Below are 57,380 nucleotides of genomic sequence, written 5' to 3' on the forward strand. Positions count from 1 at the left end.
TTGTGTATAATTTAAAACGTCGTGGTAAAGGGTTATTAAGTGATTTAGTAGGGCTATTAATATAGCCCCCAGGAATCTATATTGAGCCATATTTATTCAATAATGATTGGGTTTATCTGTAAACAAGTTGTTGTATACCCAATCCTCACTTCAGTAATGATGACTCTCACGGAATAACAAAGCCTGTTTGACCCTATGGGAATATTACTTCTAGACTTGAGCAGAATTCATCTTCTTAAGTAGGAAACAAATAATGGCACTGACATTCGGTGGGCGTCGTTTAGTAGCGCTTATTTTAACTTGTTGTATAGCTCTGCTCTCAATTCAAACCACGATGGTACGAGCGGGTATGGTGGGCACTGATCAGGTCATCGCAGAAGAGCAGCACCAGGTAGATAAAGAAGCCTTGCTAAGTATGCTTGAAGAGGACGAAGTAAAGGAAAAGCTTCAAGCGCTAGGAGTGCCAGAAGAACAAGTCAAATCTCGAATTGATGCAATGACACCTGAAGAGCTTGCGCAGTTTAATGAAAAATTAACTGAACTGCCTGCGGGTAGTGGCGTTGCTGGTGTGATTGTCTTATTTTTAGTGGTCTTTATTGTAACCGATATGCTGTGTGCAACGGATATATTTACTTTTGTACGCTGTATTAATTAAATAAGAAAATAGTGGCAAATTTTTTTAAATCCTTATTGCTCCTTACTTATGCCCGGCACTTGCTGGGCATTTTTATTTTATTGGCATTAACGGGATGTGCCAGTAATGGCTTTATAAAACAAATGGATGAGCTACCTGCTGATAGCTTTTATCAAGTAGAGCTGGAGCAGGTACCCTTTTTTCCTCAAACCGAATACCACTGCGGTCCTGCTGCTTTGGCAACTGTTTTGAGTTATTGGCAGGTGCCGGTGGTGCCAGATGATTTGGTCGATGAGGTTTACACGCCTGCCAAGCAGGGTAGTTTTCAAGTTGAACTGGTGGCAGCCACCCGTCAGCGTGGTTTGTTAGCCTATGAAATGAAAGGCTCTCTACAACAGTTGCTGGCGGAAATCACTGCCGGGCACCCTGTGCTAGTCATGCTGAATTTAGGCTATAGCTGGTACCCTCAGTGGCATTATGCGGTGGTGGTAGGCTTTGAGTGGTCAGAAAAACAGGTAGTGCTCAGGTCAGAACAACATAAGCGGTATAAAATGCCCCTGGCATTATTTGGAAAAACCTGGAGCAGAGCCAAATACTGGGGGCTTGTTGCATTACCCCCTGATCGGCTGCCGGCCTCGGCTAATCCACTCGCTTACCTAAAGGCAGCCCAATCGCTGGAGCAGGTCAACCAGCGTGAGGCAGCGATTATGGCCTATCAAACAGCGCTCAAAACCTGGGATCATCAGCCTATTGCTTTATTAGGGTTAGGTAATGCCCATTATGCTAATCAGCAGTGGCAACAATCGGTAGATGCATTGATGGCTCTGGTAAAGGAACACCCTCATCATACGGTGGGCTGGAATAATCTGAGCTATGTTTTGGCAACAAGCGGTTGCCAGAGTGCAGCACAGCAGGCATTGGCCTGTGGCTTAGCCGTTCAGCCTGAAAGCTCACAACTGCTTGCGACCCAACAAGAAATTCAAGCACTAACAGTCAAAAAGCGGCTTAAGCAATGCCCAAAGGTAGAGTGTGATCGAGGTCGTAAGCTTAACCAACAGTAATCAAAACTAATCCCCTAAAATATTATTTAACTTGTTTATAATGACCTGACGGGCCTCTTTGATTATGATGAGCAAACTTTTCTTAAACTAAGCTGTATAATTTATTATCGGTATGGATCCAAATCATTATTTTTACGGTTGGATGATTTATTTAGCGAGTGCCTTTGGCTGTTTTTTAGTCTGGGTGCGTATGACAAGATCATTAAGCCGCTTTCTAAAAGGTTTGTTACGTGGAGTTGTGGCAGTTGCCTTATTTACCCCATGGTATGTTGATAACAACCAAGATTACTTAGCACCTGCTGGCCTGGTGGCCTTATATGATGCTTTAACCAAAGGGGCTGAGTCAGCCTATCGAGCAGGACATGTGGTTGCTGTGGCAGAGCTACTGATGTTTGTTTTGCTGTTAGGGTTGTTCATCGTTTTGCCATCTCCTAAACCCAAGCGAACTAAGTCGAAAGCAGAGGCACAAGACAAGCGTAAGCCTGCTACTCGTCAACAACAAACTAAGCAGAAAAAGCGCACGAAAAAACCTCCCCAACAACCTAAAGAGCGGATTACCCCAACGATTTAAACTGTATAGTCGTCTGCTATTTGTCTTCTGCCTTTCCGAACTTCGCCTCCATTCTGGAGGCGTCAATACCTGCTTAACCGTGCCATTTACAATAAAACTGCTATAACTTAATGGTGGTACCAGATATTTTCCTGTGCTGATCGGTTATATGCAGTAGCGGCTTACAATTGGCCTGAATACAACAAATTGTAACAGGCATAAAAGCCGTGAAGGCTTTGGGTTCAGATGCAGAAGTGTGTAGCTTGATCACAAGCAAATTGGCACAGGCTGGTCATTAGTCACTATTGCAAGGAGCTGGCAATGACTCATAGGGCTGGGTCTATCATCCTGGCAAGCTTATTTAATCCACACCTGGCGGTGGTTAAATTTATCATTAGCACGCTGAGGCAAGGTGGCAGGGCATTTATTCCATTTTTATTATTGCTTCTCTTTCGCTTTATAGTTGTTAGTGCCGCTTTTGCTGAAGAATCTGATCAGTCTCCCTCCACCCAAGTTGCTGCTGCTGATGTCCGAATGCTCGTGGATATTTCAGGCAGTATGAAAATTAATGATCCCCAAAACTTACGAGTACCTGCAATAGAGTTAATGGTTGAATTATTACCAAAAGGAAGTAAGGCAGGAGTATGGAATTTTGGGCAGCATATCAAACCATTGGTGCCCTATGACGAGGTTAATGACAAATGGCGCCAACAAGCAAGGCAACAAGTAGGAAAAATCAACTCAACTGGGTTATTTACCAATATTCGTGAAGCCCTCAATGTAGCTGCATTTGATCGTAATACCCAGGCAAAACAGCCTCGCCATATCATCCTGCTAACCGACGGTATGGTGGATATTTCAAAAGATCCAGATAAGAATAAGACCGAACGTGAGCGAATTATTACCGAACAAATTCCAGTACTCAGTCAGGCTGGTTACACTATTCATACCATTGCGTTATCCAGTAATTCTGATCGGGAGTTGATGGATACCCTAGCCATAGAAACGGGTGGGTTTTCTTCCGAAGCCAATGATGCTGAAGCATTAACCAAACTATTTTTAAAAGCGCTGGAGCAAACGGCACCGGCTGAACAAGTCCCCTTAAAAGATAATAAATTCTTGGTAGATTCCAGCGTTGAAGAGTTTACGTTACTGGTTTTTAAGCCTCGCCTTGAAGCCGTAACCCAACTCTTATCGCCTGATCAAACGCTCTACTCCAAAGACAATATCACTGATGATATTAAATGGCATAGTACTGATCAGTATGACTTAGTTACAGTACAAAAGCCGTATGAAGGTGAGTGGCTGTTACAAGCAGAGCCTGACCCTGATAACCGAGTTACCATTGTTAGTGACTTAAAATTAAAAGTAAATGAAATCCCCAGTAACTTATTTTTAGGGCAGGAAGTCGAGCTGGATTTCTGGTTTGAGGAGCAAGGCAAAACGATTCTTAAAGAGGAGTTTTTACAGGTTATTCAAGGCAGTTGGCGGGTATATCAAACCGCAAAATTAATCAGTGAGCAACCAATAAAAGGGGAGGATTCACTAAAAGAAGGACATTTTACTGATCTACTTAAGCCATTTCCAGAGTTAGGTGATTATCGGATTGAGCTGGTTATTGATGCCAATACGTTTAATCGCCGTTACGCAAAACTCGTCTCAGTTCGTCAACCATTTAAAATTGAGAGTGAATTGTTCAATGAAGATGGTCAAGATAAGTATTTAGTGGTAGTGAAACCCCGCAGTCAGTCGATTGATAGAAAATCATCTAAAGTCATCGCTCAAGTGCGCTACCCTGATGGCACCAAGCAGCTTCGTCCAGTACCGTTATATAAAGATGGTCGGAGTTGGCGATTTTCCATTGAGCGTTTGCAGCAAGGTCAACACAAAGTTTTTTTTAATATCAATGCACAAGCGAAAGATGGACAATCGCTGAAAATTGAAACTGCTCCAATTATATTGAACTACCCAGAAACACAAACAGCCACTGTAGAAGCTGGAGTGGCGCCTGAGCCAGAGCCAGAAAAAGCTGAGCAGGAAGTGGAACCAGAAGAGGATACGAGCACTGAAGCGGAACAAGAGCCTGAAACAGAAGAACAGCTGGACGCTGAAGAAGAGCCAGAGGGAGAGGCTGAAGCTGCAGAAGATGAGTTAGGCTGGATTACTTATGCAGGTATTGCCTTGGGCAATATATTGGTGTTGGGCGGTTTATTTTTTGCCTATAAAAAATTGATAAAGAGTGGTGATGAAAAGCTTGATGATGAGGCAGCTGAGTCTGATAAAGAAGGGACAGGAAATGAAGAAAAAACAAGTGATGAAAAGCCTGAAGTACTAGAAGCGGAATTAGAAGAGCCTGATGAGCCAGAGCCGGAACCCGAAGAAGAGCCCATGGCAGAAGACGATGACATGGAAATTGAACTACCAGCTGATGATCTTGAAGACTTAACGGCCAGTGAACCAGTAGCCGAGGCAGATGAGCCGCCTCCTGCTCCATCAGAAGCGGTGGATGAGGAACAAGCTGAAACCAAGGATCAGTTAGATGAAGATGATATTCCTACCGAAGACCCTGAAGATTTACTGAATGAAGACTTTGACCTATCGGGGGGAGATGAGTCTGATGAAAAAAAGAATAAGTCTGAATAAATCAACCGTCGTTTATTAACAGCTCCTTTTCCTGCTTATTATACTCAAAGCGTAGAGTATATCGTGATATAGTAGGTAAAAGTATTTACTTATTCATCGCTGCTATAGGCGAATTACTGGCGTTATACGTGAATTTTTAGGGTTATGTGCGAATTATTAGGTATGAGTGCCAATGTCCCAACGGACATTTGTTTTAGTTTTACTGGGCTTATGCAGCGAGGAGGGCGCACTGGCCCGCATAAAGATGGCTGGGGCATTGTGTTGTATGAAGGAAAAGCCATTCGCGAGTTTCGTGATAGCCAGCCAAGTTATCAATCCGCAGTGGCAGAGCTGGTAAAACAATACCCTATTAAGAGCTGTATTGTCATTAGCCATATTCGACAAGCTAACTCCGGGCGAGTTTGTTTAGAAAATACACATCCTTTTATTCGAGAGTTGTGGGGAAGAAAATGGACTTTTGCCCATAATGGTCAGCTAAAAAAAGCCAAGCAAGAGCTTCCCTTATCATTTTATTTACCCGTGGGAACCACCGATAGTGAACATGCCTTTTGCTGGATGTTAGCTCAAATAAGACAGCAGTTTCCTGTGATGCCTGAGCAACCAGAGCCTATGTGGCAGGCTATTCATCAATTGTGTTGTCAGCTCAATGAATATGGAGTGTTTAATTTATTATTAAGCGAAGCTAATTACCTGTATGCATTTTGCTCGACGAAATTATCCTGGCTAACACGACGAGCACCTTTTGCAGAAGCCATTTTGAAGGATGCTGAACTCAAAATTGACTTCCAAAAAGAAACCACCCCTAATGATGTAGTGACCGTTATAGCAACAGAGCCACTAACCACTAATGAAACCTGGAATACCTTAGAGCCGGGAGAACTGGCAGTATTTCAGTTGGGAGAGTTGGTGTCTACTATCCGGTAGCTATTATTTTAGTATAGCCATTATAAAGCTCTGGTTGGCCAGAGCTTTATGAAACGATTGTATATTTAGTTTTCTATACAGATAGTTCTCAAGGTTTTGGCATATAACTAATTTGTTAATGTACTTTTTTTATATATTTTTTTCAGCACAGTAAGCTATCTTATAAGCAAAAGAAGATACTCAAGTTACTTAGGTGCCCTTAACAGTACCTGGATACCTTAAATAACGATCACTTAACACAAGGGATAGTGTGCCAAAGTATTTAAACATACTAAAAGTATAATACCAACCCTTGAAAAATAACGTGATTAATAAGAATTATTTGTTAGTGAAAATAGTTTTTTTTAGAAAAAGCTTGGTGCTGTTAAGTTTTTTTAGCATCCTACCAGGCTATGGAGGAGAGATAACCGGTTCAGTAGATACTAGCTTATCTTATGGCGCAATGTGGCGAGTGGAAGGACGAGATACTCGAAAATATGGGAATGATACAGAGCCTACCCATGATGAGGTTAATTCTAATGATGGTAATCGTAATTATGATACAGGACTAGTTTCTAATACTTATAAAATAACTGCTGAATTAGAAGCTAATTATTCTAACCTTGATAGTAATATTGAAAATATAGGAGTATTTATTAGAGGGCGGGCCTTTTATGATACTGTTGTGATAGGTCAGGCTACTGATTGGAATCATGCAAATAGTCGCTTTATTAATCGAAGGTTTCTTGATCAAACTAATACTTATCCTTATGGTGATGGTTTTGATAGTGAAGTGGAGGGATTGATTGGTAAGGATGCTTCTCTATTAGATGCTTATCTTTATAGTAACTTCAATCTATATGAGAAAACACTTGATGTACGCATTGGTCAGCAAGTATTAAATTGGGGAGAAGGACTTTTTTACAGGGAAGGAATTAACACTATTAACCCAATAGATGCAGTTCATATTTCTTTACCTGGCTCTGAAGTGAAGGATTTATTAATTCCACAAATGGCTTTATCTTTCACTATAGGGCTGACAGATAATGTTTCTATGGAAGCGTACTATATGTTGGAGTGGGATGAATCTATAGTACCTCCTAGAGGATCCTATTTTAGTAATAATGATATCGTTTCTGAGGGAGCAGACAAAGGCTATAATAAAGTGAGTGACGGTATAAAGCTTATTGCAAATGCTTATAATACAGTTTTGGCTCCAGGTGAAGACTTGTATACCGATTTAAATATAAATACAAATTCAGCGCAGGATTATCTGGTTGTAGCTGATGTTGGCCAGAAACAATCTGCGTCAGATGGAGGGCAATGGGGAGTTAACTTTAAATATTTTGCTGAAAGCCTTAATGGTACAGAGTTTGGAGTGTATTATGTTAATTATCACTCCCAAATACCGTTTGTCCAAGCCAAGATACCAAATGATGGTAGAATAGAGGATTTTAATTCTAATGAAAATCGTAAAATAAGAAATATATGCTTAGATCCTAGATTGGGGCTAGACATTGATGGAATTAGCACATGTATTGCTGGTTTGTCAGCAGGACATGTTCTTTCTAATGATGTATTTGTAAGGAGAGCTTTTCCAGAAGATATTCGTATGTATGGACTAAGCTTTAATACTACTATTGGAAACACAGCTATTGCTGGTGAATTGGCTTATCGACCTAATATGCCAATGTGGATTGATCATCTAGATGATTTAGGTGCGGGTATATCCTTGAATACAGTATCGCTTTCTAACCAAGTCGCGGCGGGGCTATCTAACGTTTGTTCTGGAAATACTTTTAATATATCTCAAGCAAGGGCTAGAAATAGAGCTTGTTTAGGAAGTTGGTATAATAACTTCGAACGTGTAGAATTATGGACTGGTTCATTAATATTTATCCATAATTTTGGTTCTTTAATAGGGTTTGATAGTCTGACAGGGTTATTTGAGCCTCACTTCGAAATGATATCTGGTATAGGTGGTGATTATGATAGGTTTCTGTCAAACGGCTCTGGCCCTTATAATCAGCATATTTTTGCTAGTGACTATACCCCTGCCCATGAACGTTTAGACCGTTTTAGCTGGGGTTATACGATAGTACTTTCTGGCGTGTGGAACGATGCGTTTGCAGGTATTAATTTAAACCCAATTTTGCGCTTCAAGCATGATGTAGATGGTAACTCAAGGGTAACAGGTAGTTTTATGGAAGACCGTAAAGCGGCAACTGTTGAATTAAATGCAAACTACTTAGAGACTATTTCAGCCAGTATTAGTTATTCAAATTTTTTTGGGGCAGAACGACGGAATAAATTAAATGACAGAGACCATATAGCAGTAACTATCAAATATGATTTTTGAGGAGCAAAGAAAGCTAGTCATTTGAACGATGAGATAATAGTACAAGGGGCTTTTATCTTCTACCTTTTTGTCTAAGAGCTGCTGGTCTAAAGTGGCTTTTTTTAGGTGAAGTTTTAGAAAACTCTATAAAGGTTTTCAATTCATTAGATATGCCACTTATAAAATACCGTCGAGATTGAAGGTCGTGATGAACATCTAATCCTGTCCATATTGTAGGTTGATCATAATAATTTAACAGGTAGGCCATATTAATACGCCATAACTTATCTCGATTATCATAAAGATCAACGATGGCTGCTCCCCAGCTATCTTCATCCAAATATAAGATCCGTTTAGAATAAATATGTCGCTTTCCTTTTTTGAGAGTTCCTTCTACAATCCAAACACGATGCAACTCATATCGGGTGTGATGAGGATTTATGTGTCCAATTTTTAAGATATCATTGTTTTTTAAGTTAGGACTAATAAGCTTATAGTTATTATAGGGTATGAAAATCTCTTTCTTGCCTTTAAGTTTCCATTCGAAACGATCTGGAGAGCCATTAAACATGTCCACATCATCAATAGTTACTAACCCATCTGCCATATCAACAGGAGTGTCATAAGATGCATTAGGGGCTCGACGAACGCGACGTTGGCCTACATTATATGCCCAGGATAATCGTGGTTGTTTCATTTGGTCTAGAGTTTCATATTTTAATAAATAGCTGCCTGCTAATCGAGGAGGAGTGAGTATGTGGGATAAATAATAAATAAGAATATTATCTAACGTTGATTCATTACCTAGTGGATTATAATAATGAAAATAGGCTTCTTGCAGAACAGAAACAGGTATATAGTTGCCATTACGATGGATAGCAGCTACAGTTACTGTGCGTTTAGCATATATTCCACGGTAACGAACTATATGATTCCAGAGGGCTTCTATACCATTTTTAGGAATTGGGAAAGGAAAACCTGCATAAGCACCAGTGAAGCCACTACCATTATTAATTAATTTTGCCGTAGTTGCATTTTTATAAGTATTTTTATAAATAAAGGAGGGGAGCGCCCCAGTTCGACGAGACTTGTAAATAGGCATTTTGAAAGTGTTTGGGTAAGAATAGAATAATGCTACTTGTCCTTTTGAAAGGTTGCTCGAATACTGTTTGAAATTATTTGAGGTGATAGTAAATAGTGGTTTATCCCTAGGATAAGGATTAGGGTAATGCTGTCCTGGTTTATATGCTGCTGGTATATCACTTTTCTGTATACCTCCATTCCAGTCAGGGATTTCTCCAGTGTTGTTTCCTTTTCTCTCTGCCCCTATTGGAGTTAGGTCACTTTTTAACAATTCAGCTTCTTTAGGAGACACTGCGGCCAATGTTGCTTTAATGATTAAGATAGAAGCAGAAGAGATAATAAAGGTAGTACTAGTAATAAAGTAGGAATGAAACATATAACTCTCACTATAAAACTGGTAGTTAAGTTAGTAGGAAGATGATTTGTGAGCCACGTTTTTATTTTTTGTAAATTAGATTAACAAGAGTTAACTATACCTATTTTAGCTTATAGAGCTTAAGCGAACAAACTACTATATAGTTTAAAGTATGAAAGTATTTAGTGTTCTTTTTCAATCTCTGCAGCTCTATCTACCCTTAGAGTTAGCTCATTGTAAGCAAAACTGGGTATAGAAATATGCTCTTGACTGGCAAGACAACAGTCCCATACGGCAAGTAGAAATCCATAAATATGCTTTCTTGCATTGATTTTATCATCAATGTCATGAAAAAAAGTATGCCAATGATTTTCTTGTTCTGCTAGTATCTCTACTAGTTTTATACCTGCCAGGTATTCAGCAAGAGGGTCAAGAGCTATGCGAATACGCTTTTGTGCTGGCTGAATAAAATGAATTATTCTTAGCTGTTCTGCAAGATATTTCAGCCGTTCTTGCTTGTTTTCGCCTTCCATTTCGGCTAATAAATCAATAATAAGAGGTGAAGAAGGTTGAAAATTATTTTTGAGCGATACCCAGGCAATTGTCTTCATGTCACAATGAATGGTTAAGTCATCTAGTTTTTTAATATGAATATTTCTGTTAATATTATTTAGGTAGCTTAACATTAAGTCAGGTATGCTTTCTGGTAATTGGCTTTCACCATTATGTTCAGCTTTTGAGATTATCAGCTCAGCATATAGTGTAATTAATAGTACAGTGATTTCTCTTTTACTAATTATTGCGGATAGTTTGCTGCAGTACTTAAAAAAACTGGTATCATCAAATAAACTTCGCTTTTGCCGCTTTGTCAGATAAGCTTCCATAAATGAGGACAAGTGATTACCTGAAACTCGTAATGGCTTTATAACTGATTTAATACAGCTACCTAGGTTTTCTTCATTTCGGGAAGTTATTATTAAAGCATTCATAGAGAAGTTATGTATCTCAGGATGGAATTGCTTGCATGATTCTGTAGTCATTTCAGAAAAATGGTCAACTATAATTAATAGTCGTTGATGTTGGAGTAAATATTGTAATAGTTTTTCAGAAATAGGTATTGGAGATTCAATTAAGTCTTGTAGTTGTCTCCCAATTACTGTTAGTAAAGTGTCGCTTTCTTCTGAAAGCTCTACATCCAGCTCATGCTCTAATAATATGGGTAGCATAATATGGTTAGATGGTCTTTTATCTTTATCTTCCTCCATTACTGACTTAGCAATTTGACAAGCAAGGCTTGTTTTTCCAGAGCCTCCTTCTCCTGAAATAAGTAAGCAGAATCTTTTTTTTCTGATTTTTGGAGACAGAATTTCATTGGTTAATGAGTCTGATAGGTTTCCATCCATTTCTATAGGAATGGGAATGTAAACCTTTCTATCATATACAGTATTTTTTCTTGAAAAACGCTCGCGAGCAGAAGAAACATATGATTTAACCCAAGCATCTAAGACTCTGGGACAGTAGTGAAAAAATCCGACAAGAAGTGCTAGATTGAAAGGGATTTTCATTCCCCCTAACCAAGATGGTAGTTGAAATTCTGTATAGGTTTTTATACTTTCATTGACCTTAAAAATCCAGAGTGGTTTTAATAAAAATATAATTGACCATATTGATAGTAGAGAACTTATGTAGACTAGTAACCAGAAAAGAAGTTGATTTTGGTAAATCCAGTCTTTTAATTTATGTTTGATGCTTTTCTTTTTTAATTTTATATGGTTGGCTAGTGCTACCTGCGTAATCTCTATGTCTTTTAGTATTGGATTAATTTTAATATCTTTAAAGGAAGTTTCTATATATTTTATTATTTTTTCTATATAAGGGATAGGGAGTTTATCTGCTTTAATTAAGCTGTCTTTTAGAATGATGTTTGTATTTTTTATTATTAGGTGGCATAGGTTGTCGTTTTCTTTGTGCTTATAAAAAAGTTGAGCTAATTTTGGCAGGCTAGGACTTGCTGCCATACCAATTTTACCAAGAGTATTTATGGTGTTAACTAGAGTATTATTACTATCGTTGAAAAATGTGGAGCTTTCGTATATAGGTGTATCTAATAAATTAATTAACTCGGGTACAGCTAGCTTTGCTTCAGGTCCAATTTCTCCAAAAGCTAATATTATAGCATTTTTAATATCTATATTATTTGTAGACGTGAGCTTTGTTTTTAAGCTAGGTATAGTACTGCTCGCTGATTTACCAATCTTTCCAATTGCATAAATTATATGCTCTAATAGTTCATCGTTTTTGCTGTTTAGATTTTCTTCTAAAACCTTTATGGAAGGCTTTCCAAGCTTTCCAAGGGCTTCTACTGCAGTAAAACATATTTTGTTACAATTATTATTTATCAAACTAGAAAGTTGAGATCTAATTTCGCTAGATGATTTTCCTATTTCACCAATAGCAATGACTATATATTCAAGTAACTCTTTATTTTTGGTGTTTATATGCTTGAGCAAAGTGTTAACCGACTGGTTGCCTATTTTTTCAAGTGCATCTATAGCAGCAAAGCAACTACTATCACAGTCATCATTAATAAAAATGTCCAAAGAAGGAATTGCTGTATATGCATCAGGACCTATGGAGCCAAGGGCATTAATAATGTTATCAGTTAATTGTTTATGAGATAGCTTATTTATTAATAGGTTAACGGCGGGCTCTCCAATCTTGCTAAGTGTAGTAATTGCTTCATAGCAAATATCATCACAATCTTCTTTAACAAAGATACCCAAGTGAGGGACTGCAATACTGGCTGCTTCACCGATATCTCCAATAGTCTGAACAATGGCTTTGACCACTCTAGTATTATTGGTATTTAACTTGCCTATTAATGCCTTAACTGATGGTGTCCCTATTTTCCCTAAGGCATATATTGCTTCATAACACTTATGGTAGCCTGAGTTATAGTTTCTATCATATATATCAGGACATTCATCGTTTATAAATTCAGCTAAGTGAGGAATCGCTTTGCTTGCTTTTTCACCTAAAAAGCCAAGGCTTCTTATCGCAGTTACGGTATCTATATCCAGTTTACTAATATATAAATCAACATCTTCTGGCTGATTGCTTAATGAGCATATTGCGTAGTTGCTTGTTAATGCAAAGGCAAGCAATATTAAATTAGTGTACTTCACTATTGAACAGCTGCTCAGACTAGATATGTAGGTTACGGCTTAGTACTTTTAATCAACTTATATTATTTAGTATACAGTTAAGCAGATCTTTTTCTGTCCAGTGAAATTTTTAATAATAAATAGAGCATTTACAGGGTGGAAATAAAGGATACTGGAGTTAGATATCTAAAAATTGAAGGGGGAGAGCATCATAATGGACTTTTAATAACTATTAGTATAAGTATAAATAACGCCATCTAATATATAGTAGCTATTTCTAATATGCAGGTTGGTGAATATTCGCTTTATTGAGAGGGTGGTTTTGAAATAGATAGGCTTCCTTTGTTTCTTATCATTCGCTACAGTAGCCTGATAGAAAAGTGACAGGCTTAAAAGGCTTTAGATTAAAAAGATAGCTGGTATAAACACAATGAAATTTTCAAGTACCAAGGAATACGTAGCGGCGGATGAGCTAACGATGGCAGTCAATGCTGCCATTGCTTTACAGCGCCCGCTGTTGATTAAAGGAGAGCCCGGTACGGGTAAAACTATGCTGGCAGAACAGGTAGCTAAGTCCCTGGAACTGCCGTTGATTCAGTGGCATATCAAGTCCACCACCAAAGCGCAGCAAGGATTGTATGAGTATGATGCGGTCTCTCGTTTAAGGGACTCTCAGCTGGGCGATGAGCGGGTGCATGACATTGGCAATTACATTGTTAAAGGTAAGCTGTGGCAGGCCTTTGAGTCAGACCAGCCAACGGTGTTGTTGATCGATGAAATTGATAAGGCAGATATAGAGTTTCCTAATGACTTACTATTAGAGCTGGATAAAATGGAGTTTTATGTATACGAAACTCAACAGCGCATTACAGCAAAACACCGGCCTATCATTATTATTACCAGCAATAATGAAAAAGAATTACCTGATGCGTTTTTAAGGCGCTGTTTTTTCCACTACATTAACTTTCCTGATCAGTCCACCATGCGCCAGATTGTTGAGGTTCACTATCCTGGTATTGCGGCAAAACTGGTGACAGAAGCCATGGAAATTTTTTTCTCGTTGAGAGAAGTACCAGGCTTGAAAAAGAAACCGTCAACATCAGAGCTGATTGATTGGATTAAGCTACTAATGGCGGATGAAATATCCGTTGATATTTTACGTGATCGTGATGCGAGTAAGGCTATTCCACCCTTGTATGGGGCCTTGGTAAAAAATGAGCAGGATGTGCATCTGCTGGAGCGACTAGCCTTTATGGCACGTAGAAAGCGGTAAACGGCAATGTTAATCCAATTTTTTGAAGCGATCAGAGCAGCAAAAATTCCTGTGACTATTCGGGAATGGTTAGATTTGCTGGCTGCTCTGGAAAAGCAGGTAGTATTTGCTGATATTGATCAATTTTATTATTTGGCGCGTACTTGTTTGATTAAAGATGAGCGCTATTATGACCGTTTTGACCAAGCGTTTGCCCATTACTTCAATGGGCTTGATGACTTAACTAAAGCGTTAGAAACGCTTATCCCTGATGAATGGTTACGTAAAGCCTTTGAACGGCATTTGTCTGAGGAAGAAAAACGACAAATACAGTCTTTAGGTGGCTTGGAAAAATTACTGGAAACCTTTAAAAAGCGTCTAGAAGAGCAACAAGAGCGGCATCAAGGAGGAAACCGGTGGATTGGCACGGGTGGTACCTCACCATTTGGTGCGTTTGGCTATAACCCTGAAGGCATTAGAGTTGGCCAACCGGGCTCACGGCATCGGCGGGCGGTTAAAGTGTGGGATCAACGCCAGTTTAAAAACCTAGATGGTGAGGTTGAGTTAGGCACCCGCAATATAAAAATGGCTTTACGGCGGCTTCGCAAGTTTGCCAGGCAAGGTGCAGCTGAAGAGCTTGCATTAAACGATACTATCCGAGCAACTGCTGAAAAAGGTGGGTTATTGGATATTAAAATGGTGCCGGAGCGACATAATACAGTTAAAGTGCTGCTATTGATGGATATTGGTGGCACCATGGATGACCATGTCCAGCAGTGTGAGGAGCTTTTTGCCGCCGCAAAATCTGAATTTAAACACCTGGAATTTTTTTATTTTCATAATTTTATTTATGAGGCAGTCTGGCAAGATAATTTGCGCCGTCATGATGACCGCTTATCCAGTTGGGAGTTATTACGCACTTATGGAGCAGATTATAAAGTGATTTTCGTTGGTGATGCAGCCATGTCTCCCTATGAAATTGCCATGCCTGGAGGCAGTGTTGAACATTGGAACGAAGAGGCGGGGTCAGCCTGGATGGAACGTTTTAAAGATAAGTTCACGCATATTGCCTGGTTGAACCCATTACCAGAGTCCAGTTGGGGCTATTATGAATCCTGTCAAATGATCCAGGAGCAGTTAGAAAATAATATGTTTCCCATGACCATCGACGGCTTAGAACGTGCAATGCAGCATTTAGTAAAATGACACCACCAGAAATACAACAATATCCTAAAATTATCTTATTTGATGGTGTTTGTGTGCTTTGTACTGGTTGGTCAAAATTTGTTTTAAAACGGGATGTTCAGAAGCAGTTTGTGATGGCCACTGTGCAATCGCCGGTTGGTCAGCGTTTGTTGAGTTGGTTGGAAATGCCTTTAGATGAATTTGAAACTATGATTTATTTGGAGAAAGGCCAGTGTTACACCCATCTTGAAGCCTTTTTAAAAATTATCCAGTCTTTTGCCTGGCCATGGCGAATATTGTTAGTATTAAAGCTCATTCCTCGACGTTATCGGGATAAACTTTACTGTTTTGTAGCCAGCCGTCGCTACCGTTGGTTTGGTAAACGGCAACGTTGTTTTATACCTTCAGTAGAGCAGAGAGCGCAAATTTTACAGGATTAACTAAAAGCCTTCAAAGAGTATATTTTAAAATTAAAAAATGGATAAGGATATTTTGTGAGTCATATACAAGGGATTTCTCAGCCTCAGCCGTTCGTAGTTGGTAAGCTTTCTTCACAACAATCAAACGCAGTCAACTGGTCTGGTAGAAAATTACAACTAACTAACCCTCAAGTGACAGAAAAATTCATTGATGGCTCTTACAATGAAGTTGCAAAGGCAAGCACTCATTATAAACAAGATTTTAAAAATAGCGAGTTAAGCAATAGCAAACTAACCCCTGCCAATGGGAAGGCTAAAAAACTTTATTGCCGTCAAGGGCTGTTAAGCCCGATGTTGATTATCAAGCGGCTAATAAAAAAGTACGACAATGCTACTTTTCAACGGTTTTCCCAAGGTGGATATATCGGTGATGTACCATTTGGTAAAGGGGGGATTTGTGCGGCGCTAGTGATGAAATGGTTTGGTTCGTTAGCTCATAATATTGATTTTTTCTCTGATATTGGACCCTATTACACTGAATTAAAAAAAGCGGCAGCTGATGGCCGGGAAGAAATTTTTCAGTTGGCAATAAATTATTATACCGATATTTATGGGGGTGACCCTGGCCATGCAGATGCGAGCTGGAATGCAAGGCAAGCCACAGACAAAAAGGTATTGGCAGATTATTTAGCTGATTATGGGATAACCGATAAGGGCTATTTGCTGCGTGAAGATCAATTAAATACGGATAAACTGGCTGCCTGCTTAAATCAACCTGGCTATTATGATATTGGTATTTATTTTTCGGAAGGCGGTGGCGGACATGCAATAGGCGTTGCTATTAAACAGACTGAACTGGAGAAAATGGAATATCGATTATTTGATCCTAATTACGGTGAATTATTATTTAATGATCAGCAATCATTACAAGCGGCGGTAAAAGACTATATTAGTTGGATATATCCTAATCATACAGGTAAGTGCCGAGTACAGTTATTTACATAAGGGCACCTCTAATAATTGTTTATCGCCTCTGCGCAACCTGACGGGGTCTTGCTCAAGACGGCTTGCGACGTGTAAGGCTGGTTGCCTTTCCTAGCAAGCCAACACAGAGCTAGGGCTCGTCAGGCAGCGCCCTTTGGGGCCTTTAGGCAAAGCCGCACTCTGTGTTATTGTTTTTCGACAGGCCACCAGCATGCCTTCAAAACAATGCCTTAATTGCAACTTTGCCTAAAGGCCAGAGATTGTAAGCAATTATTAGAGGTGCCCATAAAAAAAGCCCCCTACAGAAGGGGGCTGCTGAGACAATTCCTCGAAACTAACGACTACATCGAGAAAGGTGCTGGCGCAATACTGGCTCGGTCTGCAGCTGTCGGTTGTTTATGAGAGTGGTGGCGCTGACTGTGTTGATGGGTACCAGGCACAGGCTCATTTTCTGCTGCAGCAGCGAGTTGATCCCCAGACTGAGTTTTTCTCCAGTTGCTAACGAGTGTGTTTAACCAGTCATAATATTGATTGCTGTAAGCACTTACTAAAGTTTGCATATGGCGTTGGTAACTGTCTAAGTCATCATTTCTTAAGTATTCAGCCAATTTTTTGTGCTGACTGGGGTACTGTGACTGCAAGAAGCGGTGCAGAGTATAAGACCAGTTATAAACCATAGTGTTACCAGATGAATAATCAATATTGGCAATCTGGTGCATTGAAGGCATACCGGATTGAGCTGCACGACTGATTTCATCCATGCTGTAGTAGTCATCTTTCCAGGCAATATACTCAGCTAAGCCTTCAGTCCACCAAGTGGTTTTATTTAGAGGATAGTAACCAAAGTTGCCGAACATATTAAAGCGACCATCTAAATAGTGCACATACTCATGGCGTAAGTTCCAAACCTGCCATTTACCCCAGCGTTTGTCTTCATAAACAAATAAGCGGGCTTGGTTGTCATCACGTTCGGGGCTTCCTTCAATATAAATACCACCGTTATTGGTTGAAACACCATAGAGTAATGAGCCAAACTTGCTGTATTGCTTTTTATCATTAAAGATAACTAGCTCTAACGCTTGGTTATTGTCTTTTGAAACAGGTTGCCATTGGGTACTCATAATTGAGTGGAATTCGCCTTCTTGGCTGTTTAAGGTAGCGCAAATTTCATTTTTTTGTTGCGTTGTTAATTCCTGGTACCGCAGCTTTAAGGAAGCACTACATTGATGAGTGTAAGGTAAGGCTTCAGCAATTGTGTAGATATAACACATACCAGAAAACTCATTTTGGCAGCTTTCCTTGGCATTATCCTGGCGAGTTTTCTTCACATAATAAGTGTAGAAGCTGGACTGCAGGTCTTTAATTTCTGCATAGTTGTGATGGTGCTTCATAATAGCCACAGCATTGTTTTCAAGCTGTTTATTCCACTGCGTTTGCTCTGTTAAGTGGAGGTTACCCAGGGCTTCAATGATATTAAATAAAATAAAGGGGTCCTTACCATGATAATGGCTTTCCCAAATGGCTAAGTCGCTCTTGCCTAATTGGCCTAAGGCGATAGGCAATTGCGTTTCTGCAAGTAAAGCATCACGAAGTGAACTATCTTCTAAATTAGGTTGATCTACCTGGAAACCTAAAATATCGATTAATGTTAAGTATTCAAATATTGCGGTGCTATAACCGGCCTGACCATTAATTTCAGCAGCGTTAACAGCTAAGTGTTGGGTAATTTTGGTAAGAGTAGGGATATGGCTTGCGTAAATAGTTTGTGCGGTTGGAATTCTCACATAACCATTAAGCGCAACTACATAACCTTCTAAAGCACGGGCAGCATTGTAACTTACACTGTAAAAATCACTCATTTGAGTGACATTAGCTAGTGCTTGAGAAGCAAGTGTCGATACGCTAACAGGTATATCTTTGGTTTCTTTTACATAATTCCAGCCGCGCAAATAAGTAAATAACTGATGTAATGCTTCATCTTTAATATCATTTTGCTGGGCTAAAAAAGCAATGGCTTGAAACACATCTTTTAATTGTGCTGCTGATAAATGTTGGTAACTAGCATTATAAAAACTGCTGGCTTTTTTATTGTTTAAAATACTGTGTACAGTTGCAGGAAAATCACTTTTACTATTCCAATGAGAAGGAAATAATTCAGTGACGACCGTTGGCTTAGTTGGTTTAACTGGTTGGGTCGGCTTAACGGGTTTAGTCGGTTTTACCGGCTTTGTTGTCACTGGCTTTGTTGGTTTGTTGGTGTTAGTTGTATTAGTAGTGGTTGTCGTTGTTGGTTTAGTTGGGGTTGTAGTATTATCAAATAATAAATGTACAGAAGAAGTATTTGAGTAAGTTTTACCATCAAATACCCGGTAGGAGAAAATATCCTGATCAACATTGGCTGTTGAATAATAGGTGAATTTACCGGTTGTTGAATTTAATTTTAATTCACCATGTTTGGGCTGGCTAACCACTTGATAGGTCAATGGGTCATTATCTTTATCTTCTGCCCATACCCAACTATTCAGTAATTTGCCTTTTTCTACAGCATTGCTGTGGCCCAATGTGGCAGGTGCTTGGTTATTGGTATTGTTAGTTGGCTGATTGGTGATGCTGTTTTTATCAAATAAAAATTGAACGACTGACTCATTGGAATACTGGTAACCATCCCAGACTTTAAAGCGAAATTCGTCATAGTCAGCTTTAGGGCTATGGGCTGTATAAGTAAAGGTGCCTTTGTAATTGTCAAAGGAAAGGGTGCCGTATTTAGGGGGAGACATGAGTTGATAATAAAGGGGCTGCTTTTCTGGGTCTTGTCCCCAAACCTGGGATTTCACTGATTTACCAAGCGCTGCTTGATGGCTTTGGCTCATGGTGGTGGGAGCTTGATTGGCAAGCACTGGGAATGATGCCAGTAATGTTGCTACGCAAGAAGCGGCAGCCAGGTTAGTAATTGCTCCGTTTGGCTTTCTCACTTTCACACCTCTATCAATTGAATGTTTGAATAATTGCGCGAATTATGATCATTAATGGAACATGTGGTGTGATGTGGTTCAAAAAAATACAGTACTAACGTCCCGTCAATAATGTGATTGTGTTTGTTTTGTGAGCTGGTTGGCTAACTTATGAAAATGTAAACATTGTAAAAATAATTTTTATTTATGTATAAACATTTATATTATTTAGCAGTCTATTTTTTTAAGTTATTAAAAAACATCAAAAATTAAAGTAAAGGAATAAAAAAAGCGCCTGTTGAGGCGCTTTTTATTACACGTTCTAAGGAATGCTAATAAAAAGTTCCCCCTTAAACTTAAGGGGGGATTGAGGCTTTATTATTATTCAAATAGTGGAGGACGTAGGGCAGTTGCCTGATCAACAGCAGTTGGCATATGGTTAGCGTGATGGTTGTTTCTAGAGTGTAGACTGTCACCTGTCATACTATGACCCATTGAGTGTTGCTTACTTCTTAAATCATTGATGAGATTATTCACCCAATTGTAATACTCATTACTGTAACGTCGCTTCATTGAGTCAAGCTCAGCTTTGTAGGCATCAAATTGATTATTGCGTAAATGCTGAATTAGACTTAAATACTCGGCTCTATGTTTTTCATAGAAGAATCGGTTTACTGTATATGACCAGTCATATATCAGCGTTTGTGATTCTCCATAAATGACACCAATAATTTTATCGAGTGAAGGTATTCCTTTTTTAGCTGAATTTAATAGGCTGTTAACACCATCTTGACGATAGTTTTTATTCCATGCAAAGAACTCTGCTAATCCCTCCGTAGACCAGACAATATTATTTCCTTTTACAGATGTATTGTAATTTCCAAAATCACCATACTTGTTAAATCGGCCATCAAGATAGTGGACATATTCGTGTTGTAAGTTTCTGATGTCCCACTTGCCAAACCTATTTTCTTCGTAAACAAACAACCTAGCCTGGTTGCCTTGTTTAGAAGGAATACCTTCCAGATAATATCCACCATTGTTTGTATCTAAGTACTTATATAGAGCTGACCCATAGCGTTGGTAATCTTCTCTAGAGTTAAAAACCACTAGCTCTAAATCTTCATTAAAATCATCTTTAACAGGCTGCCAGTTTGTCCCCATTTGAGCATGGAAGTCATATTCTTGGCGACTGAGCCTTGCACATACCCCTTTAACTTCTGACTGAGAGAGTTGCTGGTACCGCAGTTTTAATGAGTTACTGCATTGATGAGTATAAGGCAATATTTCAGCTACTTGTAATTTATAGCAAAGCCCAGAAAACTTGCTATTACAGGTTTCTTCAGCGTTATTTGGATATACTTGACTAACATAATATTTGTAGAATGAGGATTTTAATTCCCGCTGGTCCGGGTAACCTGACTGAGCTTTGACAATATCAATTATATTTTGCTCAACCTGTTGGTTCCAAACTTCCTCTCCAGCAAAGTTCAAACTACCCAATATCCACAGAGTATTAAGTAAGATGAATCCATCATCCTTTCGTTTACCATATCGGTCTTTAAAAAGAGCAAGGGAGCTTTTACCCAGTTTATTCATAGTACTAGGTAAGGAGGGTTGTGAAAGGATTGCTTGCTTAAATAGTTCCCCATCATTATTTGCATAATATGTGTATAACTTAAGCGTTTTAAATACAGTGAAAATGGCTTTAGTGTAGCCTCTTGCACCATTAACAGCCTCTTGCTGCTGATAAAGTCTACTAAAGAAACCTTCTAGGTTAGTCAGCTGGTTTGTAAACACAGTACGTATAGATTTATTGCGGATAACATGATCTAAAATAGTGGCATAGCCATCTACAATAATTGAGGATCTATAATTAATATCAGCCCAGATATCAGGATCTATATTCGCTATTTCAGGCATATTAATTAGTTGTGAAAGGACATTGTTTATCAATGTTGCATCAGCGGTTGAGAATTCACTGGCAGAGTTTGAGGCAAACCACGCTTTTAAGTAAACAATTAACCCTTCAAAGGCTTGATCACTTGGATTCTGTTGATCAACTAAAAGTGCTAATGCGCTAAAAATATCAAGGACTTCATATTTTGTATAAACACCCATTGTCATACTGTTTTGCTGAGAGTATGTAGAGGATAAAATAGACCTTACATGACTGGGGAGGCTCTCTTTGCTTGTCCAATGTGAAGGGTATAAATTAGTAGTAATTGTGGTGGGTGTTACTGGCTTAACGGGCTTTGTAGGCTTGGTTTTTTTCGTGGTAGTTGTCGTTACTGGTTTTACAGGCTTTGTTGGTTTTATTTTTTTTGTAGTAGTCGTTGTTGTTGAGTAGTTGTTAAATGACAGATACACAGAAGATACATTTGAATAGTCTCTGCCATCAAATACTCGGAATGAAAAAATATCTTGTTTTACATTTGCTGTCGAGAAATAAGTAAATTGCCCTGTTGTGGAATCTAATGTCAAGTTTCCATGTTTGGGCTCTTTAACTACAGTGAATGTAAGCGCATCATTATCTTTATCTACGCCATAAGCTCTATGTTTAAATAGTTTACCCTTCTCTATATAGTTTGTTTGCCCCATAGTAGTTGGAGCGTGGTTACGAGCTGTTGGTTTGGTTGTTTTTGTTGGAGTGGTAGGCTTTTGGGTTATTTGTTTACCATCAAATAAAAACTGTACTACAGACTCGTTGGAATACTGGTAACCATCCCAGACTTTAAAGCGAAATTCATCATAGTCAGCTTTAGGACTATAAGCAGTATAAGTAAAGGTGCCTTTATAATTATCAAAGGAAAGGGTGCCATATTTAGGGGAAGACATGAGTTGATAATAAAGGGGCTGTTTTTCTGGGTCTTGTCCCCAAACCTGGGATTTCACTGATTTACCAAGAGTCGCTTGATGGCTTTGACTCATGGTGGTGGGGGCTTGATTGGCAAAAGCTGGGGATGATGCCAGCAATGTTGCTACGCAAGAAACAGCAGCCAGGTTAGTAATTGCTCCGTTTGGCTTTCTCACTTTCACACCTCTATGAATTGAATGTTTAAATAGTGAGGTGAATTATGAGAATTAATGGAACGAGTGGAGTGATGTTGTTCAAAAATTGTTCTGATCAATATCTCGTCAATACTGTGAAGCAGTTTGTTTTGTGATCAGGTTGGCTAACTTATAAATTTGTAAAGAATGTAAATATAATGCTTATTTATGTATAAACATTTTTATTATTATTTACTTTATTGTTTTTGTTATTAAGAGAGTGATGAAACTTAAAAAAAGCAATAAAAAAGCGCCTATAGGCGCTTTTTAAAATAGAAAAATATTCTCTCGAATATTAAAAATTCTGGTTAGCCTCTGTAATAACGCTGTTCTACAAATGGCGTTTTAGCGACTTTAATGGGTAGTGATTTACCTCTAACCTGAGCATATACTTCAGTATCTAAGGCACTATAGGCCGTTTCTACATAGCCCATAGCAATTGGGCCACCAAAGCTTGGTCCAAAACCGCCGCTGGTCACTTTACCAATTTCTTTACCTTCACTATTTGTTAGCACAACACCTTCCCGGATAGGAGCTTTTCCCTGTGGTAATAAACCGACGCGTTTGGTTTGCCAGTTTTTTTCAGTGATTTGTTCAAGGATTTTTGCTTCACCGATAAATCCTCCAGCACGGCTGCCACCGGGTCTTCTGGACTTACTAATAGCCCAAATCAAACTTCCTTCCAGTGGGGTAGTGGTAGAGTCAAGGTCATGACCGTATAAACACAAACCGGCTTCCAGTCTTAATGAGTCACGAGCACCTAAGCCAATGGCTTCGACTTCGGGCTCTGCAAGCAGTAAGCGGGCAAGCGCTTCGGCTTGATCGGCTGGGACAGAAATTTCATAACCATCTTCACCGGTATAACCTGAACGGCTTACAAAACAATCAATGTCTTTTATGGTCAGCGCCTTAGCATCCATGAAGACCATGTCACTGACAGTAGGTGCTAATCTGGCCAATACATTAGCGGCTTCAGGGCCTTGTAAAGCAAGTAAGGCTCGATCGGCTAAAATGTTAATTGTTACGTCTTCTGGCAGATGTTGTTGTAAATGAGCAATATCCTGCTCTTTACAGGCTGCATTAACGACAACAAACAAAAAGTCACCCATATTGCTGACCATTAAATCATCTAGGATGCCACCTGATTCGTCTGTAAATAAGGCATAGCGTTGTTTTCCGGCAGGTAGATCAATAATATCTACTGGTACCAGCTTTTCTAAAGCCTGTGCGGCTTGGCTACCAATCAACTGAACCTGCCCCATATGGGAGACATCAAAAAGACCTGCTTTTGCTCGGGTATGTAAATGCTCGTTTTTAACGCCCAGTGGGTACTGCACTGGCATTTGATAACCGGCAAAAGGCACCATTTTCGCCCCTAACTCAAGATGTAAGTCATACAAAGGGGTTTTCAATAATGCATCATTTGTGGTCATAATTATCTCCCATAAAAAAGCGGTGTAGCATAGGCTACACCTGTTTACTTAGTCATTGGATGGCACAGCCTGGCCTTCAATTTCCTCTTGACGCTTAGCAAAATATTCACGAGTCAGCTTGATAATGACAGGACTCAATGCTGCTAATGCAATCAGGTTAGGAATAGCCATTAAGGCATTTAGAATGTCAGCAATAATCCATACCAAATCCAGACTGGCGATAGCACCAACAGGTACAGCAATTACCCAGATTAAACGGAAAGGTACAATGGCTTTTTCACCTAGTAGGTATTGCACACAACGCTCGCCGTATACACTCCAGCCTAAAATAGTAGTGAAGGCAAAAATGGCAAGGCCAATCGTTACAATAGAGCTGCCTATGCCAGGTAAGGTTGTTTCAAAAGCAAGGGACGTCATAGCGGCCCCTTTAACACCAGTGGTAGTTTGCCAAGCGCCAGAGGCAACAATTGCTAGGCCAGTAATTGAACAGACGATAATGGTGTCAATAAAGGTACCCAGCATTGCAATTAAGCCTTGTTTAACTGGGCTATTGGTTTGAGCAGAAGCGTGAGCAATCGGTGCACTACCAATACCTGCTTCGTTAGAAAATACACCGCGAGCAACACCAAAGCGAATAGCTGCGGCGACACCTGCACCAACAAAACCTCCAGTGGCTGCGGTACCAGAGAATGCACTGGTAAAGATCAGTTCTAATGCAGCTGGAATTTGATCCAAATTCAACGCTAGAACCACTATGCCTGCTAATAAATAAGCAATGGCCATAAATGGCACAAGTTTTCCTGCTACTTTAGCAATAGATTTAATTCCACCAATTAATACTGCACCGACTAAGACCATCATGACGATACCAGTGACAGTTGGTGAAATACTGAAGTTTTCTTGGAGGGCGTTAGCGACTGAGTTGGCTTGAACGGTATTCCCCATACCAAATCCAGTAATTGACCCTAATACGGCGAAAGTGGTACCTAGCCATAACCAGGATTTTGGCAGACCATTTTTGATGTAATACATCGGGCCGCCAACATGGTTACCATTTTTATCTTTTTCACGGTATTTGACAGCACACACAGCCTCTCCATATTTGGTTGCCATCCCAACCAGTGCAGTACACCACATCCAGAATAAGGCACCTGGGCCACCTAATGTAATCGCTGTGGCTACGCCAGCAATATTACCTGTACCAATGGTGGCAGATAATGAAGTCATTAAGGCATTAAAAGGAGAAATTTCACCCGCTTCTTTGGATTCTTTTCGACCACCCCATAATAATTTGAAAGCTAAACCGAGTTTGCGAATTGGCATAAATCCCAGTCGCAAGCTTAAAAATAAGCCAACACCCAGGATAAGAAATAACATGGCAGGTCCCCAGACAAACCCGCTAATTGAATTAAGTATTTCCATAAGCACCATCTCTATTATTTTATCTAGCAGTTGATTTGGGCTTGATGACATTTGCCTAAAAATTAACCGTTGTGGCTAAAAGCACTTCAACCAAGGCGTGAGGAGTGCAGTTGGGTTATGCCAGTCGGCCCAATTGTTGTTATAAATCATGCTGTTAATACAGCACAAGATAATTAAAGGACTACGATCCTACATTGGTTTTGCATTTAGTGGTAGTTTGATTTTCATATGTTGTTCTTTTGATCACCTTTATTGTAAGTTGCTCTGTTGTTGTAATAATGCCGCTTTTTTGTTTGTTTATTAGGCGTAAATGTCGAGCGATAGGGGGCAAGCTATTGGTAGCCGTTGGTTAGTATGACAATAATATTGCTCCCACCATGCATTTTATACAGCAAATGATTTATTTCAATCATCACATGTTATGTTTGACTTGTTTTGTTAATTATTTGTTGGTAGTCGACATGCTGCTTTTTTGTAGTTTGGCTTGCTCAGTGTAAAGCTGGCTGTTGTGTAAGTAAGCCTATGCTTGTTTTAATTCTGTAAAATTACCTTATTTATTGTTGTATTTTTGTTGTGGTAATTAATTTAGTTTGCCATTGGCTGATAGCCTGCGGTCTTTTTAATAGTCAATTTTTCCCAGCTTTTTACTTATATTCGGTTTGTCTTTGTCTATCTTGGCTAGTTAAATTAGCGATTTATTTAAAGCCAGCTCAAAGTCAAAACACGCTCAAGGCAATTAAATTTGTTTCTTATTGGAAACAACCTATCTTATTTGCTAAATCGATGCAAGTGTTGGAAATGGAAAATGTCTCGAATGAATGTAACAGAATGTTAACAATCACTATGCTCTAGCCCAAGCTTTCAGCTAGGCATCAATAGTGTTGGGCATTTAAGATCAGTAGGTAGGTTAGGAAAACATGCTGATGGCTATCGCTGGTGAGTGAAGCAAATTGGGGCAGGGCAGCAGCCGGTGATTACTGCTGCTGGTGGGTAACGGGATAATTACGCTTGATACCAGTTTTAGTTCGCTGTTACCCATAGAATATGGGCATCTTCTTTACTGGTTGAGACTAAAGCGTGGCCCATATTGGCATCGTAATAGACACTATCACCTGCCTGTAACTCTACAGGTTCATAAAACTCTGAATAAAAAAGTAATGAGCCGGAAAGAAGGAGTAAAAACTCTTCACCTTCGTGTCGTACCCATTCTTGGTATTCACTAAATGAGCGAGCCCGTACATAGGACTTAAAAGGCAACATTTTTTTGTGAATCAGCTGGGTTGCCAGCAACTCATGTTCATAGGTAGGGGTAGGGTGAGGTTTGCCTTCGTTAACCCGGGTAATATCACGCCGCCCTGTAGCATGTGAGGTTTTAGGCTGGGTAAACAGTTGTGGTAAGTCGATACCCAGGCCTTGAATTAATTTTTGCACCGCGGTAAACGTTGGTGAAATTTGATCATTTTCAATTTTGGATAAGGTCGAGCGGGCCAAGCCTGTACGTTGGCTGACTTCTTCCAGGGTCCAGTTATTACTTAGGCGGATTTCTTTTAACCGTTTACCTAATTGCAAAGGTTCCACGTAAGCTTCACTGGATAGAAAAGATGTGTCCAGTTTAGGCAAGCCGGGGGTTTCATCCGCCATAAAATTTCCTTAACACTAACCGCTATTTAAGCAACAGGATAGTACAGAAAGGATAACTTAATGAAAAGGCAAGGATTTTCTTGTTAGTTAAAGTAGCAAAAAATTCGTCGCAAACAATGACTAGAGTTGACCTTAAGTTTCCAATAGGAAACAAAGTTGATTTAACGAGAAAAGATTGTTAGTCTTCCCTCCATCATCTCTATATTGTGTTTAATTAGTGGTTAAGCGAGTTGCTAACAAAGGGTTTTTAACAAAGAAGCAGTTAAGAACCGGCTCTAAAGGTTAGCCAGTGACAATGAAAAGCTTGCTCAAGTACTTAGTACCAATGCAGAAAGAAAGCAGTGTGTATTTAAGGCAATGTGTACTTGAAAAAACAAGCAGTTTATTAAAATTGAGTACCTAAAACATGGCGCTGAGTATTTTTGACCTATTTAAAGTGGGGGTTGGGCCGTCCAGCTCACACACAGTTGGGCCAATGGTGGCAGCCAATCGTTTCTTGGCTGAACTAGCCAAACGACAACAACTTAGTCAGGTGGTTAAGGTAAAGGTTGCTTTATACGGCTCATTGGCGTTAACCGGTAAAGGCCATGCAACAGATATTGCTGTATTGTTGGGGTTATTAGGAGAAGCTCCAGCAACAGTTAATCCGGATCGTGTGCCAGAATATATTCAAGCAATTAATACCCATCTTCAGTTAAAACTGGCAGGGGAACATCTGATTAGATTTAACCCGGCTGACGATATTCATTTTCATTGTCAAGCAAGCCTGCCTGAGCATCCTAATGGCATGCAAATATTAGCTTATGATCAGCATGGAATGTTGTTATTTGAAGGAACTTATTTTTCTGTGGGCGGTGGTTTTGTTGTCACTAAAGGTGAAAAAACTACCAGTGATCAAGATGTGACTGTGCCGTTAGTATTTAACTCAGGAAAAGAGTTGCTATCGTTGTGTCAGCAGCACCAGCTGTCGATTGCTGAGCTGGTATTAAAAAATGAGCAAGCATTGCAACCTGATTTAACTCAACAGCAGCTGTATGATCAGATTTATTCAATTTGGGAAGTCATGGATAGCTGTATTAGACGAGGTTGTCAGCAGTCAGGTGAGCTACCTGGTGGTTTAAAAATTAAGCGTCGTGCTGCTGAATTTTATCGAGAATTAACCAATAAGCCTGAAGCCGCTTTAAAAGATCAGTTAACGGTAATGGATTGGGTTAATTTGTTTGCCATGGCAGTTAATGAAGAAAATGCAGCGGGTGGTCGAGTTGTGACTGCGCCTACGAATGGTGCTGCTGGGGTAATTCCTGCCGTGCTAGCTTATTATGATCGATTTGTGCATGGGGCTAGTCGTGAAGGGATTGTCAAGTTTATGGCAACAGCGACAGCCATCGGCATGTTATATAAGCAAAACGCTTCTATTTCAGCAGCAGAAGTGGGTTGCCAGGGCGAAATAGGTGTGGCCTGTTCGATGGCAGCAGGTGCATTAACTGCCGTATTAGGTGGCACCAATGAGCAAGTGGAAAATGCAGCAGAAATCGGTATGGAACACAATTTGGGACTAACCTGTGACCCTATTGCTGGGTTAGTGCAAGTGCCTTGTATTGAACGAAATACCATGGGAGCCGTAAAAGCCATTAATGCAGCACGGTTGGCGATCCGAGGTAATGGTGATCACCATGTTTCTCTGGATAGTGTTATTGAAACCATGCGACAAACTGGTCTCGACATGCAAGAAAAGTATAAAGAGACATCGCAGGGTGGGTTAGCCGTGAATGTAGTTGCATGTTAATTAGCAATATTAATTAAATCGTTATTAATAAAAAATTGTTGATAAATAAATTAGGGGTTAACGATGAGCCAAGTTGAATATCTCAATACAACACTTGAACAGTTTTTTGCAGAGGGATTGGCTGCTGCTGATGCTGAGGTACAACAAGCACTTAATCATGAATTTAATCGTCAACAAGATCAAATAGAATTAATTGCTTCAGAAAATATCGTATCTAAAGCTGTTTTAAATGCGCAAGGCACAGTGCTAACCAATAAATATGCAGAAGGTTATCCTGCAAAGCGTTATTATGGTGGTTGTGAGCATGTTGATGTAGTTGAACAACTAGCCATTGACCGTGCCAAGGCTTTATTTAACTGCCAGTTTGTTAATGTGCAGCCCCACTCAGGAGCTCAAGCCAATGGCGCTGTGATGCTGGCGCTTACCCAACCTGGCGATACTATTTTAGGTATGTCTTTAGATGCTGGCGGCCATTTAACGCATGGTGCCAGGCCCGCTTTATCGGGTAAATGGTTTAATGCTGTGCAGTATGGGGTGAACCCAGAAACCTTAACAATTGATTATGATGAAGTTGCACGACTAGCTAAACAACATCAACCGAAATTAATTATTGCTGGTGGCTCCGCTATTCCCCGAGAAATTGATTTTGCAAAATTCCGTGAAATTGCTGATAGCGTTGGTGCTTATTTAATGGTGGATATGGCTCATATTGCAGGCTTAGTTGCCACTGGCGCCCACCCAAGCCCTTTACTCCATGCGCATATTGTGACCACTACTACACATAAAACCCTGCGTGGGCCAAGAGGGGGGATGATTTTAAGCAATGATGAAGCACTTGGTAAAAAAATTAATTCTGCCGTTTTTCCCGGTTTGCAAGGTGGCCCTTTAATGCATGTTATTGCAGCAAAAGCAGTGGCATTTGGTGAAGCACTGACACCTGCTTTTAAAACCTATATTGATCAAGTGGTAAGCAATGCTAAAGTACTGGCTGATGTCATTGTAGAAAGAGGCTATGCGGTTGTATCGGGTGGTACAGATACTCATTTAGCATTAGTTGATTTAAGACCAAAAGGATTAAAGGGTAATAAAGCTGAAGTTAGTTTGGAAAGTGCTGGGATTACTTGTAATAAAAATGGCATCCCATTTGATACCGAAAAACCTACGATTACTTCAGGTATTCGGTTAGGTACACCGGCAGGGACCAGCCGAGGGTTTGGCAATGAAGAGTTTCGTCAGATTGGCCATTTAATTGCGGATGTGTTAGATGGTTTGGTTAATCACCCTGACAATAATGAAGTTGCAGAGCAGGCTGTTCGGGTTGAAGTGGCAAAACTATGCAAACGTTTTCCAATTTATAGCTAATTAATAATTAACTGGTCTGGATTTAACAATAAGGTAAAGCATATGAGTCAAATTCCAACGGAGCTGTATTATAGTAAGTCTCATGAGTGGGTGCAGGAAAATGACGACAATACAGTTACTGTCGGTATTACTGCCCATGCACAAGAATTATTAGGTGACTTGGTGTTTGTTGAACTGCCTGAAGTGGGTGCTAGCTTAGAAGCAGGTGAAGAGTTTGCTGTAGTCGAGTCGGTTAAGGCAGCATCTGATGTATACAGTCCTGTTTCTGGTGAAGTGGTTGCAGTCAACGAAGCATTATCTGATAACCCTGAACAAGTGAATGAAGGCCCTTTTGCAGATGGTTGGTTGATTAAAGTCAAGCTATCTGATAAATCAGAGCTGGACCAACTACTGAATGCTGATGCTTACCAAGCCGTAGTGGAAACAGAAGTTTAATCCTATCTTGCAGGAATGATTTTTTAATTTAATGCAGTCAGCTTGTTATTCAATAAAATAATGCGGCTGTCATTAACTGTGTAAAAAATGATTCATAAAAGGGATGTGATATCCCTTACTATTAGAAGGTTAATGCAGATGACAGTTGATAAACAGCCTTTGCAGCAGCTTGAACAAAATGATGCTTTTATTCAGCGTCATATCGGACCTGATCAAGCTGATAAACAGGCAATGTTAGCTACCCTGGGGGTTGATACCTTAGCGCAGCTGATTGATCAAACCGTACCTCAGTCAATTCGTTTAAAGCAGCCATTAATGCTGGGCGAAAGTATGACTGAACAAGATGCATTAGCCACGCTAAAGAAAATGGCTGCTAAAAATAAGGTGTTTAAATCTTATATTGGCATGGGTTATCACAATACCATTACGCCTAACGTGATTTTGCGCAATGTATTAGAAAACCCAGGTTGGTATACGGCTTATACCCCTTATCAGCCTGAAATTTCCCAAGGCCGACTGGAAGGTTTATTAAACTTCCAGCAAATGGTCATGGATTTAACCGGAATGGATTTAGCGAATGCTTCATTATTAGATGAGGCTACCGCTGCTGCTGAAGCCATGACTTTGTGCAAACGATCCAACCGGAAAAAAACCAATAGTTTTTTTGTGGCTGAAGATGTTCACCCACAAACGATTGATGTTATTAAAACCCGTGCTGAGTATTTTGGGTTTGATATTGTTGTGGGTAATCCTTATCAAGACCTGGCTAAACATGAAGTGTTTGGTGTACTACTGCAATATCCTACAACTGAAGGGGATATTGGTGATATCAGTGCAGTCATTCAGGCTGCTCAACAACAAAAGGCTATGACTGTCGTAGCCGCTGATATTATGAGTCTGGTGCTATTAAAGTCACCTGGCGAGCTAGGGGCTGATGTAGTAATCGGTAGTGCTCAGCGGTTTGGAGTACCTATGGGATATGGTGGGCCTCATGCTGCATTCTTTGCTACCCGAGATAAATTCAAGCGTTCAACTCCGGGGCGTATTATTGGTGTATCCAAAGATACCCGTGGTGAACTGGCGTTACGAATGGCCATGCAAACCCGTGAGCAGCATATTCGCCGGGAAAAAGCCACTTCGAATATTTGTACAGCACAAGCCTTATTAGCCAATATGGCAGGTTTTTATGTGGTTTATCATGGCCCTGCTGGCTTAAAAACCATTGCCACTCGAATTCATCGGCTGACGGCTATTTTAGCGGCTGGTCTAGCGGCGAAAGGGGCTGAGCGGGTTAATGAACAATATTTTGATACCATCACATTAAACACGGCAAATCAAACCGATGCTATTTATCAGCGAGCGTTGGCAGAGCAAGTCAATTTAAGAAAAGTGGGTGATGACAAAATCAGTATTGCCTTAGATGAAACCACAACGGCAGAAGATGTACAGCAATTGTGGTCTATTATTTTAGGAGCAGACCATGGCCAGCAAGTAGCTGACTGGGATCAACAGCTTGCTGATCAGGGGCTGGCTGGAATTGCTTCTGCTTATCAGCGTAGTGATGCCATTTTAACCCACCCCGTATTTAATCAGCATCATTCCGAAACAGAAATGCTGCGTTATTTAAAACAGCTGGAAAATAAAGATATCTCATTAACCCATTCGATGATTCCGCTTGGCTCATGTACGATGAAGCTGAATGCTACAGCAGAGATGATACCCGTTACTTGGCCAGAATTTTCACAAATTCATCCGTTTGCACCAAAAGATCAAACGGTTGGGTATCAGGAAATGCTACAACAGTTGGCTGACTGGCTAATTGAAATGACGGGGTATGACGCATTGTCCCATCAGCCTAATTCCGGTGCCCAAGGGGAATATGCAGGCCTGCTGGCGATAAGTGCTTATCATAAAGCAAATGGTAATAGCCATCGTAATGTCTGCTTAATCCCTAGCTCTGCTCATGGAACCAACCCAGCCAGTGCTAGCATGCTAGGTATGGAAGTAGTGATTGTAGACTGTGACGACAATGGTAATGTCGACTTAGCTGATTTAGCGACAAAAGCTGAAAAATATGCAGATAAACTGTCGTGTATTATGATTACCTATCCTTCTACACATGGTGTGTATGAGGAAGGTGTACAAGAAATTTGTCGTATTGTGCATCAGTATGGTGGCCAGGTTTATCTGGATGGTGCTAACTTGAATGCACAGGTAGGGTTAACCAGCCCAGGATTTATCGGTGCTGATGTCTCTCATTTAAATTTGCACAAAACTTTCTGTATTCCTCATGGTGGCGGTGGCCCAGGTATGGGGCCGATTGGCGTTAAAGCCCACTTAGCCCCCTATTTGCCTAACCATGCTGTGAATTCTGTAGATGAAGCCTTAGGCAATAACGGCGCAGTTTCAGCCGCTCCCTTTGGCAGTGCCAGTATTTTACCTATTTCTTGGGTATATATTGCCTTAATGGGTACCGAAGGTATGTGCCAGGCAACAGCAGTAGCCATTCTTAATGCGAATTATATTACTGAGCAGCTCAGTGCCCATTACCCAGTTCTTTACCGAGGTAGCAATGGCCGAGTCGCCCACGAGTGCATTATTGATGTGCGTCCTATTAAAGCTGAAACGGGTATCTCAGAAGAAGATGTGGCTAAGCGATTAATGGATTTTGGTTTCCATGCGCCAACCATGTCATTTCCAGTACCCGGTACTTTAATGATTGAGCCGACGGAAAGTGAATCAAAAGCGGAACTAGACCGTTTTATCAATGCAATGATCACTATCCGTCAAGAAATTAATAAAGTTGCCGCTGGTGAATGGCAAGCTGATAATAACCCATTAGTGAATGCACCTCATACACTTGCTGATATTACCGATACTGAGTGGAATCGTCCGTATACCCGTGAAGAAGCGGTATTTCCATTAAGCTGGTTAAAGCAGCAAAAAGTGTGGCCAACCACTAACCGTATCGATAATGTCTATGGTGATCGTAACTTGGTGTGTTCATGCCCCACAACTGACAGCTATCGTACTGAGTAAAGTACCTTAACCGTACCTTTTAAAAGGTACGGCTTGTTTGACTGTATTGATTCCGTAACTCCCCTCCTAGCCCTGGTGCCACCGTGTGCCGGGGTCTTTTTATTTAGAAATAAACCCTTCGCGAAAGGACACTTAGGGTTTGTTGTCATCACTCGACCGCCGCCCCTACAAGCCTTTCGCTTTGGCTATATTAAAAAAGTGCTTGCATTTTTAGACTAATCGATAATTGCCATCAAATTAATATACGACTAATATCTTACATTTTTCTATCTTAGCTTTAGAAAAAGTAGTCCTGTATTAACTCAAGGAATGAAAATTATGCTGATAAAACAAAAAACCATTCTGGCTTTTAGTTTAGCAGGTATTTTATTAAGCCCTTATGCGGCAAGTGATTTACAGCAGCAAAATGGCTTAGCCATTCGTTGTCAGCCTTCTTCACAAACACTGCCTGTAACTGGGGAGCTTAGTGATTTGGTACTGGTTGGTACGTCAGTAGCAGATTCCCCCTTTGCTACCTCAGCTGCTGAAATTGTTAGCTACGATAGCTGTACCGATTTGCTTTATGTGGTAAATGCACAAGCAAAGCAAGTGGATATATTGACGATGAATGAGCAGGGTAAACCAGCAGCGGTAGGTGCTATTCATTTGCAATCGGCAGCAAACGCAGCAGGTATTGAGATTGGTGCAGCGAATAGTGTCTCCACTTATGGGGGGCTGGTTGCGGTAGCCATTGAAAATGCTAATAAACAAGCCAATGGTTTAATTGCTTTATATCGTTCTGATAACTTAAAGCTGATTGCTACTTATCCTACCGGCGCCTTACCTGACATGGTCAGTTTTTCGAAAGACGGACGTTATATTGCAACCGCCAATGAAGGTGAGCCAAATGCAAACTATCAAGTAGACCCAGAAGGCAGCATTACCTTGGTGGACCTAGTAAATGGCCCAGCGAATGCTAATGTACAGCAAATACACTTTAACGCATTTAACAAAGGGGAAGTAAGGCATAATGAGCTGCCGACCTCTGTGCGAATTTCTGGACCCAATGCCTCAGTGGCTCAGGATTTAGAGCCTGAGTATTTAAGCTTTGCTGATAACGGTAAACTATATGTGACTCTGCAAGAAAATAATGCACTTGCCGTCATTGATGTGGCTACTGCAAGGGTAGATACCATGGTAGGGTTGGGAGGCAAGTCATGGGCTAATGTTACCTTGGATGCTTCCAATAAAGATAAAAAAATGGGCAATTTTAAAAGTTACTCTCAGTTGGAAAGCTTGTATATGCCAGATGGTATCGCTAGCTATACTGTCAATGGCAACACGTATCTTGTAACAGCCAATGAAGGTGATAGCCGTGAGTATGGTTTTGAAACGACACAACAAGTGTGTGATGAGTCGAACTATACTTGGGATGAAGACGATTACGCGGGCACACCAGATTACACGACAAAAGTAGGCTATTGTATTGCCCACATTGATGAGGTGCGTGGTAAAAAACTGAAGGTTGATAATCAACATCCTTTAGCAGAAGCACTGCAAGATAAAAAACAGCTGGCTCGACTGAAAGTGGTTCAATCGAAATCAAAAGTGGATGCTAATAATCCTGTTTATGCCTTTGGTTCACGCTCTTTTTCCATTTGGGATGACAAGGGGAAACTCACCTTTGATAGCGGTAATCAGTTTAGCCAAACCATTTTTGCATTGGAACCGCGCCAGTTAAATAGCACTCATAATAATAATCAAAGCGGTGATAATCGCAGTGATGATCGGGGAGGAGAGCCTGAAGTGGTAGAAGTTGCCTCAATTAATGATCGCCATTATGCTTTTATTGGCTTAGAGCGTCAGGGGGGAGTCATGGTGTACGACATAACAGACCCAACCAATGGGCGCCTCATTACCTATGTAAATAATCGTCATTATGATGAAGATATATGTACAGAAGTGAAAGATGGCGATTGCAAAAATAGTGTCTATAATCCCAGCGCAGGGGATTTGGGGCCAGAGTCAATAGAGTACTTTCAGCGACAAGGTAAGCATTATTTAGCGGTGAGTAATGAGGTGAGTGGTACTACATCCGTTTATCAACTGCGGTTTAAAAGGTATCGCTAAAAATTACTATTTTTAGCGATACCTTTATTATTGTAAAATAACAAAGTCCCTGAACAATAAAAATATATTGTTCAGGGAGCAACGGTATTATATCAGTTGTTAATATTTAGTTATTCCACTGTCCAGCCATGATAATGCACGTCAAATTTTTCTTCTTGTTCTGTAAGCTTGGCTGAAAAATTAAACATAGTTTAACTGTCTACAATTGATTTTGATATACTGCTATTTTTACCCGGTTGAGAAGTAGTTATGTTTTGGGATCAAGCTGAACAGGTAACTAAGCAAGCATTAGCAAAGGGCAGTTTACTCCCGATTGCGACTAAACCCAGTGTGCTTGAGCAGGATGGGATATCATTTTTGTTGCATATCAAGCTGGGTAATTATCAGAAAAAACCAAAAATAGGGAATAAATCCAGCAACCCGTTTTTACCTTACGAGCTAGATATGTATGTAGGAAATGCAGGTGGCTCCCATGTGTGTTTATTAAATAAATTTCCTGTGCTGTCCCCTCATTTATTAATCTGTACCCGAGAATTTGTTTCACAAACACAGCCACTAACGTTGGCAGACTTTGAGGCTTGGCTATTGGGCTTTACTGAACCAGATGTCGTGGGATTTTATAATGGCGGTGAGATAGCGGGTGCGAGTCAAATGCACCGCCATATGCAGTTGGTAAGAGCAGCGGTTCCCATGGCAGCTATTATCGGTTGTGGTGGCCTGGCATGTAAGCATCAGCTGTATTGTTTTAAGGTTTTAAATGCAGAGGAAGTATTTTCTGTATATCAACAAGCAATGCATCAACTGGCGTTAATAAATGCTGACAAATGCCTGCCTCATAATATTGTGCTAACTCAAGAATGGTTGTTAATTGTGCCGCGTACTCAATCCCATTTAAATCAGATATTAGTAAATGGTTTAAATTATACTGGACGCTTTTTATTAAAAAGTGATGAGCAGCGACAATGGTTGCAAAATTATGGATTATTGAAATTACTGACTGAGTGTGGACAACCGAAATAAATGTGCTACCAGGCTGAAAAGCTGCAATGGGTAGAAATAGGCTGAGTGGTTTTAGCTTGAATCGTTAAATTTTGCTGGCTGTAAATAACAGGCAAAAAAAACCCGAATCCTGGGGGATGAATTCGGGTTAAGACCATTAGGAGTGAAACAAAGGTACACAATCCTACGTACCGAGGTCAGATTGACCTAGACTGATTGTGACTTTAGGGGGATTAAGTCTCAATCAGTAATTTAAGTATTGATGATGCTGGTAAATCCTCCAGCGAAAACTGAGGCATTTTTAAATTCATTTAGCATAAGCAGAGAGCTAAGTATGTAGGGGCTGTTGCCATTATTTTGTCACATCAGCGATTTAATGGGGGTTTCCCTTTGGTTTTTTAGGGGGGAGAGCAATTTCATTGTCTGCAATAGCAACGAGACTATTTTCTGACTCTCCTGGGGATAGATATAAGTCTGCTTCTTCGTTATCCAGTGGTATGTTGCCATGCCAGGGTAATAAGCGATAACTCGCATGGTGGCTGTAATCAATAAAGGGATATTTAATTATTTTGAAGTAGGGTGAATAGTCAAAATCTCTGGGAGCGCAGAGCTTGGGGTTGCGTCTGAATAACTGCACTCTACCGTCAGCTGTATTGGTTTTCACTAATGGCAGGATAGGAAACTGCACATTATTGAAAGCTTCGGCAATCATTGTCGAACAAACAGTTTTGGTGGTGCGTCCAGCCCCCTTGGCAAACAAGGAGGACCGCCAGCGGCGGGGAAGTAGCCGCCAAGGGAACAGAAAGCGGGCTAGGTCGAAAATCTGTCTAACATCATACTCTACGCCAACCCGACTTATCGCATAGTTGATAATTTGCTGGGCATCTTGGTATTTAAGCCCTCGCGGGCGACAAATTCGCAGGTGTTCTTTCTCATAGACAGTGATCGGCCTGATCACAGTGCCCATACCCAACTCACTTTCTACCAGCAACTGACTGTCAGGGCTGCAGTCACAATGTTGTGTGACTTGCTCCCGAATCTCAGGATCTTCAATATCATGCAGGCGGCCGATATATAAAGCTGCGTGAGACCATGGACTTTGGGTGATTAATTTAATCACTTCACTGACACGGGAGCGACCTTCAACCAGGATAATATCGCATGGCTTAAGCTCATAGCGGATACGCTCAAAATCACACATGGGGGCCCGGCGCTGTTTACGCTGATGAGTTAACCCTTTGGTGATAAGGCGAGTGGTTTTGCCTAACATGTGTGTTTTGTAACAACCTGACTGCTTTCAATATAACCAAAAATTCACAAAATCTAGCCGATAGCTTCCGCAATGATTTGTAAGCTCTCCTCTAAAACCTGTTTGCTGGTATAAAAGTGAGGAGAGAGCCGAATACCACCACCTCGGTAAGCACATATCACACCTTTATCCATTAGATGCCGATGAAGTTCAGCCATTTCCTGATTGTGTACTCTGAAAGTGACAATACCTGCGTAGCGGTTAGTTTCAGTTGTACTAATAACTTGGACGTTATTGAGTTGAGCAAGTTGTTGTTGCAACCAGTTAATATTATCAAGCAGTTGCTGTTCAACATTTGCCATTCCCACCTCAAGCAATAAACCAATACTGGCATTCAATGCATAAGCACCGAGCATATTGGGGCTGCCACATTCAAATCGACGTGCTGACTGAGCAATTTCCCAGTCAAGGGTATCGTAGTTGCCTTGGACTTCCACCATATGCCAGCCAAATTGCTTAAGTGATAGTTTAGCTCTGGCTTGAGGGGTGCTGTAAAACAAGGCTAGTCCTTCTGGTCCAAGCATCCATTTATGGCCATCAGCCATGACAAAATCGGCTTTAATAGCAGAGGCATCAAACTGCACTGCACCAATACTTTGAATAGCATCAACACAATATAAAATACCTGCTTGCTGGCAGTGATTGCCCAATTGGGTCAAATCAAGTTTTAAGCCAGAAGCATATTGCACTGAGCTAATAGAGAGCAAACGAGTCTGTGGGTCGCAGGCTTCAATCAATGCTTGTTCTGGGTGGCTACCAGAGATATCGACTTGTTTGACAGTAACGCCTTGATTGGCCAAAGACTCCCAGACAATCCGGTTGGAAGGAAACTCCTGATCAGAAATCACCACATTATCACCAGGTTGCCAAGCGATACCGTAAGCCACTACTGATAAGGCTTCTGAGGTGTTTTTTAGTAGAGCAATATCCTGCCAGTCAGCGGCATTAATGAGTTTGGCTAAGCGGTCTTTTAATTGCTGCTCAATTGCTAACCAATTAGGGTATTGACTAGCCCCTTGCTGGATATTTTCTTGAGCAAATGCTTCAACTGCTTGTGCTGCTCGGGCTGGCCAGGGTGCAACAGCCGCATGATTGAGGTAATAAATGTCAGGATTAAGGGGAAATTCAGCGTGCCATTGACTCATAAGCCACCTGTTATTAGCGATATACTTCAGTCAATTTATGTTAATACAACAGTTAAATCAAATACAGGATACAAGTTGAATTAACTGTGTGAGAAAGTAGTTGTCCTGGCTGCTTTTTCAGTACTCATGGGCATTAAAGGGAAGCCAGTGATGCTTGAAAGTGACGTATTTTAACGAGTTATATGACACCCTTATTGCGGCAGTTATCATTATTTACTGTAGCGACAAAGCGATATTGCTTGCCAAAAATATTCAACATGGTATGAATAAGGGGTCTAACTACAATCAAAAATTTGCCTACGGTGCAGGTGTATGGCGGATATAACAAGAAAACAACGCGAATTTAAACGTCGCGAAAATGAGATCCTGGAAACTGCATTAGCTTTATTTTTAGAAAAGGGGGAAGACAATGTTACTGTTGAGATGATTGCTGAAACCGTCGGTATTGGTAAAGGGACAGTATACAGTCACTTTCGCTCAAAGGCGGAAATATTTTTACGACTGATGCTGATTTATGAAGAGGAGTTGGCTAGCCTGATTCAGTCTGATGAAGTCGCTTCAGACCGAGGTGCTTTGCCTCGTGCCTACTTCGAATATCGGATGAAGCACCCAGAAAAGTATTATTTATTTGATCGTCTTGAGCAAAAGCTCACGCGTCGCAATCCACACCCAGAGCTGTTTCGAGAGTTGCATCGAATTCGAGCGTCGAATATTGCTCGCTTAACGGAGCTGATCAAAGCGCGCATTGACGATAATTTACTGGAAAATGTTCCGCCTTATTTTCACTATTGTGCTGCTTGGGCGCTGGTACATGGTGCTGTTGCTGTGTATCACTCAGCGTTTTGGCAAGATGTAATAGAAGATAAGGATGGTTTTTTTCAGTTTATGATGGACATTGGCATGCGTATGGGGAAACGGGCGCACAGTAAAAACAGCCGTCCAGAAGAAAGCCCACAACCTTATGCGACCAGGGAAGAGGAGCAAGCGAGTACAGCAAGCGACAATAATGAACTTGAAGTCACTGAAGCAGATGAAGTGCTAGTCGCAGGCTAACATGCCATTTAGATGCATAAAATAGCATGAATACCTACAGCGAAGGGTGTTTTAGGCGAGGCCATCAAGCGATGAAGCCCCAGGAGTTTATGTGTAATAAATGACTGGGGTGAAGACAGCTTATTGCTCCTGCATAAACTGCATTCACATCATCCCTGGTGCTTAGTGACGATAACAAAGCCTAAAATTCATTCGCGAAGGGTATGGTTGTTGCTTGTATCTGGTTGAATTAAAAAAACCAGATATAAGCAATGACTCTACGATTGATTAGCGCTTTAAGGTTTATCAGGGCCTTGAGGCAGCAGCGACTAGCTATCAGTTTGTTGCTGTTAACGGTAAATTTAACCGCCTGTATGCCAAGTGATATCGGCAAAGAATTGCATCGTTATGCTGTTGACTTACGGTTAGTCGATAATAGCCAGCTAGGGTATAACAACAACTGGATATTACCTCGCGACTCACGCATCTTAGTTGTTTCCGGACCAGGCTTAAAAACAGACGAGGTTAATTACCAGGCAGCCTTAACTAATGAGGTTTATCAGGTATTTACCGCTCGCTTTCCTTATACACAACGTTATCCTAGTGTTCAGCCTTCTTTATTAACTGCACTTAATACCGCGCGCAATCAGCGCCACCAGTTTGTTTTATATACTCAACTGTTATTCTTTGATGATAAAGCGGGTAATTGGGTAGAGTTTGAATATTCTGAAGATATTCGACGAGTCGGGCCTGATCGTATTTCTGCCAGGTTGACATTAGTTGAAATTAGCTCCGAATATATAGTTGACTCTATTCTGCTGCAAAGTAACAGTGGTTGGCTAAGCTTTTATAATGACAAGCCTGACCAGCTGTTTCGAGAACCGATTGAAGATTATGCCAATAGCTTAACTCCTCAATAGCCATCAATGTTGCATTGTTAACGGAGAGGCAATGATTCCAATGACTTGGAAACAGGCTTTGTGATTAAATAGGCAACAAGAGCGGTACAAAAAGCTGTCTAAAAAACTGGCCTTTATATGAGTCAAGCACATATTAACCCTGCAGCCATTGCAGCGAGTATTGAACAAGCCATTAATCATCCTTCACTGCCTCCTGTCAACCAATGGCAACCCAGCCATTGTGGTGATATTGATATTGTGATTAAAAACAATGGACAGTGGTTTTTTCACGGTACACCAATTAATCGTCCACAATTAGTACGACTGTTTTCGACTGTATTGCGAAAAGAGCAGACAGACTATTATTTAGTCACACCAGTGGAAAAGCTAAAAATCACTGTAGAAGATGTCCCTTTTATTGCTGTTGCTGTTGAGATAACAGAGGAAAGTCATCAGCAGCAATTGATATTTACCACCAATGTAGGGGACAAAGTGGTATTAGGTGTTGATCATCCATTACAAATTCGTACCGTAGCTGAACAATCTAAGCCTTATATTTTGGTAAGAGACCAGCTGGAAGCATTGATTAATCGTAATGTATTTTATGAATTAGTGGCTAAAGCGGTTACCAATGAAATTGCTGGGGTGTGCCACTTAGGTCTATGGAGTAATGGCCAGTTTTTTAGTTTAGGATACCTTTAACAATACTGCGGACAGTTTTATAGGTGTTGTATGTTAGTGTTTACGGGGGGAGTGCTCTACTCTCATATACTTTATTGCAAGATAGCCTGAGGCTTAACATGCAATAAACTCCTCCTTCCTATGGTACATGGCCTGTAGAGCAATGTTTTATAATTCAAAAACTGTCCACAGTATTGTTCATAGGAGTCTTAAAGTTAGCTTAGGCATCCTTAAGATAATCTTTAAGTATCTATAGCAATACTGCGGACAGTTTTATAGGTGTTGTATGTTAGTGTTTACGGGGGAAGTGCTCTACTCTCATATACTTTATTGCAAGATAGCCTGAGGCTTAACATGCAATAAACTCCTCCTTCCTATGGTACATGGCCTGTAGAGCAATGTTTTATAATTCAAAAACTGTCTACAGTATTGCTTTAAGATCAACTAAATAATTGTCATGAACTCGTTTCATGGTGAACTACAATATAATTCATAACTTATAAACGACCCAATAAGAAGAATTAAGGTAATAAAGCTTGGAAAGTGCATACACTGAAACAGTTGATCATCAGCTAGAAGAGTTGCCATTACTAGATGTGAGAGAACTGGCTGTTGAATTTCAGTTGCCAGGTGGAGTGTTTACAGCACTAAAAAATGTCTCATTTAGTTTGCGCCATGGTAGTACGGTTGCGCTGGTGGGAGAGTCTGGGTCTGGTAAGTCGGTTACAGCTCAGGCCATCCTGGGGATTTTGCCGAAAAATGCGCGAATTGCTAAAGGGGATATTATTTTCCGTGAGCCCGGTATTTTAGTCAGCACCACCAATATCGCCAAATTGTCGCCAGACTCGCAAATGATGAGGGATATGCGTGGTAGCCAAATTTCAATTATTTTTCAGGAACCGATGGTTTCCATGTCCAATATGCATACTATTGGCGACCAAGTCAGTGAGGCGCTGTTTTTGCATCGTCGTATCAGTAAGCAACAGGGACTTAAACTGACCAAAGATATGCTGTCATTAGTGGGGTTTCGGAATGCCGATCAGGCATTTCACCTTTACCCATTTGAGCTATCAGGTGGTTTACGGCAGCGGGCCATGATTGCGATGGCATTAATTTGTCACCCTGCTATTTTAATTGCCGACGAGCCCACTACGGCACTGGATGTCACTGTGCAGTTGCAAATATTGAAGTTAATGCAGCGGCTGCAGCGGGAATTAAACATGGGGATATTACTGATTACCCATGATTTAGGTGTGGTCGCTCATATGGCGGATGAAGTGGTAGTGATGTATCACGGACATGTTGTCGAACGGGGGCCAGTAGAAGCGATTTATGGTGACCCTCAACATCCCTACTTAAAAGCATTATTTCACTCAATTCCTCGTTTTGGGTTAGCGAAGGAGGAGCGCTTAACCCCCATTCGTGATATTCAGGTATCCACTGAAAATATTGAGAAAAACTTTACTCACTGGCAACCGGAAGAAAAACTGATTGGCCCTCATCTAGAGGTAGTTCGGTTGAGTAAAAACTTTTCACAACGCAAAGGCAAGTGGTTTAAACGACAGTCGGAACAAGAGGTTATTCAAGCCGTACACAAGGTGTCGTTTAAAATTGAAGTTGGAGAATGCTTAGGGCTAGTGGGTGAAAGTGGTTGTGGTAAAAGCACACTTAGCAAGATGATCATGCGAGCTTTATCTCCCAGTGCTGGGGACATTCGTTATAATGATCGAGGCAATGTCCTTTCTTTGCTTAATTTAGATGAAGACTCTTTACGGGCATTTCGCACTAAAATTCAGTTGGTTTTTCAAGATCCATTCAGTGCATTGAGTCCGCGTATGACCATTTTAGATGTATTAACAGAGCCATTAGTTATTCATAATATTGGTGATCCAGAATCTCGTCGCGACTGTGCGAAAGAGTTGATGAAGTTGGTAGGGTTAGACCCTGCTTTTTTAAATCGTTATCCTCATAGTTTTTCTGGGGGGCAGCGACAGCGGATCAGTATTGCCAGGGCTTTAGCGTTAGCGCCGGATTTTTTAATTTTAGATGAGCCTGTTTCTGCGCTGGATGTTTCAGTACAAGCGCAGATTCTTAATTTATTAAAAGACTTACAGCATGAATTAGGGTTAACCTATTTATTTATTAGTCATAATTTGGCTGTTGTAGACTATATTGCCGATCGCATTGTAGTGATGTGTCGCGGTCAGATTGTCGAACAGGCGCCGACCGAAAAGCTATTTGCCAACCCTAATCACCCTTATACCAAAACCTTAATGGAAGCGGTGTTAGCACCTGATTTAAGTTCCCGGCGCGAGTTTGAGAAGCTTGGACCGGCGTTGTCTCAGCCAGAATTCTGGCCAGCCCCTTACACCTTATCACCTCATATTCCTAATGAGCTGGTTGAAATAGAAGAAGACCATTTTGTCAGGATGTGTCCCCATGAGTATTAAGGAACTTGCACGAAATAACTCCCTGTTTTGGCTCCAATCCATCCCGCTTGGATGTGTTGCAAAAACTCGACGTAGGCCCACTATGCCTTCTTTTTTGCGCCTTGCCAAACGGGCGCCTTGGAACAAAAATCTAGAAAGTTATTTCGTGCATGTCCCTAAGCTTAATACTTTTCTTGTTGTATTAGCGCTTGTTGTGTTGCTGCTGGGAGGAATCAGTGTTCAGGCAGTAATGGCAGACCTACCTGAAGAACCATTAGTGACCAAGATGGCACCTGATCAGACCATTGGTAAACGAGGAGGCACGCTCTATACGCTGATGGCAAAAAGCAAAGATATTCGAATGATGACAGTATTTGGTTATGCCCGACTAGTTGGGTTTACTCGTAATTTTGAGCTGAAGCCGGATTTATTGAAAGATATTATTGTGGAAGAGGGAGGCCGCAGCTTTACCTTAGTTATTCGAAAAGGCCATCGTTGGTCTGATGGCCATTTATTTACCGCAGAGGACTTCCGTTATTATTGGGAGGATATAGCTAATAATAAAAAACTGTCTCCTTTTGGCCCACCACCACAATTAATGGTAAAAGGGAAGTCACCAACTTTTACCTTAATTGATGAGCATACCGTGCGTTATCGGTGGGATGAGCCTAACCCTTATTTCTTACCTGCCTTGGCTGGCGCCAGACCATTATTTATTTATGTACCGGCCCACTATTTAAAGCAATTTCATGCTTCTTATACACAAGCAGAAACGCTGGCTTTATTGGTTGATAAACACAGTAAACGAAACTGGGCAGGGCTACATCATTCTAGAGCCAGGCAGTATAAATTAACCAATCCGAAATTACCGGTCTTACAACCATGGGTGAATACAACCAAGCCTCCTTCAGAGCGATTTGTATTTAAGCGCAATCCTCATTATCACCGAGTCGATGAAAAAGGCCAACAGCTGCCTTATATTGACCAGGTAGTGATTAATATTGCTTCCAGTAGTTTGATTCCAGCCAAAGCTCGGGCGGGCGATGCTACGTTGCAAGCCCGTTATATTCGGTTAGACAACTACACCTTTTTAAAAGCAGGTGAAAAACAAAGTAACTATAAAGTTTTTCTCTGGAAAAATGCACGGGGTTCGCAGGTTGCCCTTTACCCTAACTTGAATGCAAACGACCCTGAGTGGCGCAAGTTGATGCAATCAGCCCCGTTTAGGCGGGCATTATCTTTGGCAATTAACCGGCGTGAAATAAATCAGGTGGTGTATTATGGGCTAGCGATAGAAGGGGGGAATACGGTATTACCTGCAAGCCCGCTTTATGATAAAAAATTCACTAAGAGTTGGTGTCAATATGACCCCAAACTAGCCAATCAGCTGCTGGACGAACTGGGGTTAACTAAACGCAATAATTTAGGTATTCGCCTATTACCTGATGGCCGACCCATGGAAATTATTGTGCAATCCCCTGGTGAGTCAACAGAACAAACGGATATTTTGGAATTAATCCGTGATCATTGGCAAGGCATCGGTATTAAATTATTGACCCGCCCATCCCAACGGGAGGTATTTCGTAACCGGGTTTTTTCTGGAGATGCCATTATGGCCGTCTGGGAAGGACTGGACAATGCCTTACCAACCGCTGAAATGAACCCAAAACAATTAGCACCTAGTGTACAGGAACAATATCAGTGGTCGCAGTGGGGTAAATATTATGAAACAGGTCAAGGCAAACCTCCTCAACTGCCAGAGGTGTTGGAGCTGGTTAAATTACATAGAAACTGGATGCATGCGCCTAATATACAACAAAAGTCTGATATCTGGCGGCAGATGTTGTCTATTTATGCTGACCAGGTTTATACCATTGGTACTGTCACGGGGATATTACAGCCAATTGTAGTGAGTAATAACCTAATGAATGTGCCTAAGGAGGGTTGGTTTAGCTGGGAGCCTGGGGCTTATTTTGGCGTTTATCGTATGGATACTTTTTGGTTAAAGACAAAAGCAGGGGAGTGAATATGTTTAATTATATTGCTCACCGTATTTTGATGATGATCCCAACCCTCATTGTCATCAGTATTATCGTGTTTACGATTATCCAATTACCCCCGGGGGATTTTTTAGAAAGCTACATGGCCGAGTTGCAAAGCCAGGGGGAGTCGATTGATAAACAAAAAATTGCTTATTTAAGGCAAGAGTATGGTCTTGATAAGTCAATGCCTGAACAATACTGGACCTGGGTAACAGGGCTATTGGAGGGAGATTTAGGTTATTCCTTTGAATATAACCTGCCAGTGAGGGAAGTGGTAGGGGATCGAATGTATTTAACCATCATGGTATCAATGTTAACCATTATTTTTACCTGGATAATCGCTTTTCCTATTGGTATGTATTCAGCCACCCATCAATACAGTTGGGGGGATTATGGTTTGACGTTAATTGGCTTTATTGGCTTGGCGACCCCTAACTTTTTATTGGCATTAGTATTGTTATATTTAGCCAATGTTTATTTTGGCGTTTCTATTGGCGGCTTAATGGATGAACAGTATGTTAATCAACCTTGGACGTGGGAAAAGTTTAAATCCATTTTGGAACATTTATGGATTCCTGTGATTGTGATTGGCACTTCAGGTACCGCTGGGATGATTCGACGTTTGCGTGCCAATCTGCTGGATGAATTAAATAAACCATATGTCGTCACAGGTCGCGCCAAAGGACTTGGAGAGAAAAAACTGTTGGTTAAATACCCACTGCGGGTATCACTGAATTTTTTTATTGCCGATATTGGCAGCATGTTGCCAAGTATTATCTCAGGTGCAGAGATTGTTGCGTTGGTGTTGTCATTGCCCACGACTGGTCCAATGTTATTAGGGGCCTTACAAAGCCAGGATATGTATTTGGCTGGTTCGTTTTTGATGTTTTTAGCCGTATTAACCGTCATTGGCGTACTCGTCTCTGATTTAGCGTTGGCTGCGTTAGATCCCCGCATTCGCTTAACGGGAGGAGCCACCAAATGAGGCATCAACCTGAGCATCCTGCTAATCCCCATTATGTTTCAATAGAACCCTATGACCCTGATGCCATTACCAAAGTGGCGGCTGAGCAAGAGCAGTTTTATTTAGCATCACAGTGGGCTCTGATCTGGTGGAAGTTTAAAAGACACCGGTTGGCCATGGTGAGTGGGGTTTTTATTATTTTTGTTTATGCTTCCATTTTAATTTGTGAGTTTCTTGCCCCCTACAATTTGCATACCAGAAATACGGACCATATTTATTCACCGCCGCAGCCAGTTCATTTTTTCCATGAAGGTCAGTTTGTTGGTCCATTTGTTTATCGCTGGTATAACACGTTGAATATGGAGTTGCTGCAACGTGAATACCATGAAGATAAAACCCAAGTATTGCCGATTCGGTTTTTTTGTCGTGGTGATGAATATGAGTTTTGGGGAGCATTTAAAAGCAACGTTCATCTATTTTGTGCCCCCGAGCAAGGCACCTTATTTTTATTTGGGACAGACCGACTAGGTCGCGATATGTTTTCCCGTATTGTTTATGGCGCCAGAATTTCCATGACCATAGGCTTGGTGGGCATTACGTTAAGTATGCTGATGGGGATTGTGATTGGGAGTTTGGCTGGCTATTACGGTGGCTGGATTGACCATCTGGTGCAACGGAGTATTGAAATAATCCGCTCATTTCCAGAATTGCCATTATGGATGGCATTATCAGCCATTTTACCTGTTACCTGGAGCCCTTTGTGGGTGTTTTTTGGGATTACCTTAATTTTAGCCTTAATGGACTGGACTGGGCTAGCCAGGGCGGTGCGCTCTAAACTTCTAGCTTTGCGTGAAGAAGATTATACGGTAGCAGCCCAATTAATGGGAGCAAAAACCCAGCGCATTGTTAGAAGGCATTTATTGCCAGCTTTCTTTAGTCACTTAATTGCCTCTGCTACATTATCCATTCCTACTATGATTCTAGGGGAAACTGCATTGAGCTTTTTAGGCTTGGGCTTACGTCCTCCGATTACCAGCTGGGGGGTGCTGTTAAGTGAAGCGCAAAATGTGAATGTGGTTGCGATATATCCTTGGTTATTAATCCCGGTTATCCCCGTTATATTAGTTATCTTGGCATTTAACTTCTTTGGTGATGGGATTAGAGACGCAGCTGATCCTTATAAGCACTAAGGAACGCTCGAGAAATAACTTGAATTTTTATTCCCCATCCATCCCGCCTGGCGCTATGAGTTTATTGGTGGTTAGGGCAAAAACTTGACATAGACCCACTATGCCTTCATTTTTGCGCCTTGCCAGGTGGGTGCCTTGGGACTAAAACTGTTCAAGTTATTTCCCTTGCGTTCCTAAAGCAAGACGCCTAACAGATATCATCCAGAAAATAGGATATGAAGTTTTCACAGGGAGAGTGGATATAAGTAAACTCTAAGCCGATTAAATAGTTATTATCTTTTAATTCTGTGTGACATACTTGAGCATGTACATAAATGCTCATGCCTTTATTTTCATAGTTCATGGTATACAAACAGAGAATGCAGATCTCTCCTGGTAGCATTTTTTTGCACGACTGAACCAGGATGCCTTCTTGGGAAATATTCAACATTTTGATATAGCTAGTATCTCGATGGCTTTTGAGAATACCTACACAGTTCAGTTGCTGAAGGGGATAGCGGGGGCTTATGCGGCGATCAATGTTCATGGAGGTAGCCAAAAAAGAGAAGGTTTCTTAGAGAGTAAGTGGGTCCATAAGTAATAGCAATGAATGATTGTTTATGTGTATGGCTTTTTTATAAATTATTTCGAATAATGCAGTCAGCCAATGATAACGGTAATGATAGCTAATAGCTTAGGAATCAGCTGGCTTGTCAAAAAAGCAGTAATAAAGTTTACTGCAAAGGCTGTGACTTAATGACACAAGCTATGCTTACATAAGAGTTTTGCAAACAATTACCTAATGTTACCCATGAATGTGAGTAAGCATGGTGTAGTTATCTCGTTACGATTTACTCTGGCTTTACTGCTATTGATTGGTAGTGGTCAGACCAGCCTTTTGTTTGCTTCAGAAATACTGAGAGTAGGCGTGGGGTTAATTACGGCTTCAGGCAAAGCGAGAGCAGGGGTAGAGGAGGTAATTAGTCGATTTGAAAAACAATACCCAAAGGCCAAAGTAGAGCTTATTACCCTTTATGATGAAGAGTTTAAAGCGGCAATCATTCCCTGGTTAAGAAGAAAACCAGATAAAAATGTCCCTGATATCTTTTTTGGCAGTGCAGGTGAACGCTTGTATAACCTGGTGAGAAAAAATTACGTTGAAGATATTACAGAGGTTTGGCAACAACATAAGCTTGACCAAGTGTTTAGTCCTGGCATCAAAGCAACTGTATCATTCAATAGTAAGGTTTATGCTATACCTTTTGCTTATTATCAATGGGGTTTCTACTATAATTCTGCTGTATTAGCTAAGTATCACCTGTCATTGCCCAAAACGTGGAAACAATTTTTAGATATCTGCTATACCTTGAAAAAGCACAACATATACTGTATTGGGATTGGAAACAAAGAAAACTGGCCTGCTGCTGGTTGGTTTGATTATTTAAATCTTCGTTTAAATGGCCTTGATTTTCACCGTGAACTCACTAAGGGGTGTATTGCTTATACCCACCCAAGCGTACGTCGTGTATTTGACCACTGGGCAGAACTGGTACATCAGGGGTTTTATCATCCTGGCGCGAGAAATCATAACTGGAAGTTGGTTTTTCCACCGATTTACAGGGGAAAAACAGCGTTTACCTTGATAGGTAATTTTGCTGAAAGCTTGTTTGGGAAAATTCCTCCCAATATTAAAGAAAATATTAAATTCATAAAGTTTCCCGAGATGACGACAAACATGCCTATTTATGAAGATGCGCCAACTGATATATTTTTTTTAAGTAAAGCGGCAGCGAACAAGAAATATGCGAAAAAATTTATGGCTTTTTTAGCAACAAAAGAAGTACAGGAATTACTGACTGATGGACTGTCAATGATTCCCATTAATAGAGAGGCTAAACCGAAAAACACCTATTTTTTAAGAGAGGGCAAAAAACTATTAGATCAGGCAGTTGGGTATGCTCAGTTTTATGATCGAGATACACCACAAAATATGGCAGATAAAGGTATTCGAATATTTAGTCAATTTATTGAGGATGGCAATGTTGAAAAAGCCATCAGCGATTTAGAGGCGGCTAGAAACCGGTTTTACATAGGGGTACATACCCCTAAAAACTGTAACCCTTTATAAAACGCTACACCACGATAAGTACTTAAACCACAGGAGACTTAGGTATTAGCACCATTGCCCAGCAGCAATTAATGGTCTCTATTCCTCATCCCGAACAACGATGCGGCTTTTATTTATTGTGTAACAGAATCACAAGTGAATGAGTTTTTAGGCTATTGTGCCCCTTCAGCAATTGTGTATAAAGGGGACACATGTCTCTCATGCCTGTTGATTAAAGCTTGAGTGTCACGTTTCCTTTTGCTCGAGATACGCAACACATCATTGTGTTTTCTCTCTCATCAGGTGTCAAAACCATATCCCTATGCTCAATGTCCCCATTTTCATAATTTATTCTGCATGTGCCACAGGTTCCAGATTCACAATTCGATTCAACGGTTAATCCAGCATCACGTAATGCTTCCAATAATGTGGCTTCGGAGCTAACCTTAATTTGTTCACCTGAGGACTCAATAATTACTTCAAATGAGTTGTTATCCTGATTATCAAAAGCCGAACCCGCTGTGAAGGCTTCAAAATGGGCAGTTCCTGATGGCCAATGTGCAGAAAACATTTGAACCGCGTCCATGAGTCCTTTTGGCCCGCAACAATAAATATGCGTGCCTTCTCTTACCTCTTCAAGAAGGGCTTTAATATCCAAGCGCGCATCTGGGTCTTCATCGCTTAAGTATATATGCACACGGCCGGGATAGTTTTCTTTCAGTAAATCCGAATAAGGGGCGTTATCTTTAAAACGGGCACAATAATGCAATTCCCATTCGGCACTACTTTCTTCCAATTGTTCAATCATGCACAGCAGAGGCGTTACTCCGATACCACCGGCTATTAAAATATTGTGTTTTGCATCATCTGAAAGGGGAAAGAAGTTTGTTGGCATGGCAACCATCAGCTGATCGCCGACGTTTGTTGTATCATGAACCCATGCTGATCCGCCGCGACTTTCTGGCTCTCTTTTAACGGCTATTTCATATCCCTTTCCGTCTGGCAAGTGAATCAGTGAATAGCTTCTGGTCAGGGAGTTGTCTGGTTTTATGTCGATATGAGCACCAGCTGTAAAATCCGGTACTGGTCCACCATCTGCCCGTTCAAACCGTAACCGACGCACAACTGGGGTTAAAAACTCAGCATCAGTGATCGTTAGCTCGCTCCAAGTCGTTCCAATTTTAGCTAAAGCCCCATTTGATAATCGGTGGTTCCAGTCCTCTACAGATTTGGTAGTAACCCGCTTTTCAAATACACTGCGTATTTCAGAACCAAGATAAGGAAGTGTCGACAAGGTTTTCGCCATGTTCAGATCATCTGCTCCATCATAAACATAATGTTGTAATCGAGAAATGGACCATTCAGGAAGCGGGCGTTCAATAATCTCAAGTGTATCACCAGCCTTAATCTCACCTTCTTGCAGAACGCGGTAGAACCAACCAGTCCGCCCCGTTGCCTGTGTTCGCCGCGACATGCCTTTGTTATGGAACCTGTGATTCAATTTGAAGCATGGCTGACGAAATTGACTGACTTCCAGAATAGCGCTTCCCACTGCAACCTTGTCGCCTATGCAAATTTCCCTTTCTGATAGGCCTGATGTAACAAAATTCTCACCAAAACCGCCTGCTACAAAATAATCTGCACTGTTTGGGAGGTCTTGTTTCCAATGGACATAGTGATCACGGTTATAATGAAGGATGGCACGATCTGGACCGCCGTGGTAGGCCAAGTCAACCTGAACATCACCTTCGATTCCCAAAGATGTAATTCGGATAGTGTGATCAGTCGTCTTCTTATCAATGGCTGATTTTATACCTGAATGACCAAGTAGCGAAGGGGTGCCTGTTCGCACTTCTTCCAGAATAATTTTGGGCAGCTTATTTTTATCGTCCATATATATCCTTTAGCAAACAGTTTAATAGACCTCGTTGAACGACAAAACTTTGGACAAAGCAACGGTCTATTAGCAAAATTTATGGGTTTCAACGTTCTTGCGAACCAGAGATTGGTGTTTAGGCGCTTTATTTTCTTGTAAAATTCATTACAGTTTCTGCAGACACAAGCAGAATAAACAAGGCCATAGCCTAAATAGCTAAAAGGGTAATTCTGATTGTAGCAAATATCGATAGGATATTAAATCATAATAATGAATTTTTTCTTCTAATTTTCAGCTAAGTTTTTTTTGATAAAATATAACTTATTTACTATTTAGTGGTTATTCGTATGAATAAACTTAAAACGGGTAGTTTACTTGCAGTAGTATCTGGGTTTATTGCAACTAGGTTTTATGGTGAAAAATGACAAGTAAACACTCAAGCCTTAAACCTATTCTTAAATAATTCGCCTTAAATATTAGGGTAGCTATATATGAACTCTGATTATATAAGTCAAGTTGGAAGATCAACATTTTATGTAGAGAACACCCATACAAATAACTACGGTGATATTCAAGGAAAACGTGTAAGCATAGAGAACAACAAAAATAAACCTATTGAACTATACATCAATGCAACGCAACAAAATAACCGAGGCTCTTTTCCTGTACAAAAAAAGCCGCTATCAGTAAGCCTTAATAAAAGCCTGATGAGTGACGAAAAGGCAGCAATATTAATCCAATCTTTTTATAAAGGATATAAAATAAGGCAGGCAATACAGACTAGTTCAGTTAGTCCAGGGGTGATTCATACACGAATAAATGCTGATAACCAAATGTTAAAAAGAATAGGAATAGAAAGGTTTGATCAAAGCAGGGGGAATAGAAAAATAGATTATTTCTCATTAAATCATAAACAGTTTTCAGGCGGGGTTTATGGTGGGGAAAAATTATACAACCCTGTTAAAACTTCAGGAGAGGAGTTATTTAAAGTTTTTTCTAAAGATAACTCATCAAACGCCGTAGTGTTCATCAATGGTTCCTTCTTTAATATGAGTAAATTAGCATCTCCAGAAAAACCTGAGACTGCAACAATAGGTGAGTCATCAATTACCGCTATAAAAGTATGTACTGTCAAAGTACCTAGTGGTTATGAAAATGACTACAGCATTCTTAAATTCAATAATGGCTCATATATTAGCGTTGCTCCTATATTAGGTAAAAACAATGAAGCTCAATTCCTTGAAAACAAACTCACAGACGCAAAGTATCAATATACACGCGTCACTGGCTTGCCCGGAAAACTAGGCCATTCTAGTGATCCCAATCCAAGAGCAGCAATAAGCCTGCCAGAAAACCAAGACAATACGGAAAGTAATGATTCAAGAGTCAGGCTAGTAGTCGGCCGAGCAGATGGAAGAGGAAAGAACTCTAACGGATACACTATGCCAGAGTGGTCAACCTTCATGACTAGACTAGATAAATTAAATAACACGCCAAGTCGCTCCTATAACCTTGATGGAGGAGGGTCAGTAGCGATAGGAATAATAAATAGTAATGGAGAAAAGATTAGTCTTATCACACAATCTTCTTCTGGAAGATCTATCGCAAACTTTATCGGTTTTTCTAAAAAATAAAAAACATTCGTTGTATGCTTGGTGACATATTCCCCTTATTTTTTTCTTGTATATAATTTGTTTACCCACATGCTATGCTACTAAGTAGTGAAGTCATTTAATTATAAACAGTTACACACTTTTTGGAGTTTGTGATGAGCAAGGTCGTAGAGGCATATAAACAGCTGGTTGAATACTACAAAGAACAAGCTGCAAAGGGGTTTGAAGTAGCGTTAGAAACGCCAGGAAAAAGCGGCTGTACTCAAGAGGAAATTAATGAACTTGAAAGCGAGCTTGGATACTCAATCCATAAGGAATTAAAAGACTTTATGTTATTTGATTATCCAGATAAAGGCACGTTATCGATATGGTTTCTTGGGATGGAAGCATTTGAAGACGAGAAATTCTCAGCAGGTTACGAAACCGAACTTTACCCATTCCCAGATGGAATGATCTCAATGTTAAAAAGTTGTCTTGAAGTAAAGGAACAATTTGAAGAAGATATTGAAGATGGGCTGTTTGCCCCTGAAGATAGTAGGCTAAAACACGGTTACTTCAATAACAAGTGGATACCCATTGGCTCAAATATACTTTCAAACTGCCTTTTTATTGATTTAGACCCATCAAACAAAGGTAAGATAGGACAAATAATTCTTGGTCCAGGTGAGGATAGTTCTGCCCAGGTCATTAGTGATAGTTTGGCAGACTTTTTCGCTTTCATTCTAGATTGTCACCAATCAGGTAAAGACTGGATTGATACCGCGTATGATAATTTTGAAGAAAGCGAGTTCTACATAGAGGAAGACGAGGGCGATTATGATTGTGAACCTGAAATGTCGCTTGAAGAAGAACAAAAAATTCTGGCGCAGATATCAAGCAACATAGGTATCAGTATTAATGACCTGATATTTTTGACAGAAGAAGACGAAGATATCATGAATATACCAATCGATACTTTTATTAGGCGAGGTAATATCATACTGAAAGCAAATTTGGAGTCATACATTGATGAGAACACGCCTGCAATCAGCCTTGCTCTTGAGCCCTTTGCCTTTCCACTTGATTCTATGGATTTCACTAGAAAAGGCACTAAAGAGCTGTTGCACATATTTATAAGCGTTTCTGATAAAGTTATCCCCATCCTAAAGAAAAGCGACCCAGTTATTCAACACTTTGCCCAGATTATTGTATCAGTATGCTGCAAGAGCTGCTTTTTTGCAGGTCGTTTTAACGAAGTACTTGACTTTATAGGCTATGTCGATGAACCCACAAAGAAAATTGTGGGTTACAATTTAGATAAGCAAAAAGCAATTGATGCAAGTGTAAAAGAAAAAATTAAACAGCTTCTTTGAAAGTTTGATGGTTGACTAGTATATTGCCCCTTATAGGGGCTCACTCAGTGATTTAACTATCACCTCGCAATCAATAATCGATCTGTCTACAAAGTTACATTCACATGACATAACTCATGTGAATTGTGTCATGCTATCACCGATAAACTTTTAACTGCTAGTACTTATCATGAAAAAAACTATTAACACACTGTTATTTTGTTTCCTGGCGATGGCACCAATCATTAGTTATAGTGCTCCTGAAATTTATTTGTTTTTGGGTGGTAATTCTGCCGAATCTTCATGGAAAGAACTCAACAATAAAAATATTAATGGTGCACAAATTATATATCGTTGGAGAAAATTGGAGCCAAAAAAAGGGCATTACAATTTTGAAGCTATTGAGCAGGATTTGAAATTTTTATCAAAATATAACAAAAAATTATTTATACAAATTCAAGATCGAACATTTTCTCCCAAGGCAATACCAGTTCCTAAATACTTGCTTACAGAGGAGTATGATGGCGGTATTGTTAGACAATACAGTCGCAGTAATGGTAAAGAAATTGGAGAAGGCTGGGTTGCAAAACAATGGAACCCAAAAGTACGTGAGCGGTTTCAAGCGTTACTAATCGCATTAGGAAAAAACTTTGATGGGATAATTACTGGTATTAACCTTCCCGAAACAGCAATTGACATTAGTCAGAAGCTTATAAACCCTAAGTTTTGTGGTACATATTTCCTAGCTACTCTAGAAAATATGTCAGTTTTAAAAAAAGCATTTAACAAGAGTTTTGCAGTACAGTATGTAAACTTCTTCCCATGTAACTGGAATAATGATCAAGGCTATATGAGCAGACTATTTTCTTTTGCAATTGAGAAAAAAATTGGCTTAGGTAATCCAGATACTGTTCCATTTCGTAAGGGGCAGATGGAAAATAGTTATCCATTTTTTAATAAAAATAAAGACTTACTTTCTATTACTTCTTTTGCTGTGCAAGAGCCTGACTATAATTATATCAACCCAAAAACAAAAAAGAAATTTACTATTGCAGAGCTATATGATTTCCTAAGTCAGTATATTATGGCAGATATTATTTTCTGGAATACGCAACAGCCAGAATTTAGTGAAAAGGTTCTACCATTTTTAAATAATCGAGCGAGCCAATAACTATAAAATTTTGATACCTGAACCTCTTTTATTTAATAAAACCTTTATATGATAGCTTGCCTCTATTGTAAGTGGAGTCTAATGTCATACCTGTTTGCGCAACTGGTAGTAGTCCTAGTTAAATTCGCAAGATCATATTATGAATAATTACAGGTAAGAGTTGGTATCTAGGCTTTTCCCACAATATCCTGCATTAATCCTAGTGGAGAGAAATAAGCTCTATCGCAAACTGTTACCCCATAATGGCTGAAGCGATTATGGGGCATCCTACTATGGGGCAAGTCCCCGAGATTTCCACTAACTGTTTAAAAAGTATAGCCGATACTTAAGCCAGCAAAGTTTTGCCCGCTATTATCATCAGTAATACCCGCATTAGAAAAATGCCTGGCATAGAGTTCCATGGCTATACCACTATCAAAGCGGTAGCCAAGGGCCAGTCGTTCACCAAAGGTAAATTTAGAACCAATCCGGTTAGTTTTTTTCTCTTTTAAATAAATACCTAAACCGACCGCCAGGTATGTATTGGTACCACTCAGAAGCGCTACATCTTTCGAAATACCAATCATTCCCAAATCGTACTGACTCAAGTTATCAACTTGTTGGGTACTTTTTGGTTTGCCATTTACTTTATTATCCCTACCTTTAAATGCATTTACCTCTACGTTATTTCTTGCAGGTAAACCAAAGAAGAAACTACCCGGTTGGCTGTAAGTGATATAGCTAGAAAATCATAAATTGGCATATTGAAGATGCTGTATAAATAACTTGTCTATATCATCACAGCGATGCTGTTTTCTTATCGCTTTTGCCTGA

At 40.4% G+C, this 57,380-nt stretch carries 39 protein-coding genes; 27 read left to right on the plus strand and 12 right to left on the minus strand.

Features of this window, described 5'->3' with window-relative positions:
* Window positions 1–253 precede the first annotated feature (253 nt).
* From ORQ98_RS21165 to ORQ98_RS21190, 6 genes are all read left to right on the plus strand, one after another.
* On the plus strand, window positions 254–655 hold the full coding sequence (locus ORQ98_RS21165; RefSeq protein ID WP_274690819.1) for a PA2779 family protein: 402 nt from the start codon (window positions 254–256) through the stop codon (window positions 653–655).
* Window positions 656–666: 11 nt separating this feature from the next.
* Window positions 667–1,695 carry a PA2778 family cysteine peptidase gene (locus tag ORQ98_RS21170; RefSeq protein WP_274690820.1) on the plus strand — a complete coding sequence of 343 codons (1,029 nt, stop codon included), beginning with the start codon at window positions 667–669 and terminating at the stop codon, window positions 1,693–1,695.
* Between the two features lie 190 nt (window positions 1,696–1,885).
* Window positions 1,886–2,266, plus strand: coding sequence for a hypothetical protein (locus ORQ98_RS21175; RefSeq protein WP_274690821.1), 381 nt, complete (start codon window positions 1,886–1,888; stop codon window positions 2,264–2,266).
* Between the two features lie 300 nt (window positions 2,267–2,566).
* Complete coding sequence (locus ORQ98_RS21180; protein ID WP_274690822.1) at window positions 2,567–4,888, plus strand: VWA domain-containing protein; 2,322 nt, start codon at window positions 2,567–2,569, stop codon at window positions 4,886–4,888.
* Between the two features lie 144 nt (window positions 4,889–5,032).
* Entirely contained in the window at window positions 5,033–5,812 is a 780-nt protein-coding gene (locus tag ORQ98_RS21185) for a class II glutamine amidotransferase (RefSeq protein WP_274690823.1), read from the plus strand.
* Between the two features lie 328 nt (window positions 5,813–6,140).
* Window positions 6,141–8,150: a DUF1302 domain-containing protein gene (locus ORQ98_RS21190; protein WP_274690824.1), complete on the plus strand. Its 2,010-nt coding sequence runs from the start codon at window positions 6,141–6,143 to the stop codon at window positions 8,148–8,150.
* A gap of 52 nt (window positions 8,151–8,202) precedes the next feature.
* Here ORQ98_RS21190 and ORQ98_RS21195 read toward each other — a convergent pair whose 3' ends face one another.
* Together ORQ98_RS21195 and ORQ98_RS21200 are read right to left on the minus strand one after the other, a co-directional pair.
* Window positions 8,203–9,588 (minus strand): DUF1329 domain-containing protein, encoded by a 1,386-nt coding sequence (locus ORQ98_RS21195; RefSeq protein WP_274690825.1) that lies wholly within the window; start codon window positions 9,586–9,588, stop codon window positions 8,203–8,205.
* A gap of 161 nt (window positions 9,589–9,749) precedes the next feature.
* Window positions 9,750–12,752: a HEAT repeat domain-containing protein gene (locus ORQ98_RS21200; protein WP_274690826.1), complete on the minus strand. Its 3,003-nt coding sequence runs from the start codon at window positions 12,750–12,752 to the stop codon at window positions 9,750–9,752.
* Window positions 12,753–13,161: 409 nt separating this feature from the next.
* Between ORQ98_RS21200 and ORQ98_RS21205 the strand changes: the two genes are divergently transcribed.
* The 4 genes from ORQ98_RS21205 to ORQ98_RS21220 are packed head-to-tail and all read left to right on the plus strand — an operon-like array spanning window position 13,162 to window position 16,592.
* Window positions 13,162–14,004: an AAA family ATPase gene (locus ORQ98_RS21205; protein ID WP_274690827.1), complete on the plus strand. Its 843-nt coding sequence runs from the start codon at window positions 13,162–13,164 to the stop codon at window positions 14,002–14,004.
* A 6-nt stretch (window positions 14,005–14,010) separates the two neighbouring features.
* Window positions 14,011–15,189 carry a vWA domain-containing protein gene (locus tag ORQ98_RS21210; RefSeq protein ID WP_274690828.1) on the plus strand — a complete coding sequence of 393 codons (1,179 nt, stop codon included), beginning with the start codon at window positions 14,011–14,013 and terminating at the stop codon, window positions 15,187–15,189.
* Window positions 15,186–15,608 carry a thiol-disulfide oxidoreductase DCC family protein gene (locus tag ORQ98_RS21215; protein ID WP_274690829.1) on the plus strand — a complete coding sequence of 141 codons (423 nt, stop codon included), beginning with the start codon at window positions 15,186–15,188 and terminating at the stop codon, window positions 15,606–15,608. Before ORQ98_RS21210 ends, ORQ98_RS21215 begins: the two co-directional genes overlap by 4 nt.
* A 54-nt stretch (window positions 15,609–15,662) precedes the next feature.
* Entirely contained in the window at window positions 15,663–16,592 is a 930-nt protein-coding gene (locus ORQ98_RS21220) for a YopT-type cysteine protease domain-containing protein (RefSeq protein WP_274690830.1), read from the plus strand.
* A gap of 320 nt (window positions 16,593–16,912) precedes the next feature.
* Here ORQ98_RS21220 and ORQ98_RS21225 read toward each other — a convergent pair whose 3' ends face one another.
* From ORQ98_RS21225 to ORQ98_RS21245, 5 genes are all read right to left on the minus strand, one after another.
* Complete coding sequence (locus tag ORQ98_RS21225) at window positions 16,913–19,543, minus strand: collagenase (RefSeq protein WP_274690831.1); 2,631 nt, start codon at window positions 19,541–19,543, stop codon at window positions 16,913–16,915.
* Window positions 19,544–19,903: 360 nt separating this feature from the next.
* The gene (locus ORQ98_RS21230; RefSeq protein ID WP_274690832.1) at window positions 19,904–22,555 is read right to left on the minus strand and encodes a collagenase; all 2,652 of its coding nucleotides are present in this window, start codon (window positions 22,553–22,555) and stop codon (window positions 19,904–19,906) included.
* 326 nt (window positions 22,556–22,881) lie between these two features.
* Entirely contained in the window at window positions 22,882–24,006 is a 1,125-nt protein-coding gene (gcvT, locus tag ORQ98_RS21235; RefSeq protein ID WP_274690833.1) for a glycine cleavage system aminomethyltransferase GcvT, read from the minus strand.
* Between the two features lie 48 nt (window positions 24,007–24,054).
* On the minus strand, window positions 24,055–25,428 hold the full coding sequence (locus ORQ98_RS21240) for an alanine/glycine:cation symporter family protein (protein WP_274690834.1): 1,374 nt from the start codon (window positions 25,426–25,428) through the stop codon (window positions 24,055–24,057).
* Between the two features lie 1,020 nt (window positions 25,429–26,448).
* A complete protein-coding gene (locus ORQ98_RS21245; protein WP_274690835.1) occupies window positions 26,449–27,069 on the minus strand; it encodes a helix-turn-helix domain-containing protein in 621 nt (206 codons plus the stop codon).
* 406 nt (window positions 27,070–27,475) lie between these two features.
* Between ORQ98_RS21245 and ORQ98_RS21250 the strand changes: the two genes are divergently transcribed.
* The 6 genes from ORQ98_RS21250 to ORQ98_RS21275 all read left to right on the plus strand — a co-directional run bounded on the left by ORQ98_RS21250 (window position 27,476) and on the right by ORQ98_RS21275 (window position 36,820).
* Entirely contained in the window at window positions 27,476–28,855 is a 1,380-nt protein-coding gene (locus tag ORQ98_RS21250; protein ID WP_274690836.1) for an L-serine ammonia-lyase, read from the plus strand.
* A gap of 63 nt (window positions 28,856–28,918) precedes the next feature.
* On the plus strand, window positions 28,919–30,217 hold the full coding sequence (gene glyA, locus ORQ98_RS21255) for a serine hydroxymethyltransferase (RefSeq protein ID WP_274690837.1): 1,299 nt from the start codon (window positions 28,919–28,921) through the stop codon (window positions 30,215–30,217).
* 42 nt (window positions 30,218–30,259) lie between these two features.
* Window positions 30,260–30,652 carry a glycine cleavage system protein GcvH gene (gene gcvH / locus ORQ98_RS21260; RefSeq protein ID WP_274690838.1) on the plus strand — a complete coding sequence of 131 codons (393 nt, stop codon included), beginning with the start codon at window positions 30,260–30,262 and terminating at the stop codon, window positions 30,650–30,652.
* A 138-nt stretch (window positions 30,653–30,790) separates the two neighbouring features.
* On the plus strand, window positions 30,791–33,691 hold the full coding sequence (gcvP, locus tag ORQ98_RS21265) for an aminomethyl-transferring glycine dehydrogenase (RefSeq protein WP_274690839.1): 2,901 nt from the start codon (window positions 30,791–30,793) through the stop codon (window positions 33,689–33,691).
* Window positions 33,692–34,009: 318 nt separating this feature from the next.
* Window positions 34,010–35,800 carry a choice-of-anchor I family protein gene (locus tag ORQ98_RS21270; protein WP_274690840.1) on the plus strand — a complete coding sequence of 597 codons (1,791 nt, stop codon included), beginning with the start codon at window positions 34,010–34,012 and terminating at the stop codon, window positions 35,798–35,800.
* A 249-nt stretch (window positions 35,801–36,049) separates the two neighbouring features.
* The gene (locus tag ORQ98_RS21275; RefSeq protein ID WP_274690841.1) at window positions 36,050–36,820 is read left to right on the plus strand and encodes an ATP adenylyltransferase family protein; all 771 of its coding nucleotides are present in this window, start codon (window positions 36,050–36,052) and stop codon (window positions 36,818–36,820) included.
* Window positions 36,821–37,172: 352 nt separating this feature from the next.
* Here the strand turns inward: ORQ98_RS21275 and ORQ98_RS21280 are convergent, their stop codons facing one another.
* Together ORQ98_RS21280 and ORQ98_RS21285 are read right to left on the minus strand one after the other, a co-directional pair.
* Window positions 37,173–38,069, minus strand: coding sequence for a C40 family peptidase (locus ORQ98_RS21280; RefSeq protein ID WP_274690842.1), 897 nt, complete (start codon window positions 38,067–38,069; stop codon window positions 37,173–37,175).
* A gap of 53 nt (window positions 38,070–38,122) precedes the next feature.
* Window positions 38,123–39,253, minus strand: coding sequence for an aminotransferase class V-fold PLP-dependent enzyme (locus ORQ98_RS21285; protein ID WP_274690843.1), 1,131 nt, complete (start codon window positions 39,251–39,253; stop codon window positions 38,123–38,125).
* A 312-nt stretch (window positions 39,254–39,565) separates the two neighbouring features.
* Between ORQ98_RS21285 and ORQ98_RS21290 the strand changes: the two genes are divergently transcribed.
* The 7 genes from ORQ98_RS21290 (at window position 39,566) to ORQ98_RS21320 (ending at window position 48,490) form a co-directional block, all read left to right on the plus strand.
* Window positions 39,566–40,306, plus strand: coding sequence for a TetR/AcrR family transcriptional regulator (locus ORQ98_RS21290; RefSeq protein ID WP_274690844.1), 741 nt, complete (start codon window positions 39,566–39,568; stop codon window positions 40,304–40,306).
* A gap of 293 nt (window positions 40,307–40,599) precedes the next feature.
* Window positions 40,600–41,205, plus strand: a complete 606-nt coding sequence (locus ORQ98_RS21295) for a DUF4823 domain-containing protein (protein WP_274690845.1) — start codon at window positions 40,600–40,602, stop codon at window positions 41,203–41,205.
* A 117-nt stretch (window positions 41,206–41,322) separates the two neighbouring features.
* Entirely contained in the window at window positions 41,323–41,886 is a 564-nt protein-coding gene (locus ORQ98_RS21300; RefSeq protein WP_274690846.1) for a DUF1285 domain-containing protein, read from the plus strand.
* Between the two features lie 515 nt (window positions 41,887–42,401).
* Window positions 42,402–44,315, plus strand: coding sequence for an ABC transporter ATP-binding protein (locus ORQ98_RS21305; RefSeq protein ID WP_274690847.1), 1,914 nt, complete (start codon window positions 42,402–42,404; stop codon window positions 44,313–44,315).
* Window positions 44,305–46,320: an ABC transporter substrate-binding protein gene (locus ORQ98_RS21310; protein ID WP_274690848.1), complete on the plus strand. Its 2,016-nt coding sequence runs from the start codon at window positions 44,305–44,307 to the stop codon at window positions 46,318–46,320. The genes ORQ98_RS21305 and ORQ98_RS21310 overlap by 11 nt, the downstream gene beginning before the upstream one ends.
* Window positions 46,321–46,322: 2 nt before the next feature.
* Window positions 46,323–47,321, plus strand: a complete 999-nt coding sequence (locus tag ORQ98_RS21315) for an ABC transporter permease (RefSeq protein WP_274690849.1) — start codon at window positions 46,323–46,325, stop codon at window positions 47,319–47,321.
* Window positions 47,318–48,490 carry an ABC transporter permease gene (locus tag ORQ98_RS21320; protein WP_274690850.1) on the plus strand — a complete coding sequence of 391 codons (1,173 nt, stop codon included), beginning with the start codon at window positions 47,318–47,320 and terminating at the stop codon, window positions 48,488–48,490. Before ORQ98_RS21315 ends, ORQ98_RS21320 begins: the two co-directional genes overlap by 4 nt.
* A gap of 187 nt (window positions 48,491–48,677) precedes the next feature.
* Here ORQ98_RS21320 and ORQ98_RS21325 read toward each other — a convergent pair whose 3' ends face one another.
* Entirely contained in the window at window positions 48,678–49,016 is a 339-nt protein-coding gene (locus ORQ98_RS21325) for a PilZ domain-containing protein (RefSeq protein WP_274690851.1), read from the minus strand.
* A gap of 255 nt (window positions 49,017–49,271) precedes the next feature.
* Here ORQ98_RS21325 and ORQ98_RS21330 point away from each other — a divergent pair, with 255 nt between their 5' ends.
* Window positions 49,272–50,597, plus strand: a complete 1,326-nt coding sequence (locus ORQ98_RS21330; protein ID WP_274690852.1) for an ABC transporter substrate-binding protein — start codon at window positions 49,272–49,274, stop codon at window positions 50,595–50,597.
* A gap of 211 nt (window positions 50,598–50,808) precedes the next feature.
* On the opposite strand, the gene ORQ98_RS21335 is transcribed toward ORQ98_RS21330, so the two are convergent.
* Window positions 50,809–52,470: an MOSC domain-containing protein gene (locus tag ORQ98_RS21335; RefSeq protein WP_274690853.1), complete on the minus strand. Its 1,662-nt coding sequence runs from the start codon at window positions 52,468–52,470 to the stop codon at window positions 50,809–50,811.
* Between the two features lie 473 nt (window positions 52,471–52,943).
* On the opposite strand from ORQ98_RS21335, the gene ORQ98_RS21340 reads away from it, so the two are divergent.
* The 3 genes from ORQ98_RS21340 (at window position 52,944) to ORQ98_RS21350 (ending at window position 56,567) form a co-directional block, all read left to right on the plus strand.
* Window positions 52,944–54,086 (plus strand): phosphodiester glycosidase family protein, encoded by a 1,143-nt coding sequence (locus ORQ98_RS21340; protein ID WP_274690854.1) that lies wholly within the window; start codon window positions 52,944–52,946, stop codon window positions 54,084–54,086.
* Window positions 54,087–54,220: 134 nt separating this feature from the next.
* The gene (locus ORQ98_RS21345; protein ID WP_274690855.1) at window positions 54,221–55,417 is read left to right on the plus strand and encodes an SMI1/KNR4 family protein; all 1,197 of its coding nucleotides are present in this window, start codon (window positions 54,221–54,223) and stop codon (window positions 55,415–55,417) included.
* A gap of 169 nt (window positions 55,418–55,586) precedes the next feature.
* Entirely contained in the window at window positions 55,587–56,567 is a 981-nt protein-coding gene (locus ORQ98_RS21350; RefSeq protein ID WP_274690856.1) for a hypothetical protein, read from the plus strand.
* Between the two features lie 305 nt (window positions 56,568–56,872).
* On the opposite strand, the gene ORQ98_RS21355 is transcribed toward ORQ98_RS21350, so the two are convergent.
* A complete protein-coding gene (locus ORQ98_RS21355; protein WP_274690857.1) occupies window positions 56,873–57,154 on the minus strand; it encodes an acyloxyacyl hydrolase in 282 nt (93 codons plus the stop codon).
* Between the last annotated feature and the right edge of the window lie 226 nt (window positions 57,155–57,380).

It is taken from the genome of Spartinivicinus poritis (assembly GCF_028858535.1).
GTDB lineage: Bacteria > Pseudomonadota > Gammaproteobacteria > Pseudomonadales > Zooshikellaceae > Spartinivicinus > Spartinivicinus poritis.

Bases quoted from the DNA above. Each gene is read 5' to 3' on its own strand.
- ORQ98_RS21165 (WP_274690819.1), top strand. From the start codon at position 254: ATGGCACTGACATTCGGTGGGCGTCGTTTAGTAGCGCTTATTTTAACT.
- ORQ98_RS21175 (WP_274690821.1), top strand. From the start codon at position 1,886: ATGACAAGATCATTAAGCCGCTTTCTAAAAGGTTTGTTACGTGGAGTT.
- ORQ98_RS21180 (WP_274690822.1), top strand. From the start codon at position 2,567: ATGACTCATAGGGCTGGGTCTATCATCCTGGCAAGCTTATTTAATCCA.
- ORQ98_RS21185 (WP_274690823.1), top strand. From the start codon at position 5,033: ATGTGCGAATTATTAGGTATGAGTGCCAATGTCCCAACGGACATTTGT.
- ORQ98_RS21195 (WP_274690825.1), bottom strand. From the start codon at position 9,588: ATGTTTCATTCCTACTTTATTACTAGTACTACCTTTATTATCTCTTCT.
- ORQ98_RS21205 (WP_274690827.1), top strand. From the start codon at position 13,162: ATGAAATTTTCAAGTACCAAGGAATACGTAGCGGCGGATGAGCTAACG.
- ORQ98_RS21210 (WP_274690828.1), top strand. From the start codon at position 14,011: ATGTTAATCCAATTTTTTGAAGCGATCAGAGCAGCAAAAATTCCTGTG.
- ORQ98_RS21215 (WP_274690829.1), top strand. From the start codon at position 15,186: ATGACACCACCAGAAATACAACAATATCCTAAAATTATCTTATTTGAT.
- gcvT (WP_274690833.1), bottom strand. From the start codon at position 24,006: ATGACCACAAATGATGCATTATTGAAAACCCCTTTGTATGACTTACAT.
- ORQ98_RS21240 (WP_274690834.1), bottom strand. From the start codon at position 25,428: ATGGAAATACTTAATTCAATTAGCGGGTTTGTCTGGGGACCTGCCATG.
- ORQ98_RS21245 (WP_274690835.1), bottom strand. From the start codon at position 27,069: ATGGCGGATGAAACCCCCGGCTTGCCTAAACTGGACACATCTTTTCTA.
- ORQ98_RS21250 (WP_274690836.1), top strand. From the start codon at position 27,476: ATGGCGCTGAGTATTTTTGACCTATTTAAAGTGGGGGTTGGGCCGTCC.
- glyA (WP_274690837.1), top strand. From the start codon at position 28,919: ATGAGCCAAGTTGAATATCTCAATACAACACTTGAACAGTTTTTTGCA.
- gcvH (WP_274690838.1), top strand. From the start codon at position 30,260: ATGAGTCAAATTCCAACGGAGCTGTATTATAGTAAGTCTCATGAGTGG.
- gcvP (WP_274690839.1), top strand. From the start codon at position 30,791: ATGACAGTTGATAAACAGCCTTTGCAGCAGCTTGAACAAAATGATGCT.
- ORQ98_RS21270 (WP_274690840.1), top strand. From the start codon at position 34,010: ATGCTGATAAAACAAAAAACCATTCTGGCTTTTAGTTTAGCAGGTATT.
- ORQ98_RS21275 (WP_274690841.1), top strand. From the start codon at position 36,050: ATGTTTTGGGATCAAGCTGAACAGGTAACTAAGCAAGCATTAGCAAAG.
- ORQ98_RS21280 (WP_274690842.1), bottom strand. From the start codon at position 38,069: ATGTTAGGCAAAACCACTCGCCTTATCACCAAAGGGTTAACTCATCAG.
- ORQ98_RS21285 (WP_274690843.1), bottom strand. From the start codon at position 39,253: ATGAGTCAATGGCACGCTGAATTTCCCCTTAATCCTGACATTTATTAC.
- ORQ98_RS21290 (WP_274690844.1), top strand. From the start codon at position 39,566: ATGGCGGATATAACAAGAAAACAACGCGAATTTAAACGTCGCGAAAAT.
- ORQ98_RS21300 (WP_274690846.1), top strand. From the start codon at position 41,323: ATGAGTCAAGCACATATTAACCCTGCAGCCATTGCAGCGAGTATTGAA.
- ORQ98_RS21310 (WP_274690848.1), top strand. From the start codon at position 44,305: ATGAGTATTAAGGAACTTGCACGAAATAACTCCCTGTTTTGGCTCCAA.
- ORQ98_RS21315 (WP_274690849.1), top strand. From the start codon at position 46,323: ATGTTTAATTATATTGCTCACCGTATTTTGATGATGATCCCAACCCTC.
- ORQ98_RS21320 (WP_274690850.1), top strand. From the start codon at position 47,318: ATGAGGCATCAACCTGAGCATCCTGCTAATCCCCATTATGTTTCAATA.
- ORQ98_RS21325 (WP_274690851.1), bottom strand. From the start codon at position 49,016: ATGAACATTGATCGCCGCATAAGCCCCCGCTATCCCCTTCAGCAACTG.
- ORQ98_RS21330 (WP_274690852.1), top strand. From the start codon at position 49,272: ATGTTACCCATGAATGTGAGTAAGCATGGTGTAGTTATCTCGTTACGA.
- ORQ98_RS21335 (WP_274690853.1), bottom strand. From the start codon at position 52,470: ATGGACGATAAAAATAAGCTGCCCAAAATTATTCTGGAAGAAGTGCGA.
- ORQ98_RS21340 (WP_274690854.1), top strand. From the start codon at position 52,944: ATGAACTCTGATTATATAAGTCAAGTTGGAAGATCAACATTTTATGTA.
- ORQ98_RS21345 (WP_274690855.1), top strand. From the start codon at position 54,221: ATGAGCAAGGTCGTAGAGGCATATAAACAGCTGGTTGAATACTACAAA.
- ORQ98_RS21350 (WP_274690856.1), top strand. From the start codon at position 55,587: ATGAAAAAAACTATTAACACACTGTTATTTTGTTTCCTGGCGATGGCA.